Source organism: Parabacteroides sp. AF48-14 (assembly GCF_003477465.1).
In the GTDB taxonomy this organism is placed as follows: Bacteria; Bacteroidota; Bacteroidia; order Bacteroidales; family Tannerellaceae; genus Parabacteroides; species Parabacteroides acidifaciens.
On the sequence record NZ_QUDI01000002.1, the window covers coordinates 1 to 57,671 of the forward strand.

Genomic DNA, 57,671 nt, shown 5'->3' on the forward strand with positions numbered 1-57,671 from the left:
CACTATGTAACCTATTTTATTGTTATCCTTATTATTATAAAATACAAAAACAAGATTATTCTTTGTTTTTATGAGCATTTGTACACAGATGTAGCCTTATAATTAACGTGTCAGATTAATATTTCAACGTAATTAACTGGTTTATGCTTATTTATGCGAAAAATAGAAAGTTTGGCTGAAAGGTCTGTTTTTATCAGTTTATAATAGTAATGTAAACATAAACAAATGTTTCCTTATTGAATTTTGTTTACAGAATACAATTGTATTCGTACATAAATTACACAAACAGCTGTGTTTACAATCGTAACATTTGTAATTAAGTTTACATTTAAACACTATAATTTGTTTTGATATTATGGGATACTGACAGAATGTCCCGATTTACGAATGTTATCTTACCTGGCCAATCTCTTTTGGCATTGGTGAAGGCTAAACCTCTCTTTTTTGATGATTTTTGTGAACGGATGGTAAGGCGAGGATAAATATTCAACTCACGAGTGGGTTAAAATGAGTATAATGCACTGAAAAACAAAAAGAAGAGGCTTATTTTTCCGGTCTATTTTTTTGTTATTCCAGGAAAAAGCCCCTTCTTTCTGCTTATTGGGTATAAAAAGTTGTTTAATGAAGTATTTTGTAGAGTAGCTCCTTCAGAAGTTCGGCATCCGATACCGATGTATTTTCCACTCCTTTCGAGCGGGCGTCCGTCATACGGATATCACTGATCAGGTTAAAGACCTTCATAGCCGAATAGTTTCGCATTCCCAAAAGATAATCTTTGACCTGGAAAGTTCCCCTAAGACCAAGTGCCGTCATCAGACCGGTCTCGGAACGGTCCTTCGTATAATAGCAGATCAACAGGTTTGAGAAGTAGTTAAATAATACAGGAAGGGTCATCTGGATCGGATTGCTTTTCGGGTTCTTTTCGAAGTACTGGGCAATCCTGTTTGCCTTCAGGACATCCTTCATGGCAAGTGCCTTTATCAGCTCGAAGTTATTGTATTCTTTACTGATTCCGATGTTCTGCTCTATTAACTCCGGCGTGATGCGTTTTGCTCCCTTTTCCGGCAGGATCAACGCCAGTTTATCCAATTCCTTGCTCAAGCGGCTTAAATCGTTTCCAAGGAAATCTGAGAGCATTTGAGCGGCTTTATTATCGATCCCTATAGAACGTAGTTGCATGAATGAACCGATAAAGGCCGGCATCTTATAATCGGGGATTTTTTTAGACTCGAATAATACGCCTATTTTATCGGTCGCAGCCGCTAATGCCTTACGGCGGTCCAGTGTTTTATATTTGTAATTAATGACCAGAACAGTCGACATTAATGGATTTTTTACATAGTTCGACAGCACTTCTATATCACGAACTAATTGTGCTTCCCGGACTACCACTAACTGATATTTTGACATCATCGGAAAACGGCGTGCCGCATTTATTATCGCAGCTGCATCCGTATCGGCTCCATACATGATAACCTGGTTAAAATCCCGTTCGGATTCCTCCAATACATTTTCGAGCAACAATTCCGTTATCTGGTCCATAAAAAAAGGTTCGTCACCCATCATAATATAGACAGGCGCAAACTTTTTTGCCACTATATCCCGGCATATTTCCTCGTATGTATATTCTTTTTTAGCCATATTTTCGCGTAATCTCTCTTTTATTCCAATTACCAACTGAAGCGGATATGACGGATTGTTTTCTTTCCGTCGATAATCTGACGAAGCGCTTCCACTCCCAACATGAGATGCTCTTCTGCAAAGTTTTTTGTCACGGCCCGGTCACTGGCTTCCGTTTTCACTCCGTCTTCTTCCATCGGCTTATCGGAAATCATCAGCAGCGCGCCTGTCGGGATTTTGTTGGCAAAGCCTGCCGTAAACAGTGTTGCTGTTTCCATATCGATGCCGGTGGCATGCGTCCGCCGAAGATAATCTTTAAAATCGTTATCGTATTCCCATACCCGCCGGTTCGTTGTGTAAACGGTACCGGTCCAGTAATCTTTTCCCCGGTCGCGGATTGCAGACGAAATGGCACGCATCATCGAGAAGGCCGGAAGCGACGGTACTTCCGCCGGAAGGTATTCGTTTGAAGTTCCTTCCCCGCGTATGGCAGCGATCGGCATGACGTAGTCGCCCAGGTTATTCGTCTTTTTCAACCCTCCACATTTCCCCAGAAAAAGGACTGCCGTCGGTTTGATCGCAGACAACAGGTCCATGATCGTAGCCGCATTCGCACTACCCATTCCAAAGTTGATGATCGTTACACCGTTGGCGGAAGCATTCGGCATCGTGTTCTTCAGCCCTAAGATCGGGACATTGAAATGTTCTGCAAACAGCTCCACATATTTCGTAAAGTTGGTAAGCAGGATATATTTATCAAAGTCTTCCAGTTTCCGTTCCGTATAGCGCGGCAACCAATTCTCGACAATTTCTTGTTTTGTTTTCATAAATCATTACCTTTGATGGACTGTTTTCGCAGAATAAAAGAACAAATATAGTAAATGCTGACATTAAACTTGCCTGGTTTCGCGCCTAAAGTAACAGAAAAAGATGGAAAACGTACGATCTTTGATCCCGTACGCCGTAAATATGTAGCCCTGACTCCGGAGGAATGGGTACGCCAGCATTTTGTCAACTATCTGATTTCTTTCAAAAATTATCCGAAAGAACTTCTGGCCAATGAAGTATTGGTAAAATTGAATGGAACGTCAAAACGCTGCGATACGGTTGCCTATAACCGCTTTTTAGCGCCTTTGGTAATTGTCGAGTACAAAGCCCCTACCGTCAGCATCACAAATGCCGTATTCGACCAGATTGCGCGTTATAATATGGTTTTGCATGTCGAATACCTGATCGTAAGCAATGGACTCAACCACTATTGTTGCAAGATCGACTACAACAACCAGACTTATGTCTTTCTGAACGGTATTCCCGGATATGACGAGCTGTAAATTACAGGATGGATGCGGTTTGGTCCTTGTAAATCAAAATGGAATCGCTTATTTGAGTATTGGCCGGCCTGTCGACATAGACAGAATTACTATCCTTTATAACAGGCTGTTCCGCTGATTCCTTCTCATTGAAAATGAGAGAATAACCTAAGATAACCGCAAAAAAAGATAATATCAACGCTTTCATAATCTATTGCAATTTTAAAATCATATACAAGTATGATGTATTTAGAACGGGAAACGCTGCACTATATTACAAAAGAAATGTATTTTTTTTGTCACCCATTTGTAATACCGAGTTTCCCTTCCCTTGATTTACAAGGATAACATTCTAATAAACAGAATAGTTCTAAAATAAAAAGCGGGAAAAGAAAAAATCTCTTCCCGCTTCTTTTATTTTGATCGAATGATCGTTTATGCACCGAAGTCGTCGAAATGCAACATTTCACGCGGCACACCTAAATTGTCCAACATGTTTTCCACAGCCTTTGACATCGGGCCCGGACCACACATGTAGTATTCGATATCTTCCGGAGCTTCGTGATCCTTCAGATAAGTATCGTAGATTACCTGGTGAACGAAACCGGCCGTGTACTTCACGCCTGCTGCATCGGCTACAGGATCCGGACGGTCGAGCGCCAGATGGAATGTGAAGTTCGGGAATTCTTTTTCGATTTCCAGGAAGTCTTCCAAATAGAACACTTCGTTCAGTGCACGGGCACCGTAGAAGTATGACATCTTGCGGTCTGTTGTCTTCAACGTCTTTGTCATGTGCATGATCTGCGCACGCAACGGAGCCATACCGGCACCACCGCCGACCCACATCATCTCGCGCTTGGAGTCGAAGATCGGATGGAAATCACCGTAAGGACCGCTCATCGTCACTTTATCACCCGGTTTCAGGGTAAAGATATAAGAAGAAGCGATACCCGGCATCACATCCTGGAAGCCCACCTGAGGTTTCGGCTTGAACGGCGGTGTGGCAATACGAACCGTCAACATGATACGGTCGCCTTCCGCAGGATAGTTAGCCATAGAATAAGCACGGATAGTCGGCTCGTCGTTCTTGCATTTCAGCGTGAACAAACCGAAGTTTTTCCATGCCGGCAGATATTCGTCACCGATCAGGTTCTTGTCGATATCTTTGTCATAATCCATTGAGTATGCAGGAATCTTGATCTGGGCATAAGAACCCGGCAGGAAGTCCATGTGTTCGCCCTTAGGCAATGCTACGATAAACTCTTTGATGAAAGTAGCCACGTTCTTGTTGGAGATCACTTCGCATTCCCATTCCTTTACGCCGAATACTTCGTCCGGAACCTGAACGACCATATCTTCCTTTACCTTGCACTGGCATGCCAGACGCCAGTGTTCCTTGATCTGCTTGCGAGAGAAAAAGCCCTTTTCAGTCGGCAGGATTTCTCCTCCGCCATCGATTACCTGCGCACGGCACTGGCCACATTTACCACCACCACCACAGGCAGAAGACAGGAAGATACCCCCGCTCTGCAAAGCGCCCAACAGCGTTCCGCCTATCGGAGTTTCTATTTCTTTTTCTTTATTTACCTCCAGCTTTACATTTCCGGATGGTACCAATTTTGCTTTAGCGAACAAAAGTGCGGCTACCAGAATCAGTGTTATCACAAGGAAAACAACTGCACTGGCTGCGATTGTAAGTCCGCCCGACATTAATAAAATCATCTTTATCTGTTATTTAATGCGTTAATACTTAAATCTTAAGACCTGAGAAGCACATAAAGGCCATACCCATCAAACCGGTGATAATGAAGGTAATACCAAGACCCTTCAACGGTTTGGGAATGTCTGAATATGCCAGTTTTTCACGGATAGCAGCCATACCTACGATAGCCAGCAACCATCCGATACCAGAACCTAAGCCATACACAGTTGCAACACCTACATTCGGAAATGCTTTCTGCTGCATAAACAGAGAACCACCCAGGATAGCGCAGTTTACAGCGATAAGCGGCAAAAAGATACCCAGGGAAGCATACAGAGAGGGTGAAAACTTCTCGATAACCATTTCAACCAATTGCACGAAAGATGCAATAACGGCGATAAAGATGATGAAAGCGAGGAAGCTCAGATTCACGTTTGCGAAATCCGGTCCCAACCAGCTCAATGCACCTTCTTTCAGTACATAGTTTTCAAGCATATAGTTGATCGGCAGTGTACACAAGAGCACGAATGTCACTGCTATACCTAATCCTAAAGCTGTCTTCACATTTTTGGAAACAGCCACGAACGAACACATACCCAAGTAGTATGCGAAGATCATGTTGTCTACAAAAATCGAGCGGACGAATGTGCTTAATAATTCTTCCATTCTATTATTCTTTTAATAGTTAGCATTAATTTTCCTGAAGTTCCTTGTTACGAGCACGATGAACCCAAATAATCACAGCAATCACGATCAACGCCATCGGAGGCAGGATCATCAAACCGTTGTTCACATAACCGAAGTCATAGAATGCCTGCGGAATTACCTGGAAGCCTAACAGTGTGCCGGAACCTAACAGTTCGCGGAAGAAACCGACGATCACCAGTATCAACGCATACCCGAGGCCGTTGCCGATACCGTCGAGGAATGATTCCCACGGGCCGTTACCCAAAGCAAATGCTTCCAGACGTCCCATCAGGATACAGTTGGTAATGATCAGACCGACAAACACGGAAAGCTGTTTGTTTACATCGTAAGCAAATGCTTTCAACACTTCACTAACAATAGTTACCAACGCAGCGACAACCACCAACTGTACAATAATACGGATACGGTTAGGAATTGTATTACGGATCAATGAAATGATTACGTTGGCAAAAGCCACAACAGCCGTTACTGAAATACCCATTACAATAGCCGGCTCCAGTTTTGATGTTACAGCCAGCGCAGAGCAGATACCCAGCATCTGGACGACAACAGGGTTGTTGGCGCTAAGCGGGCCTAACAGAACTTCTTTATTCTTATTCGATAATAATCCCATCTTCTCTTAATTTTGTGAGGTTAAAAATTTGACATAACCACTCAAACTGTTGAACAACATCGCGTCGACACCCTTACTGGTGATCGTACCGCCGGAAATACCGTCAACATAATCCTGGCCTTCCACACTCTTGCCGGGTTTTACTACGGCAACAGATTTGAATGTTCCATCCATAAACAGCTTTTTGCCTTTAAATTCACTGCTGAACGCCGGCTTGGCGATTTCGGCACCCAGACCCGGAGTTTCCCCCTGGTGGCTGAAGTCGGCGCCGTACACCGTGTTCTTATCGCTATCTACGGAAATATATCCCCACAGCGGGCCCCACAGACCTGCACCATGCAAAGCCATGATGTATTTTGTCTGGCCGTCTACATTAGCTACGAAAACCGGGTATTCGTGTTCGGTTGCAGCCTTTACTACATCGGCAGCAAAAGCATCGCCGTCCACCTTCTGTCCGTTTTCATTTACCAGGAATGCCTCCTTGATCAATTCGTTATATTTAGCTTCAGCTTCATTGGCAGAAACCGCTACGTTGATGGAACGCAGAATCTGCTGGCGCTTGTCGTTTTCTTCATTCTTCTGCTGGAAGCTTCTCAGCGACTGGGAAGTGAAAGCCAACACGACGGCTACCAGAACAACCATTACCGAAGCATATACAACCGTATAAACATTGCTATCCCGGTTCATACCCTTCTTGGCTGCAGCCTCGTCTTTCACTTCTTCGAAATCGGAAGCAGGAGCTGCACATATAGGACAAACATCCGGAGCTTTATTTCCTTCGTGGATATATCCACATACTTTACATTTATATTTAGCCATACTCCTTCTTACTTTATTTGATTACACGTTTCAATCTGCGGTTGATGTTAGCTTCCACTACGTAGTAGTCGATCAGCGGAGCAAATACATTCATCAACAGGATAGCGAGCATCATACCTTCGGGATAACCCGGGTTCAACGCGCGGATGATAATAGCCATGGCGCCAACCAGGAAGCCATAGATATATTTACCTGTTTCCGTACGGGCTGAAGTGACAGGGTCGGTAGCCATAAACACGGCGCCGAATGCGAAACCGCCCAGGAACAGTTGATCCAGCGGAGATACGCACATCGAAACTGTCGTTCCGACCATATTGAAGATCAATGACATGACAGCACCACCGACAAATACGGAAACCATTGTCTTCCAGCTTGCGATTCTTGTAAACAGAAGGATTACGGCACCGATCAGAATTGCCAATACGGATGTTTCACCGATTGAACCCGGAATCAGACCCAAGAACATGTCCCATGTGGAAATCGGATGTCCGAGAACATCGACAGCCTGGAACGAATTGATCAGTTCCTTGCCTGCAATTGCAATCTGTCCCAGCGGAGTTGCACCGGAGAAACCGTCCACAACCTGGCCGCCACCAATACCGAACGTGTCGGCTGTACGGACAAACACCTGGTCGCCCGACATGGCTGCCGGATAGGCAAAGAACAGGAATGCACGTGTAACCAAGGCTACATTAAATACATTATATCCCGTACCGCCAAATACTTCTTTTGCAAAAACAACAGCGAATGCAGTGGCAACAGCGATCATCCACAGCGGAGTGTCCACCGGAACGATCATCGGGATCAGGATACCGGAAACCAGGAAACCTTCCTGAATTTCTTCCTTCTTCACCTGGGCAACCGCAAACTCGATACCCAAACCAACCACATACGAAACAATGATTTTAGGCAATACAGCCAGAAAACCAAAAATAAAAGTCATGAGAAATCCCGGATCAGTACCAACCGCAAGGTTATGCTGATAACCGACATTATACATACCAAAAAGCAAAGCGGGCAACAAAGCTATGATAACCACGGTCATCGTACGCTTCGAGTCAATATAGTCATGAATATGTACGCCTGATTTGGAAGTCGCATTCGGAACAAATAAGAATGTTTCGATACCTTCAAAAACAGAACGGAACATCGCCAGCTTTCCGCCTTCCTCAAAGTTAGGCTTAATCTTGTCGAGGTAATTCCTTAACGCTTTCAATGTATTCTAATTTTTTAATGTTATTAATTCATTTCCTTGTATAACAGATTCAAGCCCTGACGAACGATCTTCTGGATTTCAAGCTTGGATGTGTCAACAAATTCGCAAAGTGCAAAATCTTCGGGAGCCACTTCGTAGATACCTAAGTTTTCCATCTTGTCGATATCGAACGTGATGATTGCCTTCAGCAGGTATTCCGGCATGATGTCCATCGGGAATACGCTTTCGTATTCGTTAGACATGATCATGGCGCGTTTGCCACCCTTGATGCGGGCGTCGATTACATACTCTTTGTTCTTACCCATCAGCCAGGTCGGGAAAGAGTGGCTGACACTGTATTTTCCAAAGCCGGGAGTAGCCCAACCGAAGAAATCGTATGTTTCGTCGCCTTCCGGGATTACGGTAATCTGATTGTCGTAAGCGCCTAAGTAGTCGTCTTTCATCACCTTCGTACCGGTCAGCACATTACCGCTGATGATACGAACGTCTTCGTTCCCTTTCAGGATCTTTCCGGCAACCAGGCTGTCAACCGTACAACCGGAGATAGCCTTGATATATCCTCTTTCTGTCGTTTCGGAACCGGTCAGCACAACCAGGCGGCTGAAATCGGCAATACCTTTATTGAACAGACGGCCGATTACGATCACATCGGCAGGATTTACCGTCCAAACCACTTCGCCTTTGTTGACAGGCTTGATGTGATTAATCTGTACTCCCACATTCGCTGCAGGATGCGGACCTTCCACTTCCACTGTTTCAACACCTTTCACACTGACGGAAGAACCTTTGCGGACACCGACATAAACCTTACCGGCGGTAAGCTTTGCCAATGCATCCAACCCTGTCTGGAAATCTGCTTCCTGACCTTTCACGATGAAATCGAAGTTCGGCGCTAACGGTGCGGAGTAGAATGCAGAAACAAAGATGTCACGCGGAGCATCTGCCGGCGAAGCGACGATGTCATACGGACGTTGTTTGATATAAGGCCACAAACCGGCATTCAGGATTGCGTCCTTAACCTCCTCTCCTTTCAGAGAAGCTACATTTTTCTTGCCGAAGTCCTCGTACTCGATCTGCGCATCCGGCTTAACAACAATGCTAAGCACCTTACGCTTCTCTCCTCGGTTTACGGCAGTTACTTCGCCACTGACAGGCGAAACAAACTTGATCTCCGGGCGGTTCTTATCGATCATCAATACAGAACCGGCTTTGACTTTTTCTCCTACTTTGGCAACAACTTTGGGTACAATACCGTTATAATAATCGGGAACGATCGCGTAAGTATCGCTTTTCCCCCCGTTTAACAGTACGTCCGAAGCTTTGCCCTTCAGATTAATGTCTAAACCCTTTTTAATCTTAATCACATTTGCCATGATACAACTAAAATTGTTTATATGTAATTTTCCCGCAAAAGTAAGCAATTTTTTATGCTTTAAAGCAGGCGAAAGGAAATAATTAAAGAAATAATTCCATAATTTTGCATTGTCAAAGAAAGAAATATGAAAAAGAGAGTGTACAGTTTGCTTTTTATGTCGCTTTTTGCCCTTTCCATCGGGGCAAATGCACAAGTGAAGTATTTTACCGACGTCAACAACAAACAGATAAAGACGCTTCAGGTGAAAGTGGCCGGCGAGTTGATATCCGAGCCTTATATCGCTTTGGGCGGCGACGAGCGGATCGAAATCAATTTCGACGGTTTGGGCAGCGGGTACACACGGTATGCCTACAACGTCATACACTGCAATGCCGACTGGACACAGTCGCAGTTGAGCCCCATCGAATACATGAACGGTTTCCAGGGAATGACAATCGACGATTTTGCCAATTCCATCGGGACAACCACCCAATATTCCAACTATCGCCTGTTGCTTCCGAACGACGACGTCCAGTTCAAAGTTTCCGGAAATTACGCCATACAGGTCTATAAGGAAGACAATCCGGACCAGATCGTGTTTACGGCCTGTTTCTCGGTGGCCGAACCTGTCGTCAACATCGCAGCTTCCGTCAGCGGGAATACGGACATCGACACCAACCAGAGCCATCAGCAGGTCAGCTTCACCATCAATAACAAGAATTTCCCGATCACCTATCCGCAAACAGACCTGAAGATATATGTCTATCAGGACAACCGGCGCGATAATGCCGTCACCGACCTGCAGCCGATGAGCATTTTAGAAAACCAGATTTCCTATACTTACAACCGCAACCTGATTTTCCCTGCCGGAAACGAATACCGGCGTATGGAGTTCCTGAGCAACAAATATAACGGGATGCACGTCGAAGACATCTCTTATCACAACCCTTATTATAATGTGGAGTTGATGACCGATTATAAGCGGGACAAAGGGACCTATCAGTACGACCAGGACCAGGACGGGCGTTTCTTCATCCGTTGCAGCGGTTGCAACGATCCCGATACGGAAGCCGATTACTACATCGTGCATTTCGCGCTTGCCTGTGACCCGTTGCCCGATGGAAACGTCTATCTGAACGGTGAGCTGTATAATAATGTATTGGACGAAAAGAGTAAAATGGGCTATAACTTCGAAACAAACCAATACGAAAAAGCAGTCCTGCTGAAACAAGGCAGCTACAACTACCAATATTTGTTTGTCCCTACCGGATCTACGGTCGGACAGACCGGACCGATAGAAGGCAACTTCTACCAGACGCAAAACGAATATAGCATCTACGTCTACTTCCGCCCGATGGGTGCCCGCTACGACCGCTTGATCGGCGTGACGACAGTCAGGAACGAAATGCAAGTGTTTTAGGAGATTACAAAAAAGTTTCAAGCATCCGAAAGTCTGAAACTTTAGTTTCAACAATTCCGTGCAGTTGAAACTTTTGTTTCATGCCGATGGAACTTTAGTTTCACGGGACGAAAATTTAGTTTCCTCGGCTGAAACTTTAGTTTCGACCGCAGACACTTTAGTTTCAGTCGCAAAGACTTCACATTCGTTTCCCCATGATATAGGTTGCCACAATGTTACGGTCATCCCCTAAAGTTTGCAAACCGAAGAGTTTGTTCTCCAGTTCCCATTTCCCATTGCGTTCCAGATATTCCCGGCGTATTTGTTGGGAAGGGGTGGCGGCATAATCGAGAACGATGAAGTCCGCCTTCCGGCCTTTTTCAAAACTGCCTGTTTCATCCTCCAGATGGAGCGCCTTTGCGGCTCCTAAAGTACATTTGTAAAAGGATTCCAGTACGGACATCGGATATCCGTTGAGTTGCTGCACCTTGTAAGATTCGCCCATCGTACGAAGCAAGGAGTAAGACGTTCCGGCACCGACATCGGTCGCCAGCGTGGTCTGCATGCCGATCCGGTTGGCCTGCCGCATATCATACAGGCCGCTTCCTAAAAAGAGATTGGAAGTCGGGCAATGAGCGATAACCGAACCGGCTTCTGCCAGGCGGCGGCATTCCGAATCCGACAGATGGATGCAATGGCCGAAAACCGAACGGTCTGTAACCAGTCCCGCCCGTTCGTACACTTCTAAATAATCCCGGCAGCCGGGACACAAGGAAAGTGTATTACAGATTTCCTCCTTATTTTCGGAAAGATGCGTTTGGATATAAGTATCCGGATATTGCTCATGCAGGCGTCCTGCGGCCTCAGTTGTTCGTTCGAGCAGGAGATCGCAAAACGGGGAGTGATCACATAACGGTTACGCCCTTTCTTATGCCAGGCTTCGATCAGAGAACGGCTTTCGGCCTCTCCCCGCCCGACCGTGTCGGTCAAACCATCCGGCGCATTACGGTCCATCAGCACTTTTCCGGTCATCATACACATATTATATTCCGAAGCAACCGAAAAAAGGGCATTGACGGATGCGGCATGCACAGTCGCATATGCCATACAGGTCGTCGTCCCGTTCCGGAACAGTTCCTGCACGAAAAAGCGTGCGATCCGTTCGGCATGCTCCGGAGACGAGAAAGCCTGTTCGGCAGGAAAAGTATAGTCATTCAGCCACTCAAGCAATTGTTTCCCATACATCCCGATAATCTCGGCTTGCGGATAATGGATGTGAGAATCGATAAAGCCCGGCATTATCAGCTTGTCGGAATAGTTGATCCGTTCACAACCAGCGTAGTGGCTTTCGAGTTCTTTGAAAGGCCCGCAATCGATTATGATCCCTTCCTTCACGACCAACGCTCCGTCGGGGAAATACCGGAAAGCGTCACTTCTGTCCAAAGGCGAATCTGTAAAGTCGAAAACTTCTCCTCTATATAACTTTATCGTATCGTTCATCTTCCTTCATTTTACCGGTTCGACATGTAAAACAATATGAGTTGCCGGACCATATTTCAACCGTAATTTCCGCTCTATCTCTTTTGTCAGTTCGTGTGCATGGCTGACGGTTGTCTGGCCGTCCACACGGATATGAACCTCGATTGCAAAATCATTGCCGATACGGCGGGTACACAGATTATGCGGGTTCTTCACGTCCGGAGTCTCGTTAATGACTGAAAGGATCTCGTCTTCCACTTCTTTAGGCAATGATTTCTCCAACAGGTCATTTATTGCAGGGAGGACCAACTGGAAAGCCACTTTTACAATCAGGATACTGACGATAACAGCCGCGATCGGGTCCAGCACACGCCAGTTGTCGCCCAACAGGATTGCACCGCCGATTCCAAGCGCCGTGCCTATGGAAGAAAAAGCATCCGAACGATGATGCCAGGCATTCGCAATAACCGCCTGGCTGTTTTCCCGCCTGCCGACAGAAAGGGTCAGGCGAAACAACGCCTCCTTTATCATTATAGATACGACAGCAGCGAGCAGGGCAATCTTTCCCGGACTTTCAAGCGGCTCATCCATGAAATAAAATCCATATATCTTATTCGCCCCTTCCCAGAAAAGGCCGACTCCTACGCACATCAGGACGATACCGATGACCGAAGTGGCCAACGTTTCATACTTACCATGCCCGTAGTCATGCCCTTCATCCTTCGGCTTTGACGATATATTGATAAAAAGCAGTACGATTACATCCGTAACAAAGTCGGAAAGAGAATGGACGGCATCTGCAATCATGGCACTACTGTGTCCCAATACGCCTGCTACAAATTTGAAAACCAGTAACAGGAAATTGGCTACCGACCCGGTCAGAGTCACCGCCATAATCTTTTTCTTTCTTGTATGCGCTTTCATCCTGCTTTTTTATCTCGCAATCAATTTATCCGAAATATCGATATAAATAGCCCCAGTTTCTATCTAAAAGACCGGTCAGCTTGTCAACCTTGTTCCGCACTTGAATCAACTCGGACCGTAACTGGAGTTTCTCTTCCAATACTTGCACGCTTGCCAGCTGTTTCGTTATTTCCTCTAATCGGGCAATAAGACGTACGTTTACCGCATCCAGATAATTCAGACGGGTAGACTGACGGATAAAATACTCAAATCGGGCTGGTTCCATCTTATAGTATAAAGATGATAATCCTTTTCTTGGCAAAGGAAAACGATATGGAGTTATTGAAAGATGCGATAATCGGGCGGCCGCTTTTGTCGCTCTGACCTGTTTGGATATTTCATCGGGGTACATAAAGACAACCTGATTCGTCTGTTTTAAAAGCGATTCGATGTGGCGATAAGTCAGTTCCGGCCCGCAACAGGCTACCGTATTGGTGAAACCTGCGGCATGCATGATCATTAAATCCTTGCTGTTCCATACCAAATATGCAAAACCGCATCGTTTTATAGCCTCGATTGCCTGATAAAGCCCCAACAGGTTTGTTTCTCTCAAATCTGCAGGAATGCAAAAGCCTTCTTCTTCTTTTTCTTCCGGAACGTATTTAAGAAAACCTTGTAAACTTCCGCTATCATCCCGAACAGGGAAGAGCTTGCATCCGGAAATCTGTTCATAGGTATCCGGAAGGATATCTGCCGCCACACCAAGCTCCAAATATTGATGGGCATAGGCTAAAAGAGGACTACTGCATGAGTTGGAGGTGAAAGAGTTTAATAACATATTGAACTCTTTTTCTCTATGCTTGGCAGTAAACATACTCTTTTCTTTTTCCTTTTTCCGCTTACTCTTGCGGGCAAGGCATTCCAATCCATTTTCATCAATCGGAATATGGAACCAATCCACCAAAAGGCGTAATGCTTCCCCTTCATTACAACCGACTAACTGTTGTGTCAAGCGGACAACGTCACCGGCTTCTTTACAGACATCACACTCGTAGATTTGATCCGTTACTTTTATTTTAAAAGATTTTTCGTCATCTTTATGAAATGGACAACTACACATTAGTGTTTTTCCTGATTTACTTCCACGATGCAATTCCGCATATTTCTGAACTACATCTTCCAATCTTGCTTCTTGAGCGATTGTTTGCTTCAAATTTTTAATCATAATTAAATTTTGAGGTTTTTCTTGGATAATAAGGCAAATAACCAATTATTGATAAATCCCACGACCCAATCTCTCGTCCCTTTTTTAGAGAGAGCAAATATATGGAGAATTTATCTATAAATCTCATCTTTACTATCCTGTATAAATATTAAAAGATAAAAAACTTAATATTGCCATACTTATCTAACCAATAAAAAAGTCTACCTTTGTTCCTACATTTCCGAGAAGGAAGAACGTTACATACATGATGAAACTTATTGGTTATATATTATTAATAGCTTTGTTACAGTCAGTAACAGGCATCTCCATCTTATACGCTCAGAGTTTTACATCGGCTTCCGGTATCGTAAAAGATTCGATCACCGGTGAGCCGCTCCCATTTGTGTCCGTATATTTTGACGGATCCACTATCGGAGCAATGACAGACGACGACGGAGCGTTTACTCTTCAAAATAATGAGGGATATACGAAGCTGGCAGCCGCCTCATTAGGATATGACACTAAGTTTATCGATCTCAAACCCGGTCAAAAGAACGACAATTTAGTGTTTTTGCTCAAACCGACCGCTTTCGAAATATCCGAAGTCGTAATCAAACCGAAGCGGGAAAAATATACCCGGAAAGATAATCCGGCAGTCGAGCTCATCAAAAATGTAATTGCACATAAGAATGACAACCGGATTGAAGCCAAACCGGAGTACCAGACAGAAGTGTATGAAAAATTGAGTTTGTCGTTGGACAACTTCAACCCGAATCTTGACAAGAATAAATTCCTGAAGAAGTTTAAGTTTATCAAGAACTATCTGGACACATCCGAATTCAACGGTAAACCGATCCTGACCGTTTCCGTTCGTGAAAACCTGTCGGATTTCTATTACCGGAAAAGTCCTAAGACAGAGAAGACAATAGTAAGGGCCAAGCGCATGCAGGGAATCGACAAATCTTTGGATGATGGCGGTGGCATCACTTCCAATCTGGAAGAAATATTCAAGAGCGTCAACATCTTTGATAATAACATCCCTATCCTGTTGAACCGTTTCGTCAGCCCTTTATCCTCTACGTTGGCGACCACTTATTACCACTACTATATCATGGACACGCTCGATATAGGAGGTGATAAATGCGTTGACCTCGCTTTCGTTCCGGCGAACAGCGAAAGTTACGGGTTTACCGGACGGCTTTACATAACTCTCGACGGTAATTATGCTGTCAAAAAGGTATTGTTGAACACACCTGCCAACATCAACCTGAACTGGGTAGACAAACTGCGTATCGAACAGGAATTCAAGCGGATGCCGGACAGTACCTGGGTGATCGACCAGGAAAACACCTTTGTCAATTTCTATGTGGTGAAAGGGACACAACAACTATATGCCCATCAGCTCAGGAACTATGATAACTATAATTTCAATGTCCAGAATGCCGATTCGGTTTTCGGCCTCTTGGGGGCGTTACATGTCTTGCCGGAAGCGACCGCGCAACCCGATACTTTCTGGATGCATAACCGTCCCATACCTCTGAAAGAAAAAGAAGATGCCTTGAAAGACTTATTGGCTCAATTGCGCAAGGTCCCAGCTTTCAATGCCATTATCAAGACGGCGGAGATACTGATTACGGGTTATATTCCGACTGCGAACGATAAAAAAGTGACCAAGTTCGACTTTGGCCCGATGAATACGACTTTCAGTGCGAACCATCTGGAAGGTTTCCGTATGCGTGTCGGAGGAATGACAACGGCAAATCTGAGTCCGTATTGGTTTGCAAGCGGATATCTGGCATATGGAACAAACGACCGTAAATTAAAATACAACCTGAAGCTGACGCATAGTTTCAATAAAAAAGAATATCACGAAGGGGAAAATCCGGTCAACAACTTATCGTTTATCCAGGAATATGACGTGTACACACCTGGGCAGGACTTCCTTTTCACCAGTAAAGATAACATTTTTGTCGCCTGGAAAGTCGGCGAACCCGTTACGAAGATGCAGTACATCCGTAAAAGTGTATTGCAATATGAGAAGGAATGGCTGAACGGATTGACTTGGAAGTCATGGCTGATGAATCAAAACAATGAAGCAGCCGGAACGCTCCAGTACATTAAACGCGACGAGACCGGCAAATTATACCTGCTGAAAGATTTTACGACATCCGAGATCGGAACACAGTTGCGCTTCGCCCCGGGTGAACGGTCTTATAATGGGCGTTCAGGTAAAGAATCCGTATTCAACCTGTCTAAAGATGCCCCGGTCTTCAAACTCTCCCACCAGTTGGGCATTAAAGGCGTATTAGGAGGTGACTACAATTATAACCATACGGAGATCAGCGCCGAAAAGCGTATCTGGTTGTCTTCATTCGGACATATCGATGCGCAATTGAAAGCTGGAAAGGTTTGGGATAAAGTTCCTTTCCCTCTGCTGGTCCTACCCAACACAAACCAGTCCGTTACAATCCAGCCGGAAGCGTTCCACATGATGAGTGCCTTGGAGTTTGTCACCGACCAATATGTATCCTTTAATGCGACTTACTACCTGAAGGGTTGGATACTAAACCGCATTCCGGGAATTAAGTGGCTGCGCCTGCGCGAAGTGGTTTCCTTTAATATGATATACGGCGGGTTGACGGATAAAAACAATCCGACTTTGACTCCGGGACTCTTCCTGTTGCCGGAAGGAACACAGCCATTAGGCAATACGCCTTATATGGAATGTAGCGTCGGTCTGGAAAACATATTCAAGATATTGCGCATCGATTATTACAGACGACTGACTTACCTGAATCACCCCGATATCAAAAAGGGAGGTATCAGGATTGCGCTACGATTCACGTTCTAATATTACGGTTTTGCAATGACAGATCAAAATAGTTCCCGACTCCATCACGCCCCAAACCCGTGGGCATTGACGCCACTGGCCGTTTTCCTGTTGTCCTATCTGGTTGTTTCCATTATTGCCGGAGATTTCTACAAGATGCCCATTACAGTGGCGTTTGTGGTTGCTTCGGTTGTTGCCATAGCTATTTCCAAAGGGGGAAAGCTAAGTAACCGGATCGAACAATTTTGCCGGGGAGCCGCTAACAGTAACATCATGCTGATGGTGCTGATCTTCATCCTTGCCGGAGCCTTCGCGCAAACGGCAAAGGCGATGGGGGCTGTCGATGCCACCGTAAACTTGGCTATGTCTATTCTGCCCGGCAATTTATTGGCGGCAGGCATCTTTTTAGCAGCTTGTTTTATTTCGATTTCAGTCGGAACTTCAGTCGGAACAATTGTCGCTTTGGCCCCCGTCGCTGTCGGGATTGCGGATAAAACCGGAATGCCCGATGCGCTCATGCTGGGTGTAGTCGTGAGCGGGGCTATGTTTGGTGACAACTTATCCTTCATCTCAGATACGACTATTGTTGCAACCCGGACACAGGGCTGCAACATGAACGATAAGTTTAAGGTAAATATCCGTATCGCTCTTCCTATCGCAATCCTGACAGGTATTATATATGTATTGATCGGTAGCGGAATAGACAGTACATACGAAACGGGACCTATCGAATGGATCAAGGTTCTGCCCTATCTGGTGGTACTGGTAACAGCAATTTGCGGTGTAAATGTAATGATGGTTCTGATAATCGGAATTATCCTTTCCGGCGTTGTCGGACTGATTACCGGAGGTTTTGATATTTGGGGATGGATGCTTCGATGGGGCTTGGTATTACTAATATGGGTGAACTGATTATCGTCACTTTGTTGGCCGGAGGAATGCTGGAAATGATACGGTATAATGGTGGGATCGATTGGATTATTTTAAAGCTGACTTCCCATATCCGTTCCTCAAAAGGTGCAGAAGTAAGTATTGCCGCTTTAATCAGTTTCGCCAATCTTTGCACTGCAAACAATACCATCGCTTTGATTATGGCAGGCCCGATAGCCAAAGACATCGCAGACCGTTTCAAAATAGATCCGAGACGCAGCGCAAGCCTACTGGACATTTTCTCCTGCTTTGTACAAGGTATTATTCCGTACGGAGCACAGTTACTGATGGCAGCAGGCTTAGGACACGTCTCTCCTATCGAGATAATGCAATATCTCTATTATCCTTATTTATTGGGGGCCGGCGCGTTATTGGCAATCGCGTTCAACTATCCCCGGAAATTCACGATTCGGCCTTCGACGACTCCGGATTAGCCACAAGCAAAGCGGCTGCGACTTCTTCCGCGATCTCCTCGTCCTTAAGGTTTTTCAGGATTGTCAAGCCAAAATCGAACACAAAACCGGGACCTTTACACGTTATGATATTTTCGTCTTGTTCCACCCCGTTCTCTGTCGGTATAGCTCCGACCATAGTCGGTTCAAAATAAGGGAAACAGGTCGCTTTACGTCCTTTCAGCAGTCCTAATCCGCCTAATACCATCGGACCGGCACAGATAGCAGCCAAAAGCTTTCCTTCCTCATATTTCTGCATGACCAGTTCTTTCAACCGCGTACAGGTATTCAAATGATTACTGCCAGGTATCCCACCCGGTAATACCAACGCATCCGCCGCACTAAAGTCCGCATCTTCAAACAAGTAGTCGGCCACTACCGGTATATTATGGGCGCCCATAACTTGCAGTTCTCCCATAATCGATACCGTAGAAACCCGGACACCGCCCCGACGTAAGATATCCGTCGTACCTAAAGCTTCAATCTCTTCAAATCCTGTAGCCAGGAATAAAAATACATTTTTCATACCTCTATCTTATTTAAATAATACTTAATCTTATGTTTCAGCATCGGAATATCTACTGGTTTGGTCAGATAATCGGTAAAATCATATTCCATTGCCTGCTCTTTTTCCTGTTTAAACGCAAAAGCCGTCAAAGCAAGGATCGGTACGCTTGCCGATAATGCCCGGATATCTTTTGTTGCGGCATAGCCATCCATCACCGGCATTTTAATATCCATCAGGATTATATCCGGATTATATTTGCGGAACATTTCCACGGCCTGCTTTCCGTCTACGGCATGCAATAACCGGTATTTCCCTTTGAGAATCGCCTGCAATAATAAATAGTTTTCCAACACATCTTCTGCTATCAATATCGTATATTGCCCCGGTAGCGCATCAAGTACAGCGTCTTTTGCAAAAACGATATCCTCATTTCCTTCGGTATCGAGCTTTTCCTCTTCATTGCCTATGGGAAGTGTGAACCAGAAAGTGGAACCTTTACCCGGTTCAGACTCAACGCCGATTTCGCCCCCTAATTTCTCCACGATCATTTTGCAGATCGACAGTCCCAAACCTGTCCCCTGGCGGAAGCTGTCCAGTTTGACAAAACGTTCAAACACCGTTGACAGCTTATCGGAGTCAATCCCGACACCGGTATCGGTAACGGATAAGCGGACACATTCTTTTTCGACTTTGTAAGACAAGGAAATGAAACCGTAAGTCGTGCATTTGATCGCGTTGGACATCAGATTGTTTAGTACTTGCTCTATCCGTTGTGCATCTGTAAATACCCGGATAGAAGGCAAAAGGCTTTCATTGAACAACAAAGCAACATCCGATGTCATTTTCAGAGATTGGCTTACATATATATTATGGCAAACATCTTTCAAATCCACCCACGATTTGTTGTAATTAAGCGTACCCGATTCTATTTTCGCAAAATCGAGCATATCGTTGATCAGCTGCAACAACTGTTCACTGCTGTTACTGATAATGGACAGGTATTCCTGTGCCTCGCTGGCATTGTCCGTCTCCGTAATCAGATGGGAAAATCCGACGATTGCATTCAAAGGAGTCCGGATTTCATGGCTCATATTCGCGATAAAAGCATTTTTCATTTTATCTGCTTCCTGCGCTTTGATTAAGTTCAGCTCATTCTCCCGTTGTTCGGTAATATCCCACATCATCGTTAAAATCAACGGAGAAGCTTCCGGGTCCGGATTGGTAATCAGCAAACGGATATTATTCACGATGCGGATTCCGCCATCCGGTTTTTCATATTCCACCATATATTTTTCCAGTCGCCCGTTTTTGATAGTCGAATAGTCTTCCGTACGCATTTCATGCGCCCGGCGGGAATCAGGAAACAATTCAAAATCGGTCTTTCCAATTATATCATCAGCTTTAACTCCTGTGAATTGTTCCGCCGCCTGATTAAAGTAGATATATTTGAAACCGGCAAAAATATCCTTTACCGATATTGCCACAAAAATATTGGACAAGATCGTATTCATAAGAATATTCAAAAAATTCAACTTTCTTTGATTAAGAAGGTTTTCATCTTGTATTTCAGACTTTTGTTGATTTTCGTAAAACGTCATCCCGGCTTCCAGCACTTCAATGCGATGGATCAGTTCTTCTTTCGAGAAATCGCTATATTTACTCATTTGTGAAATTATTTAAGGGTCACAACTCTTACATTACCTACTTGACAAATGTACTAAAAATATTTCAGCTAACAATCCTAAAAAAATTTCCTCTTCCATATTTTCGACCAGAAATATACAATCTATCCAAAATAAAAGATACATTTGCAGTCTAATTTCATGAATTAAACACATAATAATACGAAAAACGATGGAATATTGGCAGAAAGATATTGAAACCATGAGTCGCAAAGATCTGGAAAAGCTACAGTTGGAGCGATTAAAAAAGACAATAGAATTAGCCGGAAATTCTCCTTTCTACAGTAAAGTATTCAAAGAAAACGGCATAACAGCCGATAGTATTCAATCCTTGGATGATTTGCAAAAGATTCCTTTTACGACAAAAGACGATCTCCGCAACAATTACCCCTATGGAATGGCTGCCATACCTATTAAAGACTGCGTGCGTATCCACTCGTCCAGCGGAACGACCGGTAACCCGACTGTCGTGTTGCACTCGGCAAAAGACCTCGACCAGTGGGCGAATCAGGTTGCACGCTGTATGTATATGGTCGGCATACGCGACACCGATGTTTTCCAGAACACATCCGGCTACGGTATGTTTACCGGTGGCTTGGGATTCCAGTACGGAGCTGAAAAATTAGGTTGCCTGACAGTGCCTGCCGCAGCCGGGAATACCAAACGGCAGATTAAGTTTATTACGGATTTCGGAACGACCTGCCTCCATATCATACCCAGCTATGCGACCCGTCTGGCGGAAGTGATGTATGAAATAGGCCTCGACCCCCGTCGTGACACCAAACTGCATACCGTTTGTATCGGCGCTGAACCCCATTCGGAAGAACAGCGCCGCCGTATCGAACAGCTGTTAGGCGTAAAAGCATATAACTGTTTCGGAATGTCGGAAATGAACGGACCGGGTGTCGCTTTCGAATGTACCGAACAGAACGGGCTTCATATCTGGGAAGACAACGTAATCGTTGAGATTGTCGACCCGGTCACTTTGCAGCCTGTAAAAGAAGGCGAAGTCGGGGAAATGGTCCTGACCACTATCAACCGGGAAGCCATGCCGCTGTTCCGCTACCGTACGCGCGACCTCACCTGCTTCTTGCCGGGAGACTGTCCTTGCGGACGTACACACAGGCGGTTAGCACGTTTCAAAGGCCGCAGCGACGACATGATCATCCTGAAAGGTGTCAACCTCTTCCCGATCCAGATTGAAAAGATATTGATGCAGTTCAAGGAACTGGGCAGCAACTACCTGATCACGATCGAAACGGTAGGCAACAACGACGAAATGCTGATCGAAGTAGAACTGAGCGATCTCTTTACCGATGATTACAGCGTGCTGCAACGTTTGGCAAAAGACGTTACCCGTCAGCTGAAAGACGAGCTGCTGCTGACTCCCCACCTGAAACTTGTGGCCAAAGGCTCCCTGCCGGTACAGGAAGGAAAGGCAGTCCGTGTAAAAGACTTGCGTAAACTTTGCTAAAGATTCAAAATTCATAACTCATAATTCATAATTCAAAATGACAGTCAATCAGATTTCTATTTTCCTGGAAAATAAATACGGCAAGCTCAGTGAAATCCTCGCAATGCTGGCCGAAGAAAAGATACGGATTATTGCTGCTACCGTTGCCGACACATCCGAATACGGTATCTTGCGTATTATTGTCAGCGACCCGCAGGAAGCGTACAAAATCCTGAAAAGTAATAACGTCAGTGCAAACCTGACCGACGTATTGGCGATCGTCACCGATTCCTGTGCAGGCAGCTTTGCACAGACATTGTCTTGCTTCACAAAAGCCGGATTGAGCATCGAATATATGTATTGTTTCTCCGTTAAAGAGAAATCGATCCTGATTCTGCGGACGAACAACCGGGAAGCAGCCCGCGAAGTGATCCGCCGCCAGAATCTGGAATATATTTGCGAAAGCGATTTGATTAAATTATAAAAACAACTCTACATGTTCGGAATTAGCGACCCTGGCATCTGGCTTGCCTATCTGTTAGCCTTGATATGCCTGTTCTATTCCATTTGGTTTGGCGTAACCCATTGGAATAAAGGCGACGAAGACAGTACTAACTCACAAGAGCCGGAAAAATGAATACACTGACTTTAGGTATCGTAGTAATCATCTATATGTTTATCCTGGCATGGCTGGGATACATCGGATATAAACAGACGAAAAATGCCAGCGACTATTTGCTGGGGGGACGGAAAGTAAACCCCATCATTATGGCCCTTTCCTATGGGGCGACATTTATCTCCGCATCCGCCATTGTCGGCTTCGGGGGTGTTGCCGCCACATTCGGTATGGGAATCCAATGGCTGTGTTTGTTGAATATGTTTATGGGCGTCGTCATCGCTTTTATCGTCTTCGGGCGTAACACCCGCAAATTAGGCGAGAAGTATAATGCCCGTACTTTCCCGCAACTATTGGGAGCTCATTATAAGTCGCGCTCCATACAGGTTTTTATCGCAGCCGTCATCTTTATCGGTATGCCGCTCTATGCTGCAGTCGTGATGAAGGGAGGTGCCGTGTTTATCGAACAGATGTTCCATATAGACCTGCATCTGGCCTTGCTGATCTTCACTCTTATTGTTGCCGCCTATGTGATCACGGGAGGTATCAAAGGTGTGCTGTACACGGATGCCCTGCAGGCGGTTATCATGTTTGCCTGTATGCTGTTCCTCCTTTTCTGGTTCTACCGAGTGATGGATATGGGCTTCGTCGAAGCCAACCATAAGCTGACGGAGATAGCTCCGCTGGTTCCAGAACGCTTTAAAGAATTGGGGCATCAGGGATGGACGGCAATGCCGGTAACCGGATCTCCACAGTGGTACACGCTGGTGACTTCTCTCATTTTGGGTGTCGGTATCGGTTGCCTGGCGCAACCCCAGTTGGTGGTACGCTTTATGATGGTGGAAAGCACCAAGCAGTTGAACCGGGGTGTCTTGATCGGCTGTGTCTTCCTGATTGTAACAGTTGGAGCCATTTATCATGTCGGTGCCCTGTCGAACCTGTTTTTCCTGAAAACGGAAGGCGTGGTTGCTTCCGAAGCGATCAAGGATATGGACAAAATTATCCCGCTGTTTATCGGCCGGGCGATGCCGGAATGGTTCAGCGCCGTGTTTATGTTGTGTATCCTGTCGGCAAGTATGTCCACGCTCAGTGCACAGTTCCATACAATGGGAGCCTCTTTCGGCGCCGATATTTTCCCCGGGTTGGGACATAAGAAGAGCAACACGAACTCGACAATGGGCGTACGTATTGGCGTGCTTTGTGCCATTTTGGTCAGTTACATTATCTGTTATACGCTGAGTGCAGGTATTATCGCACGCGGAACAGCCCTGTTCATGGGAGTTTGTGCCGTTACTTTCCTCCCCGCCTACTTCTGCTCCCTTTTCTGGAAGAAAGCGACCAAGGAAGGAGCGCTTGCCAGTTTATGGACAGGGGCGGTGGCAAGTCTTTTTGCGATGCTGTTCCTTCATAAAGCGGAAGCAGGTGCAGTCGGCCTCTGCAAAATGTTATGCGGCCGGGATGTCTTGATCGATGTTTATCCCTGGTTTGCTATCGATCCGATCCTGTTTGCATTGCCGTTATCAGTCCTTGCAATGGTTTTGGTAAGCCTGATGACGTATAAAAAACAAGCAGTTTAAAGATATTAGCTTTTATTAAAAGCGAAAGAACAAAATTTAATACATTATCTATTGACAGCTACAGGAATACCCGTATATTTGCACTGTGGTTTTTTCATAATAGTATTAGATTTAAGGTTAACAAAGTTGGTTAGGGGTTGTCGTGAGACAGCCTTTAATTTTTTATATACGTTCCTTCCCTTTTCCACACAGCTTCCCATCCATTATCAGTTATTCGGGCACTAAGAAAAAGTTTCATAGGCACGGAACTAAAGTTTCTTCACGAGGGAACTAAAGTTTCATAGGCATGGAACTAAAGTTTCCGTTTGTGAAACTTAGTATTTCAAAAAGATACGCAAAAATAGCGCAATCATGCTAAAAATTAAATAGTTATAAAATATGTTTTTTAGCAAGGTAGGAAAAGAAAGCAAGGAAAAGCATATTTGGGCGGGAATTACGTTACCAAATCGTAACTCGCCTCCAAATGCTCCAGAATAAAGCGTAATGCATTATATTACAGTATGTTACCCAATTTTGCCTAACATCAAATAACTCAACAGTAATTAAATTTGTGAAGAAAAAAAGTTGAGTTATGAGAAGTACGTATCGTGTGTTATTTTACACCAAAAATCAAGCAGTAAAGAATGGTAAAGCACCGATTATGGGCCGCATCACCATCAATGGAACCCAAGCAGGTTTCAGTTGTAAGAAAGAAGTATCCCTCGCTTTGTGGGACGTCAAAGCCAACCGGGCCAAAGGTAAATCCGAAGAATCGACTTTGCACGATGCCCATGTTTCAATATCCTAATTTTCTTTATATTGATATTCTTATGATTCCCCACAAGATACGCCCATACAAGAGCCATACACACGAGCGCGACGAGTTTTTGATTCTATCAATGTACCTCATGTGCATCCTCTATATTGAATCCAGAGGATTTCATGACCTTGAAAAGAGTCTCAATCTGCCATCTGTCCTTGTATGTCTGTATGGCATGTTCAATCTGAAGTTCAGGCTCTCCGTCGGAGTTCTTAAGCCGCGCACCGACCAGATATTATGGAGGAGAAGTTCTTCACTGAGTCTGACGCGGTTGAACAGATGCCATGCGCAAACTTTCTCACCGGACTTCGGATTTACGATCCAAAAGTTCTGCCGGATCCGTATGTAGTACCGTATTCTGTTTTTGTTAAGCCATGCAATCCATTCCTCGCTGACAAATTCCCTGTCTGCCACGAGACTATCGATACGTCCCGGACCGAAAATGTCGATAAACCTCTATATAATAGCCTTGCGTTCCATCCAATTGGAGTTCCCCGTTTGTCCAAAAGCCTGAACAACAGCAGGAAAGCGATTTCCTTGTAGGTTATCCCGAGCATGAGGATGTTGATGTTTGGCTCTCCAGATTTCCAGTTGGTGCGGTCCATGGAAAGAACCATCTCCTTTCTGACAGGAAGAAGGCTGAAAATCATCCTTGCTATAAGGTCAAGATTGAGGGCGTATTTTGCAAAGAAGCGTTGAAGCCTTCGCATGGTGGAATCCCGTTCCACGGTTGTAGGCATGGCCGCGGCCAACTTGTGAAGATTGACAGTCTGGACAATGCAAAGGGCATGGATTACGTATGTCATCAACTTTATGCGTGCCAGATTCCTTATATTTCCGAAATACTCTTGCATAGTCAGAAAAATTTGGTTAACTTTGACTAAGTCCTTGGGTTTTTTAGTAGTTCTCATGGAGAAAATTCGATAAACTTTTCTTTTAAATTACTAAATATCAAGGATTAAAAAAAGAATAACTATTTAAAATGTAGATGTTTAGAAATATAATTTCAATTTTTATCATGTACTAAAAAGAAATTGATACAGGAATACTTAAACTATCATAATTATGCCGATACTGAGATATAAATTTGGCCAAGAGAGAGAAATTGTAAAGGAAAATGCTGGATTTGACGACTCTATTTTCCGTGACCAATATGTGCAAGCTCTTAGACTGACGAATGCCTTTGTTCGCGATAAAGAGAGTCAAACCCTTAAATGCGTGGCTTTCTGCGGGGATCGAGGAGAAGGAAAAACATCGTGTATGACAACGACACAAGGAATTATTGAACAGGTTAAAGAGAAATCTGACGCATATTCGTATGTGGATAAAATAGGATGCAAGGATCTTGCTAATACCAAATGTTCAGTCGTAGAAGTTACTGACCCTTCTTTTTTCGATGACTCGCACAACATTCTTCAAATTACTATCGGGAAATTATATAATAGCTATCGTCGGAAGCAGGAAGAATGCAAGGTTGATTATGGAAAAAAGAACAAGCTGCTGGAAGCTTTTTCGAGAGTGAATGCATCCCTTTTGACCCTGCAAAAAGATGATATAGACTCGATGAACGACTTGCATAGGTTGGCGGTACTTGCCACAGGTATTACATTACGCGATCAGATTACCGAATTGGTAAAAGAGTATCTAAACTTTATGGGGGCTGACATTTTGATTGTCCCCATAGATGACATCGACCTGAATATCGCCCATGCATACAGGATGTGTGAACAAATCAGAAAGTATCTGTGCGTACCGCAATGTGTGGTGTTCCTCAGTCTGAAAATAGAGCAGTTGCAGTATGTGGTGGAAAATGCTTTCGCGGCAACAATAAAAAATCCTAATATAGGAAAAGCCTCAGATTCAAATGGATTCAACTCTGACGAGATAGCCGAAATGGCAAAAAAATATATCAACAAGTTGGTTCCAGTGAACAGCCGTGTGGAGATGCCTAAAGCCTACAGCCTTGCTGAAGTTAAATTGGAGTTGCCAACAAGCAATGGTGGTATCATGACGATGGAGAGTATGAAAAAGGGAGTACTTGAATTAATATACAATAGGACTCGTTACCTTTTTTATAATCCGGCTGATAGCATATCTCCGATTGTTCCGAACAATCTTCGAGACTTGTTTAACCTCATCGCTTTACTCGCTGCAATGGAAGAAATTCCAGATTCAAGGGAACCGACAAAAAAGCATGCTTTGGAGACAAACAAGAATATGTTCAAGCTCTATTTGTTCACAGTTTGGAAAAAACGATTTGACATTAATACACAAAACAAACTTGATAGTCTTGTGACTTTTGATTACGGAACTTCGTTTAACAAGGAAGTAATCGCGATTCTCTCAAAAAGGTTTGAGGAACAACTGAAAAAAGATTATCACGAACAGACAGAGGATGATTATCAAATAAGGGATACTGAAGCTAATATTTCTGATTCAAAATCATAATCCTCTAAGGTTGATACCACCCCACAAACCATAATGCTTAAAAGCATATGTGCTACTGACAATTTTGGTTATAATGTTACTGCGGGGGACCTCTTTTATCTGTTTTCTATACTTGAGCGTGAAGTCTTGAGCGAAAACGATAATGCGCTTCTCTTTTTTCTTAAAAGTCTCTATTCAATAAAACTTTATGAAGAATACGACCAAGTTACTGAACTTGAAGGAATGGTCTATCCTAAAACTAACGATGAAGAAAAAGGACTCACTATTGTAGATAGGAGATTTGATCACTCAAATAAATTGCAACTTCTTACAGGAGGCAGCTATTTCACTTATTGTCCGGGAGATTTTATTCCTAAACCCTCAAAAGAAGTCGCTTATGATATAAGAATCATCAGTGGTAAAGAACTAAACGGCTTTTTATCTGAGTTAAGGGGCGGTTTTAAAGAAATAGAGGATTTAGAGAAAAAAAAGAATAAGACAGATGAAGAGAATAAGAAAATAAAGGAATTCAACATAAGACTTAATACAGCTGAGTTTTTCATTCTTACCACGAAATGTGCCGTGCCGCAAAAGAAAGCAGAAACAAAGGATTCGATCAGTTTAGTGAGAACGTTGGATTTCTTGCGTCATAATGTTGAAGCATGCCATTATAGAACATTTTATCCTACTACCGGCTATTACCTCTTTGACATCATGTCGATTTTTGGCAATATGATAAACCTGGAACTTACATACAAGAAGTTTTATTATGTCAACGATGACTTTTATCGTTTCATCTTTAATCATCCTGGTTCGTTGCTTCACAAAATTACTGAAAAAAGTTCAGTTTCTCGACAATATATAAATTATGAGGACAATAATGAGCGTACACAGATGCATAGACTCCTATCTGATAGCATTATCCGAAACGCAGAAGTACTCACTTCGGTGAGAGATATAATAGTATCACAACGTAAAACCACACATGAAGGGGCACAACAGGAATTTGTAACCTTTTACAATAAAATTCAAAGTAGTGGAATGAAAACTCAAAAGACATCGCCTGGTGGAGAACAGGATGAAATTACTTTTCATTTTCTTGAACCTATCAGTGAACTGTTGTCTAACATATTGGGTAAGAAGGAAAGGGGTAACCCTGATGAAGAGGCGGATATTTGGAGTAAATGTAAGAGTATTTTTGATTCAATATTCAATATAGAGCTAAAATCTCCTGATAATCTTTCATTGGAAGAAATTCTAAAAACAATCCACAGGGCAAAAAATCCCGTGACTATTAGGGAAAAATTGAAGACTATCCCCTACTTTAGTAAGATGGATGACGATGAATTGAAATCATGGGTACCTGACAAACCGGATGGTACAAATTATACTAAAGAAGAAGCTGAAGATATTATCATACGGAAATATAACGAAATATTTATACATGAAGACGTGGTGGTCCCTGCTGAATCTGAACAGACAGAAATGCTTCAACAAGCAGAAGTACAGCAAGTTGACATGGATGAAAATGAGTCAAATGGAGAGCCGGTACAGCAGTAATCGTTTTATAACTCTCGAAGTCCAAAGAAAGTATAAGTTTTTACCGAATTTGATAAATGGATCTAATCAGAAATACAATTGAAGGTTTACTGTACGATTTCCCAATTGAATTGATGGGAAATTACATCACAAAAGATGACTCTATAGATATCAACGAGATACTGATAGACATCATAAAACGAAAGGATGTCTCATTCACCCGAACAGATATTTCGTTGCTTTCTGAAGTGATTAATGATACATGGTGTACGGATGCTGAATTTGGTATTCATCCGGAAACATCCTCTTTGACTAATCGCATTTTATTATTGATGACAGAATTCTCAAAGCATGTGCTTAATCTTGCCGGTCTGCACAATCCTACTGTTCGATTCAACGAATTGTTGAGATGGCGTACTCTTTCGCTTAAGGTGGGTGAGGATATATTGGTTCTTCCATTGCTTGCACGGTATGATACGCTATGCCGTATCAAAAGAAAACGCTTTTTGTGGCCGATGGTACTTGAACACGACAATCTGAGACTTAATGCGATTCTTGATGAAGAGTTGTCTGACACACATTCGCATATCAATGCAGCCACCGATGTGTTCGAATTCAATTGGCTGAGATTAATGAACATGCCGGGACGAAAAAAGGACAAAGGAACTTTTTGGATATCAAGTGCAAAGAAAGACTACGACCTCATAAGCAGAGCGGGTAACAACCATTATCCACTTCCTTGTTGGGCGGTGATTGCCGCTACTGTTCGAGCAATGCTATGGGCGTCGGTTACCGAGAATGAGGATACTTGTCCCATTACTCGCGTTATGGTTGAAGAGATGCTTGAATCTGAAGACTCGATTTATAATAAATTGGAAGCATTAAATCCTCTCATTGCTACATTTTTAGAGAATGCCCTTGAAACAAGTAATGGAATCAAGATAGATTATGCTATTGATGCACGGGATTTTATCAGTGATATCCCTTCTTCCCCTTATTTGATACATCATGGTGAGAGAAATTTCCTTTATCAATGGTTTAAAAGTTTTTTCGATAACGAACATGGGGCAAGAGAGAATGCGGATCTTATGCTTCTCTATCTGGTAATTAAATGCAAAGTTCGTCGAGAATTTGTACAAACCAATGACCTCAGAGGTTTTGTGAATTTTCAAGATTATGACCATGAAAAGGTATCGGCTTTGGGCACGGAAGAAGAAAAATGGGAAAAAGCTTTTGGGGAGATTGCCTATAGATATGCTGTGCAGACTTCTTGTGGAGACAAACTGAGATTCAATCTCGAGGCTCGAGTTACTCCCAATAGTATAAGATGCGTGCGTAAGATGAATTATAAGCAAGCTATATTTGGAAATTCAGATTTTCTAAAACGTGATAACTGTCCATCTATAACCTTAATCGCTCATTTTATAAAGGGTGCAGATAAACAGAAGAATGGATTCACATGCCGACATGCTGATTTACGAAAAACACTAAAAAAACAAATGAACCAAATCATTAATAGAATTGGAGAGTATTCTATGGGTAATGGTCCCCATTTGACAGGACTTGACGCAGCCGGTTCGGAACTCGGATGTCCACCTGAAGTGTTCGCCCCTTTTTTTCGTTATGCAAAATTACACGGATTGACCAACTTAACCTACCATGTCGGAGAGGACTTCTATGATGTTGTGGATGGACTGAGAGCAGTGGACGAAACGATACATTTCATGAATTATTCTGCAGGATGCCGTATCGGTCATGCACTGGCTTTGGGAGTAAATCCATTTGATTTTTATGAAGAACGGCATCATTATATCATTATTCCCAAACAAACACTGCTCGACAATCTTGTGTGGCTTAAATACACAGCCGCATCCAACAATATAAGGCTTAATCCCCAAACACTCTTACTAATTGATTGTCAGTTTTCCATATTATCTTCGGAACTTGGCTATTCGGCAATTTCATCTGATATGAACGACTATCAGCAAAGCATGAATATGCGAGGTGATTGGATAGACAATTCTGAAGAGCCTGAGGATATTGGAGGTCGTTATTTTAAATGGTCTCCAATAACTCCTGCAGCTGTTGCTCCACAGAGAGTATTTGATTTATGGGAGCATTATAATCATTCGGAATGTTGCAATCGAATTGGGAAAAAAGTGACGGTGATTCAAGTTCCTCTTTCATTTGCCACCGATGTCGCCAAGGTACAAGAGTCCATTCTTTGGAATTTAGAGAAGCAGGGAATAGTGATTGAAACCAATCCGACATCCAATCTGCGGATAGGTCGGTTTAATAGATACGACCAGCATCCGATCTTCCATTTTCATTCCATAGATGCAAAAGAGGGGAAGCATTCAATGTTGGTTAGTATCAACACGGATGACAAGGGTATATTCTACACTTCACTCAAAAATGAATTTTCATTATTAGCTATAGCATTGCGAAAAGAAAGAAATGCTGATGGGACTCTGAAGTGGAGTGATTTGCAAATAGAAAACTATTTGAAGCGTATAGCTCATTATGGCAATATTTCACGGTTCCGACAAACGTATATTCCTTCGGGGGAGGAAATAGAGTTTGAATCAGTCCATAACCACTAAACTGAGTTCTTGCAGAACAAGTTCATGGTCGAGGGACTGGACGGTATCAAATATACCTACAACAACGGTTATATAGCCAAAGACCCGAAACTGGCTGTCATGAACTTCATCAATGCGCTGGAACGCATTCCCGCCATGATAGAGAAACGGGAAAAGGAGAACGCGGAGCTGTCGAAAGACATCCCGATCCTTCGGGAGATTGTGGCGGCCTCATGGCCCAAGGATGCGGAAATCAAGCGGCTGAATGAAGAACTTGCCACGTTGAACCGGAAAATACAGCTTACCATAAAGCCGGCAGGCGGCAGTGACGGTACACCGGACCTACCACGGAAGGCAAGGCACGTACCCTCAATGGATATTGCTCCCTCGTCAAACGGGCTGAAAAAATATCCTAAGTTTCCCGCGGCAGATTGCGGTAAGCCCCGAAAGATACGCTGGCCCCACTTCTGCAGTTTACCATAAAGAGCCTTCAGAAAATGACAAGGGTGTGGCTGTAATGGGGAAAAGGACACTCGGTCATTCCACTTCCTCAAAGGAAAGGCTTTTCACCTGTCTGTTAATGACTTTCCAGTCAACGAAATCTTTCAGATTGATTATATCCACAATCGAATAATGTCTGGTTCCGTCCTCTTCTTCCGCAAAACGCAGACGTCCGCTCAAACGCTGTTTCTCAATCTCTGCCGGATCGAGATTTATCAGTTCGCAGACTTCATCGGGCAGCATGGAAAGCGCCACGTCATTTTCCTGACAGATATGTTGCAGGACAGCCAACATGTTCAACGACTTCTTGTAACTTCTCACGAGCGCAGCGAATGAACCGCTTTCAATTTTAATCATCTTCTTCATAACGCTTATTTTTTAGAGTGTTCTTCTTTTTCCAGCAACATGGCACGGAGTACGTCCGAACGGCGGTAATATATCTTCCCCTTGTCTCTATGAAAGGGGAGTGTCCCGTCATTGCGTCGTCTTAAAAGTGTCCTGTCCGACATCTTGGTAAGCAGGTGCACACCTTTTGAATCCAGTATCTCGCTGTCCGGCAAATTATGTACGGCAGGAGCCAATAACTTTTCAATGTTGGTAACTTTGGCAAGTATGGCACTAAGCATGTGGGTTGTCTGTCCACCCGGTGCAGTTCTTCTATTATTCATAATGACCTTATTTTTATTGTTTATGGTGCAATATTACGGAGATATTATAAGGCCATTGGTTACTCAACCGTTGAGCAACCGCCAAAAAAAGACAGAAAACGCCAATTTGGGACAAAAAAATAGCCGGGAGGCACTGTCCCCGGCTATTCTATAACAAGTAGGCATCAATAAGTTATGCCTTAAATCATAATATGTTAATAATCAGATTTGTACAGAAATAAATGGCAGTATATTTTGCTATATTCTAAATATTGCCTACATTTGTATATGAGTTATTTGAAACTATGCAAAGCAGTGTAATCCGAAGCAAGACTTCCATCACCAAATCGTTACCTGCATCTTTTAAACTCTCTATATTTACTTTATCTTCAGATAGTTACAACAAAATACATTGTTTCTCCTAAGTAGAAAAAGTTGAAACTTTTTTATCCATCGCAAGTTTTTGCTTAAGTTTGCCGGAAACTTATGAAGCGATGACATTTCTCAGATGCCTTTGTTTGCTGTTTATTTTATGCTGTTGTAACAGTCCGAAGAAAGAAGCCGAAGCGATACGCGTCTCCGTCCTTCGCGGCCCGTCTGCCATTGCTTTTGCGGAATGGATGGAAAATGCGCCGGAGATAGACGGCAAGCCGGTTGTTGTACGGCTGGTCGATTCTCCAGACTTGATGCAGGCTGAAATGATTAAGGGAGAAGCCGATATTGCCGTACTGCCTATGATCAGCGCCGCCAACCTGTATAATAAAGGTGTACAATACCATTTGGCCGGATGTCCGATATGGGGCACTCTTTACCTGGTCGGCAAACCCACCAAAGAAACTTCCGAAGAGAATAAGCCCGTTTTGCATATATTCGGTGCAGGAACTACGCCGGATATCCTCACACGTTATTATCTCGACAGGCATAAACTCGATTATTCCCGAAATTATACATTCACGACTGCGCGCGAAGTGATGCAAGGACTGCTGGCCGGAAAAGTGGACAACGCCGTCTTGGGGGAGCCATTCCTGAGTATGGCTTTGCGTAAGGACAGCACGCTGCAAATCCTGGCAGACCTTAACAGGCCGGATTCCGCCTTTTCCGGGTTCGCCCAGACAGCGGTGCTCTATGCTCCTGCCCTGAAAGAGAAACAGGCTGAAATAGACAGCCTGCTCCAATCTTCCTGCCGCTTTGCAACCAGACATCCGGAACAGGCGATCCGCATACTGGAAACAGAAGGTGTCTTCGCACTGGGAATGCTGACTCCCGAAAGCGTCGAACGGTGTAAGATCGATTATAAGCCTGCCTCCGAAGCAAAAGAAAGCATAGTCCGTTTCTTGCAATTGATAGAAGAATATGAACCGAAAGCCCTCGGCGGGAAACTCCCGGACGAAGGCTTTTATAAATAGCCGGATCATGAAGAAAAGCGTCTTTACACTCATATCGATTGGCCTTTTATTGCTCGCCTGGCAACTGCTGGCAATGCTTGTCGGCTTGCCGGATCTGGTGCCGTCCGTGCCCCGCCTGTTGGAGACACTTGTTATGCTTTTCACATCCGGATCGTTCTATCAGTCTGTTGCAGCCACTCTGTTACGGGGCATTACAGGCATGTTGATCTCTTTAATCGCTGCTACGGGAATCGCTTTCCTGTTCAATAAGCGGGAATGGATATACGAACTGTTTCGTCCCTTATTGGCAATCATGCGGTCTGTTCCGGTTATTTCCTTTATCCTTCTGGCACTGATTTTCCTCCGCCCGGAAAGTATTCCCCTGATGATTGCTTTCCTGACCATGTTTCCGCTCCTTACGGAAAACCTGACAAAAGGAATCCGCAACCAGCGGAAAGAACTTTCAACCATGGCCCGCCAATTCCGGATCGGACGGTGGAACAAGTTGACGCAAGTCATCTATCCACAATTGAAACCATTCCTGTATAGCGGTCTCGCTTCTGCATCCGGCTTTGGCTGGCGTGCCATTATTATGGGAGAAGTATTGGCGCAATGCAGCCCGGGTATCGGCGGAGAGATGAAACAGGCACAAGTCTTCATTGCCGTTCCCGAACTGATGGCGTGGACGATTGTCGCGATACTGATCAGTTATCTTTTCGATAAAGGAATCAGTTGGTTGGGGAGACAACAATTTCCTATATGTTATAACAAGCATACCTCCGAATTGCCGGCACCGGAGGGTTGTTGCGAAATCCGGATGGACAATGTTTCATTCCAATACGGCACACAGCCTGTGTTGTCCCATTTCAGCTATACCTTTGAGAAAGGAGTTGTCTACGGAATCACAGCCCCTTCCGGAACCGGCAAGACAACATTGCTCAATCTTGCCGGTAGCATTTTGCAACCGGCACAAGGAGAGATCGAAAAGGCCTGTAAAGAAGGGATAGCCTGTGTATTCCAAGAGCCGGAACTGCTTGACCAACTGACAATAACAGAAAACATCGCTTTCCCTTTAGCGGCTCATTTAAAGAAAGAGACCGCTTTGCAGCAAGCCGTTTCCTTACTAAAAGAGATGGAATTAGAGGGGCTGGAAAACCGTTTTCCGTATGAATTGAGTTTCGGGCAACAACAACGGGTTGCAATCGCCCGCGCCCTCGCCTATCCTTCCCCGCTCCTGCTGATGGACGAACCGTTCAAAGGGCTGGACGAAGCCTTGTGCAGCCGGATTATCGGACGTATTCGTCAGCGGCAGGCCATAAGCGGTCAAACGGTTCTTTTCTCCTCCCACAATCCGGAAGAATTGCGATTATTGGCTGACCGGATCATCCGGCTGAACCAGCCGGATTAGGAAACTTTTATCGGCGTGCAGGGAATCGCAAACCAGAAGGTAGACCCTTTTCCGACTTCCGACTTGACGCCTATTTCCCCTTTCAACATCGAAATAATGGTTTTGCAGATGGAAAGCCCGAGCCCTGTTCCCTGTTTAAACATATCCAGTTTGACAAAGCGGTCAAAGACAGACGACAGATGTTCTTTCGCGATACCGGTTCCCGTATCTGTGACATACGCATAAATTCCCGTTTCCGTAATCCTATATCCGAAGCAGATGGAACCGGAAGAGGTAAACTTAATCGCATTAGACAGGAAATTGGTAATCACCTGCGTTAACCGCGTCTTTTCCGATTCGATATAATAATCATTGCCGTCGGTCTCGAAACAGACCTTCACACCCGGTTCGGCCCGAAGGGAAAAGGCCCGCTCCTGCGGTTGGAATATCTCATTCAGGCGGAAAGTAGTGTACACGAACTCCAATTTGCCGGATTCGATCTTGGAGATATCCAGAATATCCCCGATCAGCTGCAACAGAAACTCGTTGCTCGACTGGATAATCTGCAGATACTCCTGCTTCTCTTCTTCCGTATCGGCCTGTGCCAGCAGAGTAGAGAAACCTACGATCGCATTCAACGGCGTACGGATTTCGTGGCTCATATTTGCGATAAAGGCCGATTTCATCCGGTCGCTTTCCTCTGCCAGATGTTTGGCCCGGACATCTTCCTCATGTTGCTTATCCACCGTAATATCACGCAGAATACCAATTGCTTTGGACGGCTTGCCGTCCTTATCATATTCATAGACCTCCCCTATCTTTTCCAGCCACACATATTCGTCAGAGAAATAATGGCAACGGAAACTCAGGCGAAGCGAATCGGCTTCTCCCCGTGCAAAAGCATTGACCACATCCCGGTACATTTGTTGCTCATCCGGATGTATCTTTTCAGTAAAGCTTTCGTGGGTAATAAACGTATGAATAATCTCTCCGTCTTTGGCAAAAGAGAGCTCGGCTGTCTCATTGATCACATCCCAAATCCAGGGATATATCTTCCCGGCCTGACAGGAAAGAGCCAGACGCTTGTTGTTTTCCTGCTGCTCCTCTTCAATCTGTTGCTGACGGGTGATATCCCAGGACATTCCCAATAAATAAGGGGCCTTTCCTTCACGGGGAACCAACATCTTCATCGTATCGATCGAGCGAAGGACACCCTCCCTATCTATCATTTGCTCAACAAACCGCTGTGTTTTCCGGCTTTTCAACACATCCAGATCCTTATCCCGGAAAGCCTGTGCCACTACGGGATCGTTAAATAGTTCAAAATCAGTTTTTCCGACAATATCTCCGTGATACTGTCCAAATAACTGTTCCATCATCGGACTGGCATAAACATAGCGGAAATCATTACCCGTATCCTTCACAAAGAGATACATCGGAACGGAACTAACGATATTTGAAAGCAAACCGGATAAATCCTTATATTCTTGTTCTAATACTTTTTCATCAGGAAAGACTGACATCATACATGCAAAATTTTATGAGATAAGAAAAACATTCGAGTGACAAATGTCTTGAAAATAAACGTCACTTGCAAATATTTAGAGAAAGAACTCATAAGCGGAAGCTAAATAAACGCCAAACTATTATCTTTGCGACTTAAACATAAAGAATTTAAAAGCTATATGATCACATCATTCCATGCACTCATCTCACGCATCCTGAACATCCCCGCCGGACAGGTGGAGCGAACCATCGGATTGCTGAACGAAGGTGCAACCATCCCTTTCATCAGCCGTTACCGGAAAGAAGTGACCGGAGGACTGGATGAAGTACAGATCGGAAATATCAAAGACCAGCTGGATAAGCTGACCGAGCTGAAAAAGAGAAAAGAGACGATCCTCTCCTCTATAGAAGAACAAGGGAAGCTGACCCCCGAACTGAAAAAGCGTATCGAGGACTCGTGGGACAGTACGGAAATAGAAGACATCTACCTTCCCTATAAACCCAAGCGCGTCACTAAGGCGGAGATAGCCCGCAAGAAAGGTCTCGAACCGCTTGCCAAGGCCGTGATGATGCAAAACGAACCGAACCTGCTCGCACGGGTAAAAGCATTCATAAAGGGAGAAGTGAAAAACGCCGAAGAAGCTTTGCAGGGTGCCCGCGATATCATTGCCGAATGGGTGAACGAGAACGAAGAGGCTCGTAACGCCGTACGTAATTCCTTTTCGCACACAGCAATCATCACCTCCAAAGTGATCAAAGGAAAAGAGGAAGAAGGGGCCAAATATCGTGATTACTTCGACTTCAGCGAACCGTTGAACCGGGCCAGTTCGCACCGTCTGCTGGCACTTCGACGGGGAGAGGCCGAAGGCATCCTGCGTGTCGGCATCTCACCGGATACGGATAACTGCCTGGACCGCCTGAAACGCCGTTTCGTACGAGGACGTAGCGAAGCTTCCGAACAGGTGGCAACCGCCGTGGACGACTCGTTCAAACGTCTTCTGAAGCCTTCCATCGAAACCGAGTTTGCCAATCTCAGCAAGGCGAAAGCCGACGAAGAAGCGATCCGCGTGTTTGCCGAGAATCTGCGCCAACTGTTGCTGGCTCCCCCATTGGGACAAAAGCGCGTATTGGGAGTCGATCCCGGTTACCGGACCGGCTGCAAGCTGGTCTGTCTCGACGCACAAGGGGCGTTGCTGCACAACGAAGCCATCTATCCGCATCCGCCCCAGAACGAAAAGGGTAAGGCTGCGGCAAAAGTAGCCCAACTGGTTTCGACCTATGCCATCGACGCAATCGCCATTGGCAACGGGACGGCAAGCCGCGAGACGGAGCAGTTCATTACCAACATCCGTTACGACCGCAAGGTGCAGGTGTTCGTTGTCAGCGAAAATGGCGCCTCCATCTATTCGGCATCCAAGATAGCCCGCGACGAGTTCCCACAATACGACGTGACGGTTCGCGGAGCCGTCAGCATCGGCCGCCGCCTGATGGACCCGCTTGCCGAATTGGTCAAGATCGATCCGAAAAGCATCGGCGTAGGCCAATACCAGCACGACGTGGAACAAGGCGCATTGAAAAAGAGCCTCGACCAGACCGTCGAAAGCTGCGTGAACCTGGTCGGCGTCAATGTCAATACGGCCAGTAAGCATCTGCTCACTTATATCTCCGGCCTCGGTCCAACGCTGGCGCAGAACATCGTGGATTACCGTACCGAGCATGGTCCTTTCCAAACCCGCCGCGAACTGCTGAAAGTTCCCCGCATGGGTGAAAAGGCATTCGAACAGAGCGCCGGTTTCCTCCGTATCCAGGAAGGTAAGAATCCGCTGGATAATTCAGCTGTACACCCGGAAAGTTATCCGATCGTGGAACAGATGGCAAAAGATCTGAAATGCACGGTTGCCGAACTGATCTCCAACAAGGAGTTGAAGAAGAAGCTCGACCTGAAGAAATATGTCACGGACAAAGTCGGTATGCCGACACTTCTCGACATTATGGAAGAGCTTGACAAACCGGGACGCGATCCCCGCCAAGCCATCCAGGTATTCTCTTTCGACCCGACGGTCAAGACGATCGAAGACCTGAAAGAGGGACAAGTCCTGCCGGGCATCGTCACGAACATCACAAACTTCGGCTGTTTCGTCGATGTAGGCATAAAGGAAAACGGGTTGGTGCACATCTCCGAGTTAGCTGACCGTTTCGTCAGCGATCCGACTCAGGTCGTCTCGATCCACCAGCATGTGAAAGTAAAGGTTTTAAGCATTGATCTCGTCCGCAAGCGGGTTCAACTTTCTATGAAAGGAATATAAACGATGAAAATTAACAAGACAAACGTAGCACGCCTGCTGGATAAGGCCAAAGTAGCCTACCAGCTGGTCCCCTACGAAGTAGATGAAAACGATCTAAGCGCGACACACGTTGCCGCTCAGTTGGGCGAGAATGTAGCACAGGTTTTCAAAACGTTAATCCTGCATGGCGATAAAAACGGTTATTTCGTCTGTGTCATCCCCGGAGCCAACGAAGTCGATTTGAAGAAAGCCGCCAAAGTCTCCGGCAACAAAAGCTGTGAAATGATCCCGGTCAAGGAGCTGCTCCCGCTCACCGGTTATATTCGCGGCGGCTGCTCTCCCATCGGCATGAAGAAACATTTCCCGACTTACATCCATCACACGGCCGAACAATTCGACCATATCTATGTAAGTGCCGGACAACGGGGCTTGCAGATACAGCTTGCACCCGCGGATTTGATCCGGGAGGCACGGGCGGAGGTGGCGGATATTATAGTTACCGATGCAAGAACGTCACCCGTTTGTTCATCAGATAATTGACAGCTCCATACACGAAAAGCCCCAGGAACTGTGCCAGGTATTCATTCAGGTCGAGCACTTCGACCATCACGAGCAGGGCAAGAAATTGGGCGAAATAGGCACAACCGAAAGCGATCAGGAACAAGGGGACCTCGCGGCGGAATTTCCCTTCGCGGGAAGTAAATATCCAGTATTTGCTCCAGAAGAAGTTATTGATCTGGGCAATGATGTAGGCGGTGATATTCGTTGCAATATAATTGCAGTCGAATTCATCCATCATCAACCAGACTACAGCAACCGTAATCAGCGCATTCAATGTACCAATCAGCATAAACCGGACTACAGGTGTAACTTCTGCCATTTTACTATTCTTGTTAGAAATCGAGAGGCAAATATACAGGAAATATACAAATAACCATGCAACAAGATATGAAGTATAACGATTAAACTATATATTTGTCGTTATGAAACACCTTTTATTCTGCATAATCAGCCTGTTATCTTTCCTGGCTTGTGTCCGGGAAGATGTACCTTCTTCCGGCAGCTTTGCCTTGAAGGAAGGCGACCCGTTGCCCGCGTTCAGCATTGCCAACCGGCATGAAACGATATCGGTAAATGATTTGAAAGGCAAGACAGTTCTGATCATTTTCTTCAGCACGACCTGTCGGGATTGCCAGCAGGCTTTTCCGGATATAAACGCCCTATATAAAGAATACGAAGACAACCCGTCCGTCCGTGTCCTCCTGATTGCCCGCGACGAAACGGAGGAACAAGTCTCTGCCTATTTCCGGGAACACAGCTATGATATGGAATTTTTCACGGACCCGGAACGGAAAGTCTACTCCCTTTTTGCCGATAACACCATTCCCCGCGTCTTCCTTGCCGACCAGACCGGCACGATCATCCTGACACAAACAGAAAAGGTCGATGCCGGAGAAATCCGGGCGAAAGTATATTAAAACAGGTATTTCATCTATGTATTTCCCCTTTTCATCTCTTTAAAATAACAGCGTTGCCGACTTTTATAGTTTTGCAGACACATTATAAAAAAAGAGTATGAAATATTTAGTATGGAGTTTGATTCTTGCCGCCCTGACGGGCAGCCAACCTGTAGTAGCACAGGTATTTCTGAAAGCAGAGTATATGTCTGCAACAAATTTCCGGGACGTAGACAACAATAAAACCGGAGGAAAAGGAGATGCTAAAGTCGTGCAGGCCGGCTTTAATATCCCGATCGTTGCGAAAACAGACGAGCATGATAAATTGATCTCTGCATGGGGCATTACGTGCGGAGGATCATATACGACGATGAACAACGACGGACTTGCCGCCGAAATAAACCTCTCTTCCATCCTCGATGCGCAAATCGGTCTGATGCATACGCGCCCGATCAGTGAAAAATGGTCGTTGATCGCCTCCGTCGGGATCGGGATTTATACGGATGCCGGCAAGTTCTCCAAATTCTCTTTCAAAGACCTGATGGGAAACGGAGGCGTTCTCTTTGTCTGCCACCTGAAGGAGAATCTCGATCTTGGCGGAGGGATCATGCTGAACAGTACGTTTGGCTATCCGATGGTTTTCCCGGCCTTTTATCTTAACTGGATGCTTACGGGACGTTATACGGTGGAAATATCCATGGTGAGTGCAATCGAGATGTCGTGCGGCATGCGGCTCAACAAGTCGTTCAACCTGAAACTGATTGCCTCTATGGACGGGATGCTTGCCTTTACGGAACAAGACGATAAAAAGCAGATGTTCACCCAGCAATACATCGTAGCCGGGCTACAGCCGGAATTTGTATTGGGCAAAAACCTGACACTCCCTGTTACGCTCGGCGTCTCCCCTTACCGGACAGCGTTCTATACAGACCGTACCTTAAAGGCCTTCTTTAAGGATACGGGGAAAGATTTCGATCCGCATTTTTCGCTTTCCCCTTATATTAGTGCCGCAATCAAGTACGGGTTCTGAGAAAAATAACCATCTTTATCGGATATATAAGACAAAACAAATATGCAGACAAGACAAAAGATTTCAGACGATATACTGATGAACTTCCTGATGGCGCCACGCTACAGGATATACAGGCATCTGATTCTGATTTTCTTCGTAATGATGATCTCGATCAATCTGGCGCATTTCACATTCTATGAAGACAACGTCTTTTTCCGTCGCGCCATCCTGCTTGAAAGCGCCGGTTCCCTCATGCTCTTCCTTGCGGCGATCTACCTGAATATATATGTGCTGATCCCCCGGTTGATGCTGAAGAAAAAATACGGGCTGTACGGGCTGACACTTTTCTTAGTCGTTTCAGTCCTGCTATCGGCCGCTTTTCTATACGATTATTATACCTATACATCATACGGGGTGGAGTTCGGGCAATATTCCTATTTCTATAAGAACCGCTTCTTTCCGTTGGAGATTGTCTCGAACTTTCTGCTATTTCTGATTTGCTGCATCGGTCCTTCGATGATCACGTTGCTTCGCCACTGGCTCGACTACGGGCAGCGGGTAAGCGAGCTGAAAAAAGAAAAGCTCCATTCGGAATTAGAACGGTTGAAGAACCAGGTCAGCCCGCAGTTTCTGCTGAATATGTTATCCAAGGCAACGGAATTGGCTGTCGTAGACCCGCGACAAACATCCGCTATCCTCGTCCAATTGGGAAAACTGCTCCGCTATCAGCTCTACGACAGCAGCCGGGAAAAGGTATTCCTTTCGGCTGACCTCTCTTTTTTAGAAAACTTCCTGAATCTGGAAAAGATGCTGAACCCGATGCTACGTTTTACGATCACGAAAGAAGGACCGGTGAATTATTTGCTGGTCCCGCCCCTGCTTTTTATCCCGTTCGTCGAATATTTCATCTATCAAAGCGAACGGATAGAGAAAGAATACTACATCCATCTGGCCTTCCGGGTGGAAAAAGGAGAACTCCTATTCAGCTGTGCCAGTTCCGTCCGGCATCGCGATATTTCCAAGCTCGATAATATCCGCCGCCGGTTAGAACTGTTATACGAAAAATACTCCTTAGAAGAAGTACAAGGCGATACGGAAAACAGGATTAATATGCACTTAACTCTAAGCCGATGAATGCAATCGTGGACCTTCTGATCAGCCGTAAATACCATATCCTCCGCCACTCTTTACTGTTGGCAGTGAGCCTTATTATGGCAATTGCAAATTTCTATAACGAATATCCCTTCGGAGATCATCCCATTGTCGGCTCTCTTTTGATGGCGGTATTTCTGATACCGATCTATGCAAACGTGTATATATTGGTTCCGCGCTTGTTGTTCAGGAACCGGTTCTTTTCCTATCTGATGATGATGGCGGCGGTGGTTTTTATGACCATCCTGTTGGTTATATGCCTGCAATTGATTTCGAACAATGATCTTCAAAAGAATTTACAGGAAGCGGATTGGTCGATCATTATCCTGAACTTCTTTTCTTCGGTCTTTTCGCTGGCGTTGACGATTGCCGGTACGACTTCCATTCTGCTTTTCCAGCATTGGGTCATTTATGAACAGGAGATACGGGAGCTGGAAGAAACCACGATGCAGTCGGAACTGGAACAGCTGAAGAACCAGATCAACCCGCATTTTCTCTTCAATATGTTGAACAATGCCAATGTGCTGACGCAGGAAAATCCGGAGGAGGCAGCGAAAGTCCTTCGCAAGCTGAATGAACTGCTAAAATATCAGCTGAACGACCGCAACGCAGTGTCCGTCCGGCTGGAAGATGAGATTCATTTCCTGACCGATTTCCTCAATCTGGAAAAGTTGAGACGGGATAACTTCAATTTTATCATCACCCGCGAAGGTCCGGTCGAAGAAGTATCGCTCCCTCCGCTCCTGCTGATACCGTTTGTGGAGAACGCGGTGAAGCACAACAACGATAACTGCAATCTCTCGTATGTCCATCTCCTTTTTAGGGTGGAAAGAGGATGCCTGCAGTTTATATGCGTCAATTCAAAGCCTACTTTCAGTCAGGAGGAAAAGCGGGACGGAGGCTTAGGGCTTGCCAATATCAAACGGCGTCTGCAACTCCTGTATGGGAAGGACCATACGCTGCGTATAGAAGAAAACAAGATAACATATACAATCGATTTACAAATAAAATTATGAATTGCATTATAGTAGATGATGAACCGTTAGGCCGCAAAGCCATCGAATTGCTGATACAGGAAACCCCTGCATTACATCCGGCAGGCAGCTTTGGCGATGCCGCCACAGCCGGGCTGTTCCTGCAACAACATCCGGTCGACCTGGTCTTTCTGGATATTAAGATGCCGGGTATCAATGGATTGGATTTTGCCCGCACGATCCACCGCAACACGCTGGTGATCTTCACGACCGCCTACATCGAATATGCGTTGGATAGTTATGAAGTGGATGCCATCGACTACCTCGTCAAACCGATCGAACAGGAACGTTTCCGGAAGGCGGTGGAAAAAGCTGTCGCCTATCATCGCCTGCTGACAGTGGAGACGCCAAGCAGCAGTATCGAATCGGTGATAGACGACTGTATGTTCGTGAAAGCCGAACGGCGCTTCTTCAAAATCTTCTTCCGGAACATTCTTTTCGTTGAAGGGCTGAAAGATTATGTCGTGATACAGACTGTCGACCAACGCATCATTACCCGGATGAGCCTGAAGTCGATCAACGAGCTGCTCCCGCATAACACCTTTCTGAGGATAAACAAGTCTTATATCGTCAACACGACGCATATCGAGTCGTTCGACAATAATGATGTCTTTATCGGGAAATACGAAATTGCGATCGGCAACAGTTACCGGGAGGCGTTTATAGAGGAATATATAAAAAAGAACGGCATCAATCTCTTGTAATGCCGTTCCTTCTTAAAGATTAATTTTTATAGCATCAATACCATGACGGGATATGTCTAAAGTAAGTTTTAATGCTTTAGCATGTCATTGCGGGATGTGTCAAAAGTAAGTCCTAACGCTTTAGCGTGTCATTGCGGGCTTGACCCGCAACCTCATACTAATCATTGTAAACCAGTTTAGTATGAGATGGCGGGTCAAGCCAGCCAGGACACAGACGCTATAAATGAAACTTTAACATACGGTCGTACATACAGCGTTTACCTTTCGGCAATCGGCGTATAAGTTTGCTCTTCGAGTACATTCTTGTAAGCCGGGCGGATGATGCGTTTTCCTTCGAAGTTCAGTTCTTCGATGCGGTGGGCGGTCCAGCCGACGATACGGGCCATGGCGAACAACGGCGTGTAAATTTCCTGCGGCAGCCCGATCATTTCATAAACGAAGCCGGAATAGAAATCGACGTTCGAAGAGACGCGTTTCTTCGTTCCCTTATGCTTAGCGAAACATTCGATGGCGCGTTCTTCGAGCAATTCGAGGAAGGCAAACTCTTCTTCGCGCCCTTTCTCCTTTGCCAGATCGCGTGCCAACTCTTTCAGGACGACGGCACGGGGATCGGAGATCGTATAGACGGCATGGCCGATACCGTAGATCAAACCGGTCTTGTTATACGCGTCTTTATTCAGCATCCGCATAAAATAAGTATCTATCTCGTCGATGTTCTTCCAGTCGGCGATGTTTTCCTTCAAGTGGTGGAACATATCGACTACCTGAATATTGGCGCCTCCATGCAACGGGCCTTTCAACGAACCGATACCGGCGGCAATGGATGAATAGGTGTCCGTACCGGTGGAACTGGTCACGCGGACAGTGAAAGTCGAGTTGTTACCGCCGCCGTGTTCAGCCTGCAAGACAAGCAACAGGTCCAGTGTACGTGCCTCCAGGTCGGTAAAGTCTTTCTTGAGCATATGGAGGAAGTTCTCGGCAATCGACAGGTTCTCGTGCGGGTGGCGGATATGCAGTGAACGGCCCTGCTGGCTGTGACGGTAAATATTGTAGGCATAGGCGATGATGGTCGGGAAGCGCGAGATCAGCTCGATCGACTGGCGCATCAGGTTGTCGCGCGACGTGTCGTCGGGGTTCGGATCGAAAGTGTACATTTCGAGCACGCTGCGTGCCAGTATGTTCATGATGTTCTGTCCTTCGAGGTCGAGGATGTTCATCTTCGTTTTCTGTTCGAGCGGCATGCTGTCGCAGATCAGTTCCCTGAAACCAGCCAACTCTTCCTTGTCGGGAAGCTTCCCGGACAGGAGCAGGTAGGCAACCTCTTCGAAACCAAAACGTTTTTCCTTGATCAGACCATGCGCGATGTCTTCCACGTCGTATCCGCGGTAAAAGAGTTTTCCGGGGATTGCTTTCAAGCCACCTTCCGGCAGGCGTTCGTAGCCGACAACGTTACCTATTTTTGTCAGACCTACCAGTACACCCGTACCGTCTTCGTTACGAAGCCCGCGCTTCACATTGTATTTTGGAAACAAATCGTTGTCTATTTTGCAAGCCTCTTTGGATGCGTCAGACAGTTTGTAAATGATATATTCCTTTTTCATCGTAGTAAATTTAAATTGCATTCATATTATAAAAAACTTATTGCATTATCCGTAAAACACGTTTTATAGTGCTATGTCACGCGATTTAGTACTGTAAAACACGTTTTATGGTATGAAAGTATATACTTTTGCACTGTAAAACATGTTTTACGATATGAAAGCATATACTTTTGCTCTGTAAAACGTGTTTTACGGTATGAAAGCACGTACTTTTGCACTATAAAACGTGTTTTACGGAAATTACCGACAGCTTTATAGTATCGACATTACATATTCTCCGAACTCTCTTGTTCCGAGTGAATGACCGTTCGGCATAAAACGTGCCAGGTCATGTGTTGCCCGTCCTCGGTAAAAGCGTGTTCGAGTGCGGCGGTGATCAACCGTCCGGCTTCGTTCCAGCCCATATATTCCAGCATCATGACGGAGGAGAGCAGAAGTGAACAGGGGTTGACGACGTTCTTACCGGCAATGTTAGGCGCTGTCCCGTGGGTTGCCTCGAAGATGGCGTAACCGCTGTCGTAATTAATATTGGCTCCCGGAGCGATGCCGATGCCGCCAACCATTGCCGCAAGCTGGTCGGAGACATAGTCGCCGTTCAGGTTCAACGTGGCGATGACGGAATATTCTTCCGGAATCAGCAGGGTGTTCTGCAGGAAAGCGTCGGCTATCACATCCTTGATGACAACCCGTCCGGCTGCTTCCGCCTCCAAAAGAGCGGCTGCGGCGGCGTCTTCTCCCCGCTCCTTCTTGATTTTCTCATATTGGGGCCAGGTAAATGTCTTGTCGGCAAACTCGCGTTCAGCCAACGCGTAGCCCCAGAGTTTGAAACCACCTTCGGTAAACTTCATGATATTGCCTTTGTGTACTAACGTGACACTTGGCAGATGGTTCGTGATGGCAAACTCGATGGCGGCGCGGACCAGACGTTCCGTTCCTTCCACAGAAACCGGTTTCACACCGAACGAGGAGGTTTCGGGAAAACGGACCTTCGTCACGCCCATCTCTTCGGTTAAGAAGCGGAGAAATTTGCGGGCCTCGGGCGTCCCCTGCTGCCATTCGATACCGGCATAGATGTCTTCGGTGTTCTCGCGGAAGATATACATATCGACTTTTTCCGGCGCTTTGATAGGCGTCTCTACCCCACGGAACCAACGCACGGGACGCAGGCAGACGTACAGGTCGAGCGTTTGCCGGAGGGCAACGTTGAGCGAACGGATACCACCGCCGATGGGTGTCGTGAGCGGTCCCTTGATCCCGATCATGTACCGGCGGAAGGCGTCCATCGTCTCGTCGGGCAGCCAGCTACCGGTTTGCTTAAAAGCTTTCTCACCCGCCAACACTTCCTTCCATTCGATTGCCCGCTGTCCGCCATAGGCACGGCCGATCGCTTCGTTGACAATGCGCTGGCAGATCGGGGTGATCTCGGCGCCGACGCCGTCACCCTCGATAAAGGGGATCGTTACTTGATCGGGAACGACCAGGCGCCCGTTTTCTTTTGTTATTCTGTTCATATGCTTAACTGTTTATTTGTATTCAACGCCGAACCTGCTTTGAACCATTTTATCTGTAAGTCGTTATAGGTATGATTGACGGCGAAGGATTCTTCCGTGCCGTCGGCATGGTAGAGAATGGCAGTCAATGGGCGGCCGGGAGCAAAATCTTTCAGGCCGATGATCGAGATCTTGTCTTCTTCGCGTACCCTGTCATAATCATGCTTGTCGGCAAATGTGAGGGCGAGCATTCCCTGTTTCTTCAGATTCGTTTCATGTATGCGGGCAAAACTTTTGGCAAGGATTGCTTTCACATTCAGGAAACGGGGTTCCATGGCGGCATGTTCGCGGGAAGAGCCTTCCCCATAATTTTCTTCCGCTACGACGATAGAGGAGATGCCTTTCGATTTATACAGTTTCGCAACGGCGGAGACGGCTTCATATTCACCGGTCAGCTGGTTCAGCACGCTGTTTGTCTTTCCTGTAAAAGCGTTCACGGCTCCCATCAGCATATTGTCCGAAATGTTTTCTAAATGTCCGCGGAAGCGAAGCCAGGGGCCGGCCATCGAGATATGGTCGGTCGTGCATTTGCCTTCGGCTTTCAGCAGGAGCGGCATATCGATCAGGTCCTTTCCGTCCCAGGCGGCAAAAGGCTTCAAGGCCTGCAGGCGGTTTGATCCGGGATTGATTGCGACTTCGATGTTACCGCCGGTCGGAGCTAAATAGCCTTTGTCTTTCACGTCGAAGCCGTTTGGCGGAAAGTCCGTTCCTTCCGGTTCTTTCAGCTTGACTTCGCGGCCGTCGGCAGTCTTTAAGGTATCGGTCAGCGGGTTGAAACAAAGGTCTCCCGCGATGGTCAGCGCCAGTGTCAGTTCTGGGGAAGCGACAAAAGCATGCGTGTTCGGATTGCCATCCGCACGTTTGGCGAAATTTCTGTTAAAGGAGGTAACGATGGAATTTTTGCGGGTGTTATCGTCGGTATGCCGTTTCCATTGTCCGATGCACGGACCGCAGGCATTCGCCATGATCGTGGCGCCGATCTTCTCGAAATCTCCGATCAGCCGTCGCGCTCGGCGGTATAGCGGATCTGTTCGGACCCGGGGTTGATGATCAACGGGGCGGCTACCGGAATCTTGTCGTCAGCAGCCTGTCGGGCAATCGAGGCGGCGCGGCTAAGGTCCTGATAGGAAGAGTTCGTACAAGAACCGATCAGCCCCACTTCCATCCGGCGGGGCCAGCCGTTTTCTTTTACCTTTGCGGCAAACTCGGATATCGGCGTGGCGGCATCCGGCGTGAACGGGCCGTTGATATGCGGCTCTAACTCGGAGAGGTTGATGACAATCACGCGGTCGTAGAAGGAGTCCGGCTGTGCCTTTACGTCCATATCGGCTTCCAGGTCATCGGAGATGGCGGTTGCCCATTCGGCTACGCTGTCGCGTCCCGTAGCACGCAGATAAGTGGCCATATTTAGGTCGAAGGGGAAGAGGGAAGTCGTGGCTCCTACCTCGGCTCCCATGTTGCAGATTGTCGCTTTTCCGGTTGCAGAGAGGGAGGCCGTTCCAGGGCCGAAGTATTCGATGATGGCATTCGTGCCGCCCTTCACAGTCAGAATCCCTGCTAATTTCAAAATCACGTCTTTCGGCGAGGCCCATCCGCTGAGACTGCCGGTGAGCTTGACGCCGATCAGTTTCGGCATCTTCAATTCCCACTCCATGCCGGTCATCACGTCGACGGCGTCAGCGCCTCCCACTCCGATGGCGATCATTCCCAAGCCGCCTGCATTCGGTGTGTGCGAGTCGGTTCCCACCATCATGCCTCCGGGAAATGCATAATTCTCCAACACGACCTGATGGATGATTCCGGCTCCCGGTTTCCAGAAACCGATGCCGTATTTGTCGGAGACGGACTTCAGGAAGTCATAGACCTCGCTGTTACTTTGCGTAGCGGTGGCAATATCGGTCTTAGCACCCATATTCGCTTGAATCAGATGATCACAGTGAACGGTAGCGGGAACAGCCGACTTGGACTTTCCTGCATTCATAAACTGGAGCAACGCCATCTGTGCGGTAGCATCCTGCATCGCCACACGGTCCGGCCGGAAGTTCACATAGTCTTCACCGCGACGGTATGCGTGGATATCCGATTCATTATACAGATGTGCATATAGGATTTTTTCAGCCAGGGTCAACGAGCGGCCAAGGTGTTTACGGGCGGCATCCACCCGTTTCGGGAAATTAGAATAAAAGCTTCTCAGCATGTCAATGTCGTACACCATATCTATTCGTTTTAATTGTTAATCATGTAAGTGTTGTAAAAATAGTATATAAACAGATACCTTTCAGTCAATAATTTCTATGGCCTGATAAAGGATATCTATAAACAGGGATTCCCGCTACGTCTATTAATAGAACGTGGCGGGAATCTGTTTTGTTCAATGACTTTATTTATTTCTCCAACGACTCTTTCCATTTAGCCGCATAACTGTGCAGGATGGAGGCGATCCCCTGCCCGATACGGACATAATCTTCCCGCTTCAGGTTGGCAAGCGAGCAACGGATGGACCATTCCGGCGCATCGAACCCGCCGCCATTCAGCAGCACCAAAGAGGTTTCCTGCGCAAGCCGGAATACGACGTCGACCGGCTCGTAGTTCTCTTGCAGATACTTCACAAAGCCGTCTCCGTAGAACTTCTTCGCCCAGACCAGCATATCGATCTCGCTGTAATAGCCTGCCCGGAGCGGATCGTCGAGCAGGACAAAGCCGGTGTTCTCCCAAAGCGTGTGCAGGCGGTCGTGTATGACCTGTTGCATCTTTTTCTTATAAGCGTTCTCGTGATCTAACAAGGAGAACGAGGCGAACAAGGCCATCTGTGTTTGTTGCGGCAAAGAGAGTCCGGCGGTATGATTCAATGCGACCTGGCGGCTGTCGGCAACCATGCGGTCGATGAAGCGTATCTTTTCCGGATGCAGGGAGAGGCTGCTGTAACGCTTCTTCAACTGTTCCTGGCGTTCTGCCGGCAACTCCTTGATCATCCGGTCGTAAATATTATTCTCATGCAGGGCGATAACGGCCAGGCGCCAACCTGTCGCTCCGAAATATTTGGAGAAGGAATATACGCAAAGGGTGTTCTCGGGCAGTTCTGCCATGATGGAACGAAAGTCCGGGATATATGTAGCATAGACATCGTCCGTGATGATCATCAGATTGGGATTATCGTGTCGGACAATGTCGACGATGCGCTGCATCAGCTCCGGCGTCAGTCCGTACGAAGGCGGATTGCTCGGATTGACAAGGAAGGCACCTTGACGGCGGGATCTTTCAGGACGTCGAGGTCTTTTTCCAGGTATTGCCAGGTGTGATAGCCCTCATGGGTCATTTTACAAGCATGGATTTCGGTTACATCGAACAGGTAGCGGGCTTGTTCCGGAATCTCTATGTAGGGAGTGAATACCGGGGCAAACAAAACGATCTTATCTCCGCGGTTCAGCAGGAAATTTTGTTGGAGGGAATCGAAGATATAACACATGGCAGCCGTCCCTCCTTCTGTCGCAAAGAGATCGAACCGTCCTTTCGGCGGGCGGTTATTGCATAGTTCCTGTTTCAGGTAGTCTTCGACAAGGACTTCCGTATATTTCAGGATGCGGTCGGGAACGGGATACTGGTCACCGATGACTCCCTCCGCCCATTCGTGCACCAAGTCGTTTTCATCAATTCCCTTTTCATTCACCAGATAATCGTATGTATCTTTCAATAGCGCCATACCGGGAGAGCCGGCGTGTTTAACCAGGAATTGGGTGAAACGGGAAGCGATGCGTTTCTTATCGGGGACGCCGGCAATGCCGACCATCCCTTCGCTAAACTCAGTGCTCCGGGCACATTCTTCCAACCCGAACTGCCCGAGCAGGAAGAAGGCTTCGCGGGGGACGGTGCTGATCCAGTTCGGATTGCCGCGTCCGGCGTTCAGCATGATGTGGGTACTTTTGCGGGCGCTCTCGTCCGCCAGCTCTATCAGGATATTCTTCAGCTCGAACGGGCTGATCTCCGACATCTTCTTTTCGTATTCACGAGTGATTTTGTGTTGCATAAGGAATAAATTAATGAATATATTATGTATTTGGTAGAGACGCACGGCCGTGCGTCTCTACACACAGATAAATCAGGTCATCAAAAGGACAATAACAACACCCCAGATGATCAGAAGCGTATTGCCGACAGCATACGTGACCGTGTAGCCTAATGCCGGTGTTTGGCTTTCGACCGCATCTTCGACGGCTCCCAAGGCAGCCGTTGTGGTACGGGCACCGGAGGTACAGCCTAACGTGATGGCGGGGTGAAACTTGAAAACATACTTTCCCAACAGTACACCGACAAGCAACGGGATAGCCGTAGCCAATGCCCCGATAAAGAAGAGGCTGATTCCAACTTCCTTCAACCCGGTGACAAAGCTGGGGCCGGCGGTAATCCCGACAACCGCAATGAACATATTCAGTCCGACATTATTCAACACCCAGAGTGATGGCTCCGGAATGCGCCCGAGGTCGGGTGCTTCGAACGTAGCCAACCGAAGAACAGTCCGGCTATCAGCGCACCGCCGCTCGTACTCAAACTGATGGGCACTCCTCCGAAATGGATGGCTAACGAACCGACCACGCCTCCCAGGAAGATACCGAGCCCGACAAAGATCATATCCGTCTGGTTCGTCGGACGGTCGGCATAGCCTAACGTATCGGCGGCAGCGTTTACCTCCAGTTTCGTACCGACCAGTTCCAGCATATCGCCCGGATCGATCCGGGTAGCAGGCAACACAGGGATGCTGACGCCCGCCCTCTTGATGCTTTTGATACTGACGCCGTGCATAACCGGCTGTTTGCGGAGTTTGGCGACTGTCATGCCTGCGAATTTCTTGCGGGAAACCAACACTGGTAATGTCTCCGCCGGAAAATCTAACAGGTCGATATCGTTCACTTCGTCCCCAATCCAATTCTCCTCGCCAATCACAAACTCGCGACGGCCGCTCAACACGATCTCATTGCCTTCCAGAAGCATTTGATCCGGTTTTGCATCACGGATCACATGGTCGATGCGCACCCGTTCCACAAAAAGGCGTCTGCCCTGCTCTTCCAGGTAATCTTCCAGTTCCTTGACTGTCTTACCGGCACCGAACCAATCGTTACTGATCTTGTAAGCCCGGAATGTGATCGGACGGGCGGCAGGCATAAAACCGGGTTGCTCGCTCTCGTCGTCGGTCCCCATCTTCGCTTCCAGTTCGCGACAGGCCTTCTTGACCGATTCAATCCCGCCTAACAGACGGGGAGCCACATCGCTCATAATCCAGGCGGAACCTGCCGTTCCGAAAATGTAAGAGACGGCATAGGCCACCGGCATCACGTTGATCATACTCGTTTTGTCGGCATCCGGTATCCCTAATTGATTAATCGTATCTTCCGCCACCCCTAACACGGCGGAGATCGTTTGCGAACCCGCTAACAGACCGGCTGCCTCGCCAGCCGAATAGCCCATGATCTTAGCCAGAACAAAAGGAGCGATCAGACAGAACAGACACATAACGACCGCAAACAGAACCTGTGGCAATCCCTCCTTCCTCAATCCCCGGAAGAACTGCGGGCCGACACTATAGCCGACGGCAAACAGGAACAGCAGGAAGAAAACCGATTTCAACGGAGCACCTATATCGATATGTAATTGTCCGATCAGGACACCGACCAACAACACACTGGTGACCGTCCCCAACGTAAACTTTTTAATCTTAAACTTACCGATCCAGAAGCCGAAGGCCAAGGTGAGAAAGATAGCAAGCTCCGGATAATGCCGGAGCAAATTGGCAAACCATTCCATATATATCAATTTTTTGGCGTTAATAAAATTGATAATGAAACACAACAGGGTAAAGAGTTGTTGTGTTAAACGGAATGAAACCTAAGTTAAAGCTTCTGGTGCACGCACAAATAATAAACTACCCTCCTATCGCCGTCTCGATCCCGTAACCGGCAAATATCCCGCGGCAACGTTCAACAGTCTCGTCCGATGGCGTAGCGAAAGCATAATGCCCGGGATTATAGATCGTTCCTAACTTCTCATGTTTCCCTTTCCCTATATCATGATATAGCAGCAGGTTCACCGTCCGGTGTTTCCAGGGAAGGGACGCTAAAAACTCCGCGCTGCGGGTTATATTCTCTTCGTCCGCATTCACTCCTTCTATCAATGGGATACGCAGGTAAAAATCATGTCCCGCTTCGGCTATCATCCGGAGATTGGCGAGTATCGGCTCGTTCGGTACGCCACAGAAATGCTTGTGCTTGGCCGAATCCATCTGTTTCAGGTCGACCAGGAACAGCTCGCAGTTATCCATCACCTCCCGTACGACCTCGGGCCGGGCAAACAACGTCGTGTCGACAGCCCGGTGGATGCCCTGTTCGCCACAACGGCGCAACAGTTCGAGGAGTGGCTCCGGATGCAACAGCGGTTCTCCACCGCAAAACGTGACGCCTCCCTCCGACCGGTCCATAAAGACCGTTTCTTTCTCTATCTCTTTCATCAACGCATCGGTTGAATACTCCGTGCCGGATATCTCCATTGCCAAAGCCGGACAGACTTCGGCACAGGTCCCGCAAAGCGTGCAACGCGTGCGATCCGTCACAATTCCATCCGGCGTCAACGTCAGCGCCTGCTCCGGACAAGCCTTTACGCAGGTCTGGCAACCGATGCATTTCTTCTTCGTATAGAGCTTCTCTTTTCGGCTGGAAAGCCCTTCCGGATTATGGCACCACACACACGACAGGGGGCATCCTTTCATAAAGATCGTAATCCGGATGCCCGGCCCGTCATTGATCGCATATCTCTTTATATCAAAAACCAGCATCTTTAATTATCAATTGTTAATTGTCAATTGTCAATTAAAACGCTTCCTGTTCCGTCCGCATAATCACATCCGCCTGCAGATCGGCATTCATATCGTTGAAATAATCGCTGTAACCGGCAACGCGGACCAGTAAGTCACGGTAATCTTCCGGACATTTCTGAGCAGCATAAAGCGTCTCCGTATCGACAATATTAAACTGGATATGATGCCCGCCCAAAGCAAAATAACTGCGGATCAGGGAGGACAGCTTGGAGATATCTTCTTCCCGCTTCAACAGGCTCGGAAGGAAACGCTGGTTGAGCAACGTTCCGCCACTCTTCACCTGATCTAACTTGCCGAGCGATTTGATCACGGCCGACGGTCCGTGCGTGTCGGCACCATGCGACGGAGAAGTACCGTCCGAGATCGCCCGTCCGGCCAAACGTCCGTTCGGGGTAGCTCCCATCACCTTGCCAAAATACACGTGGCAGGTCGTTGACAACATATTCAGGTGGAAACATTCGCCTTTCGTATTCGGCTTGCCCTCGATCGTATCATACAGGTCATCGAATACCTTAACCGCGATGCTGTCGGCATATTCATCGTCATTGCCGAAGAATGGCGTACGGTTCAGAATCATCTGCCGCATCGCTTCAGCTCCTTCGAAATTGTTTGCCATCGCTTTCAACAACTCGTCCATCGACCAGCGTTTATCTTCGAATATATGTTTCTTCAACGTAGACAGCTGTCGGTAATCGTGCCGAGGCCGGTGCATTGGATATAGGTCGTGTTATAGCGCGGACCGCAGTTATAGTAATCACGTCCTTTTGCGATACAGTCATCAATAAAGAGAGACAGGAAAGTGGCAGGCGCATATTTGGCAAACATACGGTCTATGTAGTTGCTGACGCGGACTTTCATGTCCACGAAGTAACGGACCTGTTTCATAAAAGCGGCGTACAACTCGTCATAACCGGCAAAGCTGCGCGGATCGCCCGTCTCCAACCCTACCTTACGGCCGGAAACCGGATCGACGCCATTGTGCAATGTCACCTCTAAAATCTTCGGCACGTTCAGATACCCCGTCAACACGTAAGCCTCCTTACCGAACGCCCCGACTTCTATGCAGCCGCTGCAACCGCCTTCACGCGCGTCCTGCAGGGATTTCCCCTGGCGCATCAATTCCTGGATATACACATCCGGATTGAACACGGAAGGATAACCATGCCCCTGGCGGATCACCTTACATCCGGCACGCAGGAAACGTTCGGGCGTACGGGCACTGATATGAATCGCACTGCCGGGTTGCAGGATATGCAGCTCTTCTATCGTCTCGAGCATGATGTAGGAGACTTCGCTCACACCGTCACTGCCATCGGATTTCACGCCGCCGATATTCAGGTTCGTAAAGTCGTTATAAGTACCGCTTTCCTTAGCCGTAATGCCTACTTTGGGAGGAGCCGTATGGTTGTTTACCTTAATAAAGAAACAGGACATCAACTCTTTCGCCCCGTCACGCGTCAACGTACCGTCGGCAATATCCTTTTCATAGAAAGGGGCCAGATGCTGGTCGAAATGACCCGGATTCATGGCATCCCAACCATTCAGCTCGGTAATCGTCCCTAAATGAACAAACCAATACATCTGGATCGCTTCCCAATAATTACGCGGAGCGTGAGCCGGTACCCATCGGCAAACTTCGGCGATACGGCGCAGTTCGGCGGCCCGTTTCGGGTCTGCCTCCGTCAACGACATTTCGTCGGCCAGGTCTGCATGCCGTTCGGCTAACAGGATAGCGGCATCACAGGAGATAGACATAGCGGTCAACTCTTCCTGTTTGTCGGTTGCTTCGGGATCATTCATAAAGTCGAGATTGTCGAGTTCCTTTTGGATACGCTCTTTCAAGTCCAACAGGCCATATCGATAGACCTTGCCATCCAGAGCCGTATGCCCCGGAGCGCGTTGTTCCATAAATTCGGTGAACATACCGACTTCATACGCATCTTTCCATTCTTGCGGGACATGGCTGAAAATCCGTTCCCGCTGCGTACGCCCTTTCCAGTAAGGGATCACTTCGCGTTCATAGGTATCGATATCTTCCTGGCTGATCGTATAACGTTGCAGTTCGCGGGTGTTCAGGACATGCAAATCCTCTACGCTATGGCAGGTCAGTTCGGGGAAAGTCGGTACGCATTTAGGTTTCGGTCCGCGTTCCCCTACGATCAGTTCGTCTTTACCGATATAGATTGTCTTTTGCTTACATATCTCATAAAAGTTCATGGCCCGGAGAATCGGAATCGGATACTTTCCGTAGTTTCTCGATAGAAACGGGTTTCTATCAAGGCGCGTTCAATAGACAAGGAGGGCTCGGCATCGAACGTTTCCTGACGAAGACGTTTGATCCGGTCGTTCATTCCATAAGCATTTGCCTCTACTGCAGGGGCAAAATTCGAGGCACTATGCGGTGCACGCTGAGCTGTGATTGTTGTCATATTTATATAAGGCTTTTCGCTGGCAACAGCCAACGACATTGTGTTTATAAGTACATAAAATAAAATTGATCTTCTACCGGGAAGTAGTAAAAGGGAGAAGAGAAGAACTGCCTGTCAAGCAATCAGGCAATTGAACAGCCGTCTATAAGATTTAACGAGCATATTACAATAGTTTAAAACCAACACCTTACATTAAGTGCATGGACTGCCGCAAATATATACATTTTTCGGAATAAGACAATAAAAGAGTCAACTATTTTACTAAAACGAAAAATAAGCCTTATATATTAAACACTTCTCAAAAACTCATCTGGAGTTATAACCGGAACCTTTGAAGCCTTGTAGTCCTTTACATTACGGGTTATTATCGTTTTGATGTTATTTTCAATGGCAGAATAGTACTGTATTACATCTTCAAAATCAGTAAAATCAGAATT

General features: G+C 46.2%; 38 protein-coding genes and 10 pseudogenes (1 of these 48 running past the window's edge). 22 read left to right on the forward strand and 26 right to left on the reverse strand.

The genetic code is table 11. From position 1 onward, the window contains the following. Positions 1-618: 618 nt before the first annotated feature. Together holA and DW083_RS01265 are read right to left on the reverse strand one after the other, a co-directional pair. Complete coding sequence (holA, locus tag DW083_RS01260; protein WP_122331162.1) at positions 619-1,641, reverse strand: DNA polymerase III subunit delta; 1,023 nt, start codon at positions 1,639-1,641, stop codon at positions 619-621. 29 nt (positions 1,642-1,670) lie between these two features. Continuing rightward, a complete protein-coding gene (locus DW083_RS01265) occupies positions 1,671-2,447 on the reverse strand; it encodes an AMP nucleosidase (RefSeq protein WP_115499006.1) in 777 nt (258 codons plus the stop codon). A 54-nt stretch (positions 2,448-2,501) separates the two neighbouring features. On the opposite strand from DW083_RS01265, the gene DW083_RS01270 reads away from it, so the two are divergent. Further along, positions 2,502-2,951: a type I restriction enzyme HsdR N-terminal domain-containing protein gene (locus tag DW083_RS01270; protein ID WP_115499005.1), complete on the forward strand. Its 450-nt coding sequence runs from the start codon at positions 2,502-2,504 to the stop codon at positions 2,949-2,951. A 414-nt stretch (positions 2,952-3,365) separates the two neighbouring features. On the opposite strand, the gene nqrF is transcribed toward DW083_RS01270, so the two are convergent. From nqrF to DW083_RS01305, 6 genes are read right to left on the reverse strand one after another with little or no spacing between them, the layout of a single operon-like run. After that, positions 3,366-4,652: an NADH:ubiquinone reductase (Na(+)-transporting) subunit F gene (gene nqrF / locus DW083_RS01280; protein WP_115499003.1), complete on the reverse strand. Its 1,287-nt coding sequence runs from the start codon at positions 4,650-4,652 to the stop codon at positions 3,366-3,368. A 28-nt stretch (positions 4,653-4,680) separates the two neighbouring features. Then, positions 4,681-5,298: an NADH:ubiquinone reductase (Na(+)-transporting) subunit E gene (gene nqrE / locus DW083_RS01285; RefSeq protein ID WP_115499002.1), complete on the reverse strand. Its 618-nt coding sequence runs from the start codon at positions 5,296-5,298 to the stop codon at positions 4,681-4,683. Between the two features lie 25 nt (positions 5,299-5,323). Continuing rightward, positions 5,324-5,953 (reverse strand): NADH:ubiquinone reductase (Na(+)-transporting) subunit D, encoded by a 630-nt coding sequence (locus DW083_RS01290; RefSeq protein ID WP_115499001.1) that lies wholly within the window; start codon positions 5,951-5,953, stop codon positions 5,324-5,326. A gap of 6 nt (positions 5,954-5,959) precedes the next feature. Then, a complete protein-coding gene (gene nqrC, locus DW083_RS01295; RefSeq protein ID WP_115499000.1) occupies positions 5,960-6,772 on the reverse strand; it encodes an NADH:ubiquinone reductase (Na(+)-transporting) subunit C in 813 nt (270 codons plus the stop codon). A 13-nt stretch (positions 6,773-6,785) separates the two neighbouring features. After that, positions 6,786-7,988, reverse strand: a complete 1,203-nt coding sequence (locus DW083_RS01300; RefSeq protein WP_115498999.1) for an NADH:ubiquinone reductase (Na(+)-transporting) subunit B — start codon at positions 7,986-7,988, stop codon at positions 6,786-6,788. Between the two features lie 23 nt (positions 7,989-8,011). Beyond that, a complete protein-coding gene (locus tag DW083_RS01305) occupies positions 8,012-9,361 on the reverse strand; it encodes a Na(+)-translocating NADH-quinone reductase subunit A (protein WP_122331163.1) in 1,350 nt (449 codons plus the stop codon). A 126-nt stretch (positions 9,362-9,487) separates the two neighbouring features. Here DW083_RS01305 and DW083_RS01310 point away from each other — a divergent pair, with 126 nt between their 5' ends. Continuing rightward, entirely contained in the window at positions 9,488-10,762 is a 1,275-nt protein-coding gene (locus DW083_RS01310; RefSeq protein WP_122331164.1) for a DUF5103 domain-containing protein, read from the forward strand. Between the two features lie 178 nt (positions 10,763-10,940). Here DW083_RS01310 and guaD read toward each other — a convergent pair. From guaD to DW083_RS01325, 3 genes and pseudogenes are all read right to left on the reverse strand, one after another. Then, a pseudogene (gene guaD, locus DW083_RS01315) lies at positions 10,941-12,241 on the reverse strand (guanine deaminase). A gap of 6 nt (positions 12,242-12,247) precedes the next feature. After that, positions 12,248-13,144 carry a cation diffusion facilitator family transporter gene (locus DW083_RS01320; protein WP_115498995.1) on the reverse strand — a complete coding sequence of 299 codons (897 nt, stop codon included), beginning with the start codon at positions 13,142-13,144 and terminating at the stop codon, positions 12,248-12,250. A 25-nt stretch (positions 13,145-13,169) separates the two neighbouring features. Further along, positions 13,170-14,393: a CHC2 zinc finger domain-containing protein gene (locus DW083_RS01325; protein ID WP_147382075.1), complete on the reverse strand. Its 1,224-nt coding sequence runs from the start codon at positions 14,391-14,393 to the stop codon at positions 13,170-13,172. Positions 14,394-14,592: 199 nt separating this feature from the next. Here DW083_RS01325 and DW083_RS01330 point away from each other — a divergent pair, with 199 nt between their 5' ends. Next, positions 14,593-17,178 carry a DUF5686 and carboxypeptidase-like regulatory domain-containing protein gene (locus DW083_RS01330; protein ID WP_122331166.1) on the forward strand — a complete coding sequence of 862 codons (2,586 nt, stop codon included), beginning with the start codon at positions 14,593-14,595 and terminating at the stop codon, positions 17,176-17,178. Positions 17,179-17,193: 15 nt separating this feature from the next. Then, positions 17,194-18,521 (forward strand): annotated as a pseudogene (locus tag DW083_RS01335) (Na+/H+ antiporter NhaC family protein). Here DW083_RS01335 and DW083_RS01340 read toward each other — a convergent pair. Both DW083_RS01340 and DW083_RS01345 read right to left on the reverse strand, forming a co-directional pair. After that, positions 18,490-19,065, reverse strand: a complete 576-nt coding sequence (locus DW083_RS01340) for a DJ-1 family glyoxalase III (RefSeq protein WP_122331167.1) — start codon at positions 19,063-19,065, stop codon at positions 18,490-18,492. The pseudogene DW083_RS01335 and the gene DW083_RS01340 overlap by 32 nt on opposite strands. Then, entirely contained in the window at positions 19,062-20,711 is a 1,650-nt protein-coding gene (locus tag DW083_RS01345; RefSeq protein WP_122331168.1) for an ATP-binding protein, read from the reverse strand. Before DW083_RS01345 ends, DW083_RS01340 begins: the two co-directional genes overlap by 4 nt. A gap of 190 nt (positions 20,712-20,901) precedes the next feature. Between DW083_RS01345 and DW083_RS01350 the strand changes: the two genes are divergently transcribed. The 5 genes and pseudogenes from DW083_RS01350 to DW083_RS01365 form a co-directional block, all read left to right on the forward strand. Beyond that, positions 20,902-22,203 (forward strand): phenylacetate--CoA ligase family protein, encoded by a 1,302-nt coding sequence (locus DW083_RS01350; RefSeq protein ID WP_115498989.1) that lies wholly within the window; start codon positions 20,902-20,904, stop codon positions 22,201-22,203. 37 nt (positions 22,204-22,240) lie between these two features. Next, the gene (locus DW083_RS01355; RefSeq protein ID WP_115498988.1) at positions 22,241-22,666 is read left to right on the forward strand and encodes an acetolactate synthase; all 426 of its coding nucleotides are present in this window, start codon (positions 22,241-22,243) and stop codon (positions 22,664-22,666) included. 12 nt (positions 22,667-22,678) lie between these two features. Then, positions 22,679-22,819, forward strand: a complete 141-nt coding sequence (locus DW083_RS22200; protein WP_167451648.1) for a symporter small accessory protein — start codon at positions 22,679-22,681, stop codon at positions 22,817-22,819. Next, positions 22,816-24,375, forward strand: coding sequence for a sodium:solute symporter (locus DW083_RS01360; RefSeq protein ID WP_122331169.1), 1,560 nt, complete (start codon positions 22,816-22,818; stop codon positions 24,373-24,375). Before DW083_RS22200 ends, DW083_RS01360 begins: the two co-directional genes overlap by 4 nt. Before the next feature lie 571 nt (positions 24,376-24,946). After that, a pseudogene (locus DW083_RS01365) lies at positions 24,947-25,129 on the forward strand (Arm DNA-binding domain-containing protein); the annotation flags it as partial. On the opposite strand, the pseudogene DW083_RS22350 reads toward DW083_RS01365, so the two are convergent. Beyond that, positions 25,119-26,085 (reverse strand): annotated as a pseudogene (locus DW083_RS22350) (IS4 family transposase); the annotation flags it as partial. The pseudogenes DW083_RS01365 and DW083_RS22350 sit on opposite strands and share 11 nt — an antisense overlap. Positions 26,086-26,239: 154 nt before the next feature. Between DW083_RS22350 and DW083_RS01375 the strand changes: the two are divergent. The 4 genes and pseudogenes from DW083_RS01375 to DW083_RS01390 form a co-directional block, all read left to right on the forward strand. Next, a complete protein-coding gene (locus DW083_RS01375) occupies positions 26,240-27,622 on the forward strand; it encodes a hypothetical protein (protein ID WP_122331170.1) in 1,383 nt (460 codons plus the stop codon). A gap of 33 nt (positions 27,623-27,655) precedes the next feature. After that, positions 27,656-29,161: a hypothetical protein gene (locus DW083_RS01380; protein ID WP_122331171.1), complete on the forward strand. Its 1,506-nt coding sequence runs from the start codon at positions 27,656-27,658 to the stop codon at positions 29,159-29,161. Positions 29,162-29,217: 56 nt separating this feature from the next. Next, positions 29,218-31,743, forward strand: coding sequence for a hypothetical protein (locus tag DW083_RS01385; protein WP_115498983.1), 2,526 nt, complete (start codon positions 29,218-29,220; stop codon positions 31,741-31,743). Further along, positions 31,744-32,130: pseudogene (locus DW083_RS01390) on the forward strand (hypothetical protein); the annotation flags it as partial. Between the two features lie 129 nt (positions 32,131-32,259). Here the strand turns inward: DW083_RS01390 and DW083_RS01395 are convergent. Continuing rightward, the gene (locus tag DW083_RS01395; RefSeq protein WP_115498982.1) at positions 32,260-32,589 is read right to left on the reverse strand and encodes a hypothetical protein; all 330 of its coding nucleotides are present in this window, start codon (positions 32,587-32,589) and stop codon (positions 32,260-32,262) included. A gap of 5 nt (positions 32,590-32,594) precedes the next feature. After that, positions 32,595-32,891, reverse strand: coding sequence for a helix-turn-helix domain-containing protein (locus DW083_RS01400; RefSeq protein ID WP_167451647.1), 297 nt, complete (start codon positions 32,889-32,891; stop codon positions 32,595-32,597). 473 nt (positions 32,892-33,364) lie between these two features. Here DW083_RS01400 and DW083_RS01410 point away from each other — a divergent pair, with 473 nt between their 5' ends. Together DW083_RS01410 and DW083_RS01415 are read left to right on the forward strand one after the other, a co-directional pair. Next, on the forward strand, positions 33,365-34,276 hold the full coding sequence (locus DW083_RS01410) for an ABC transporter substrate-binding protein (protein WP_115499027.1): 912 nt from the start codon (positions 33,365-33,367) through the stop codon (positions 34,274-34,276). Between the two features lie 7 nt (positions 34,277-34,283). Next, entirely contained in the window at positions 34,284-35,663 is a 1,380-nt protein-coding gene (locus DW083_RS01415) for an ATP-binding cassette domain-containing protein (protein WP_115498979.1), read from the forward strand. Here DW083_RS01415 and DW083_RS01420 read toward each other — a convergent pair. Further along, positions 35,660-37,168: a PAS domain-containing sensor histidine kinase gene (locus DW083_RS01420; protein ID WP_122331173.1), complete on the reverse strand. Its 1,509-nt coding sequence runs from the start codon at positions 37,166-37,168 to the stop codon at positions 35,660-35,662. The genes DW083_RS01415 and DW083_RS01420 overlap by 4 nt on opposite strands. A gap of 159 nt (positions 37,169-37,327) precedes the next feature. On the opposite strand from DW083_RS01420, the gene DW083_RS01425 reads away from it, so the two are divergent. Then, the gene (locus DW083_RS01425; RefSeq protein ID WP_122331174.1) at positions 37,328-39,454 is read left to right on the forward strand and encodes a Tex family protein; all 2,127 of its coding nucleotides are present in this window, start codon (positions 37,328-37,330) and stop codon (positions 39,452-39,454) included. Between the two features lie 3 nt (positions 39,455-39,457). Continuing rightward, positions 39,458-39,973, forward strand: a complete 516-nt coding sequence (gene ybaK / locus DW083_RS01430) for a Cys-tRNA(Pro) deacylase (RefSeq protein WP_122331175.1) — start codon at positions 39,458-39,460, stop codon at positions 39,971-39,973. Here ybaK and DW083_RS01435 read toward each other — a convergent pair. Continuing rightward, positions 39,930-40,313 (reverse strand): GtrA family protein, encoded by a 384-nt coding sequence (locus tag DW083_RS01435; protein ID WP_122331176.1) that lies wholly within the window; start codon positions 40,311-40,313, stop codon positions 39,930-39,932. The genes ybaK and DW083_RS01435 overlap by 44 nt on opposite strands. A gap of 103 nt (positions 40,314-40,416) precedes the next feature. Between DW083_RS01435 and DW083_RS01440 the strand changes: the two genes are divergently transcribed. The 5 genes from DW083_RS01440 (at position 40,417) to DW083_RS01460 (ending at position 44,792) form a co-directional block, all read left to right on the forward strand. Continuing rightward, a complete protein-coding gene (locus DW083_RS01440; RefSeq protein ID WP_122331177.1) occupies positions 40,417-40,911 on the forward strand; it encodes a TlpA disulfide reductase family protein in 495 nt (164 codons plus the stop codon). 97 nt (positions 40,912-41,008) lie between these two features. Further along, positions 41,009-41,920, forward strand: a complete 912-nt coding sequence (locus tag DW083_RS01445) for a DUF6268 family outer membrane beta-barrel protein (protein WP_122331178.1) — start codon at positions 41,009-41,011, stop codon at positions 41,918-41,920. A gap of 42 nt (positions 41,921-41,962) precedes the next feature. Beyond that, complete coding sequence (locus tag DW083_RS01450) at positions 41,963-43,036, forward strand: sensor histidine kinase (protein WP_122331179.1); 1,074 nt, start codon at positions 41,963-41,965, stop codon at positions 43,034-43,036. After that, positions 43,033-44,070: a sensor histidine kinase gene (locus DW083_RS01455; protein WP_233551685.1), complete on the forward strand. Its 1,038-nt coding sequence runs from the start codon at positions 43,033-43,035 to the stop codon at positions 44,068-44,070. Before DW083_RS01450 ends, DW083_RS01455 begins: the two co-directional genes overlap by 4 nt. After that, positions 44,067-44,792: a LytTR family DNA-binding domain-containing protein gene (locus DW083_RS01460; RefSeq protein ID WP_122331180.1), complete on the forward strand. Its 726-nt coding sequence runs from the start codon at positions 44,067-44,069 to the stop codon at positions 44,790-44,792. The genes DW083_RS01455 and DW083_RS01460 overlap by 4 nt, the downstream gene beginning before the upstream one ends. A 257-nt stretch (positions 44,793-45,049) precedes the next feature. On the opposite strand, the gene DW083_RS01465 is transcribed toward DW083_RS01460, so the two are convergent. The 8 genes and pseudogenes from DW083_RS01465 to DW083_RS01500 all read right to left on the reverse strand — a co-directional run. Continuing rightward, positions 45,050-46,393: a citrate/2-methylcitrate synthase gene (locus DW083_RS01465; RefSeq protein WP_115498970.1), complete on the reverse strand. Its 1,344-nt coding sequence runs from the start codon at positions 46,391-46,393 to the stop codon at positions 45,050-45,052. Positions 46,394-46,645: 252 nt separating this feature from the next. Next, positions 46,646-47,904 (reverse strand): annotated as a pseudogene (gene icd / locus DW083_RS01470) (NADP-dependent isocitrate dehydrogenase). Next, positions 47,901-50,158, reverse strand: a pseudogene (locus tag DW083_RS01475) (aconitate hydratase). Before DW083_RS01475 ends, icd begins: the two co-directional pseudogenes overlap by 4 nt. Before the next feature lie 169 nt (positions 50,159-50,327). Further along, positions 50,328-51,967: pseudogene (locus tag DW083_RS01480) on the reverse strand (bifunctional aspartate transaminase/aspartate 4-decarboxylase). Between the two features lie 72 nt (positions 51,968-52,039). Next, a pseudogene (aspT, locus tag DW083_RS01485) lies at positions 52,040-53,739 on the reverse strand (aspartate-alanine antiporter). A 118-nt stretch (positions 53,740-53,857) separates the two neighbouring features. Continuing rightward, a complete protein-coding gene (locus DW083_RS01490; RefSeq protein WP_122331181.1) occupies positions 53,858-54,763 on the reverse strand; it encodes a glycyl-radical enzyme activating protein in 906 nt (301 codons plus the stop codon). A gap of 34 nt (positions 54,764-54,797) precedes the next feature. Then, positions 54,798-57,234: pseudogene (gene hypD, locus DW083_RS01495) on the reverse strand (trans-4-hydroxy-L-proline dehydratase). A 287-nt stretch (positions 57,235-57,521) separates the two neighbouring features. Further along, on the reverse strand, positions 57,522-57,671 hold the 3' portion of the coding sequence (locus tag DW083_RS01500) for a PIN domain-containing protein (RefSeq protein WP_122331182.1). The gene runs 261 nt beyond the window's last position; only the last 150 of its 411 coding nucleotides appear in the window; the start codon falls outside the window, past its right edge — the gene reads right to left on this strand; its stop codon occupies positions 57,522-57,524.

Excerpts from the sequence above, each read along its gene's own strand:
- nqrC (WP_115499000.1), bottom strand. The coding sequence starts at position 6,772 with ATGGCTAAATATAAATGTAAAGTATGTGGATATATCCACGAAGGAAAT.
- DW083_RS01440 (WP_122331177.1), top strand. The coding sequence starts at position 40,417 with ATGAAACACCTTTTATTCTGCATAATCAGCCTGTTATCTTTCCTGGCT.
- DW083_RS01445 (WP_122331178.1), top strand. The coding sequence starts at position 41,009 with ATGAAATATTTAGTATGGAGTTTGATTCTTGCCGCCCTGACGGGCAGC.
- nqrE (WP_115499002.1), bottom strand. The coding sequence starts at position 5,298 with ATGGAAGAATTATTAAGCACATTCGTCCGCTCGATTTTTGTAGACAAC.
- DW083_RS01290 (WP_115499001.1), bottom strand. The coding sequence starts at position 5,953 with ATGGGATTATTATCGAATAAGAATAAAGAAGTTCTGTTAGGCCCGCTT.
- DW083_RS01345 (WP_122331168.1), bottom strand. The coding sequence starts at position 20,711 with ATGAGTAAATATAGCGATTTCTCGAAAGAAGAACTGATCCATCGCATT.
- DW083_RS01355 (WP_115498988.1), top strand. The coding sequence starts at position 22,241 with ATGACAGTCAATCAGATTTCTATTTTCCTGGAAAATAAATACGGCAAG.
- DW083_RS01395 (WP_115498982.1), bottom strand. The coding sequence starts at position 32,589 with ATGAAGAAGATGATTAAAATTGAAAGCGGTTCATTCGCTGCGCTCGTG.
- DW083_RS01400 (WP_167451647.1), bottom strand. The coding sequence starts at position 32,891 with ATGAATAATAGAAGAACTGCACCGGGTGGACAGACAACCCACATGCTT.
- DW083_RS01450 (WP_122331179.1), top strand. The coding sequence starts at position 41,963 with ATGCAGACAAGACAAAAGATTTCAGACGATATACTGATGAACTTCCTG.
- DW083_RS01410 (WP_115499027.1), top strand. The coding sequence starts at position 33,365 with ATGACATTTCTCAGATGCCTTTGTTTGCTGTTTATTTTATGCTGTTGT.
- DW083_RS01340 (WP_122331167.1), bottom strand. The coding sequence starts at position 19,065 with ATGAAAAATGTATTTTTATTCCTGGCTACAGGATTTGAAGAGATTGAA.
- DW083_RS01385 (WP_115498983.1), top strand. The coding sequence starts at position 29,218 with ATGGATCTAATCAGAAATACAATTGAAGGTTTACTGTACGATTTCCCA.
- DW083_RS01310 (WP_122331164.1), top strand. The coding sequence starts at position 9,488 with ATGAAAAAGAGAGTGTACAGTTTGCTTTTTATGTCGCTTTTTGCCCTT.
- nqrF (WP_115499003.1), bottom strand. The coding sequence starts at position 4,652 with ATGATTTTATTAATGTCGGGCGGACTTACAATCGCAGCCAGTGCAGTT.
- DW083_RS01415 (WP_115498979.1), top strand. The coding sequence starts at position 34,284 with ATGAAGAAAAGCGTCTTTACACTCATATCGATTGGCCTTTTATTGCTC.
- DW083_RS01380 (WP_122331171.1), top strand. The coding sequence starts at position 27,656 with ATGCTTAAAAGCATATGTGCTACTGACAATTTTGGTTATAATGTTACT.
- DW083_RS01320 (WP_115498995.1), bottom strand. The coding sequence starts at position 13,144 with ATGAAAGCGCATACAAGAAAGAAAAAGATTATGGCGGTGACTCTGACC.
- DW083_RS01490 (WP_122331181.1), bottom strand. The coding sequence starts at position 54,763 with ATGCTGGTTTTTGATATAAAGAGATATGCGATCAATGACGGGCCGGGC.
- DW083_RS01270 (WP_115499005.1), top strand. The coding sequence starts at position 2,502 with ATGCTGACATTAAACTTGCCTGGTTTCGCGCCTAAAGTAACAGAAAAA.
- DW083_RS01420 (WP_122331173.1), bottom strand. The coding sequence starts at position 37,168 with ATGATGTCAGTCTTTCCTGATGAAAAAGTATTAGAACAAGAATATAAG.
- DW083_RS01330 (WP_122331166.1), top strand. The coding sequence starts at position 14,593 with ATGATGAAACTTATTGGTTATATATTATTAATAGCTTTGTTACAGTCA.
- DW083_RS01455 (WP_233551685.1), top strand. The coding sequence starts at position 43,033 with ATGAATGCAATCGTGGACCTTCTGATCAGCCGTAAATACCATATCCTC.
- DW083_RS22200 (WP_167451648.1), top strand. The coding sequence starts at position 22,679 with ATGTTCGGAATTAGCGACCCTGGCATCTGGCTTGCCTATCTGTTAGCC.
- DW083_RS01435 (WP_122331176.1), bottom strand. The coding sequence starts at position 40,313 with ATGGCAGAAGTTACACCTGTAGTCCGGTTTATGCTGATTGGTACATTG.
- DW083_RS01360 (WP_122331169.1), top strand. The coding sequence starts at position 22,816 with ATGAATACACTGACTTTAGGTATCGTAGTAATCATCTATATGTTTATC.
- holA (WP_122331162.1), bottom strand. The coding sequence starts at position 1,641 with ATGGCTAAAAAAGAATATACATACGAGGAAATATGCCGGGATATAGTG.
- DW083_RS01465 (WP_115498970.1), bottom strand. The coding sequence starts at position 46,393 with ATGAAAAAGGAATATATCATTTACAAACTGTCTGACGCATCCAAAGAG.
- DW083_RS01350 (WP_115498989.1), top strand. The coding sequence starts at position 20,902 with ATGGAATATTGGCAGAAAGATATTGAAACCATGAGTCGCAAAGATCTG.
- DW083_RS01375 (WP_122331170.1), top strand. The coding sequence starts at position 26,240 with ATGCCGATACTGAGATATAAATTTGGCCAAGAGAGAGAAATTGTAAAG.
- DW083_RS01460 (WP_122331180.1), top strand. The coding sequence starts at position 44,067 with ATGAATTGCATTATAGTAGATGATGAACCGTTAGGCCGCAAAGCCATC.
- DW083_RS01305 (WP_122331163.1), bottom strand. The coding sequence starts at position 9,361 with ATGGCAAATGTGATTAAGATTAAAAAGGGTTTAGACATTAATCTGAAG.
- DW083_RS01425 (WP_122331174.1), top strand. The coding sequence starts at position 37,328 with ATGATCACATCATTCCATGCACTCATCTCACGCATCCTGAACATCCCC.
- DW083_RS01265 (WP_115499006.1), bottom strand. The coding sequence starts at position 2,447 with ATGAAAACAAAACAAGAAATTGTCGAGAATTGGTTGCCGCGCTATACG.
- ybaK (WP_122331175.1), top strand. The coding sequence starts at position 39,458 with ATGAAAATTAACAAGACAAACGTAGCACGCCTGCTGGATAAGGCCAAA.